We start from the raw sequence: 54,813 nt of genomic DNA on the forward strand, positions 1-54,813 counted from the left end.
TCGTGCTTGCACAGGGGATTTCAGCTGCGATGCGCCGGTGCTCATGCCGCCGATCGGCACCCCCGCGATCATGAAGGGGTGGTAGTCGGTCCGGGGGCCCAACGGCATGTCGGCGGGCCGCTTCCCGGCCAGATTGAGATAGCCGGACAGGGTGCGCTCGATACCGGCCGACCCCTCGGGCACGTCAGCGGAGGCGATCCCCTGTCCGGGCGGGCCGGACTGATCGCCGTCGTCGGTGAAGAAGCCGGCGTTGGGCGAACCGAGCAGATTGAAGTCCAGGTACATCGCGATGTCGTTGAGCTGCTCGTCGTCCAGGCCGAACACGTAATCCATGACGCCGTTGAGCCCGTCCTCGTCGGCGCCCCAGAACACGAACCGCACCGCGTTGTTCACCGGCGCCAACGGGCCCAGCTGCAGGGCGGTTTCCAGCACCGCGGCCACCCCGGACCCGTTGTCGTTGATGCCCGCACCGCTACGCGGACCGTCGAGGTGAGCGCCAACCATGATCACGTCGTTCGTCGAGCCGGTTTTGGTCTGCGCCAGCACATTTCGCGATGTGATCTTGATGTTCTCGACGTCCAGCACCAGCCGCACCGGTGCGGTGGCGTGCGACAGCGCGCTGCCGCCATAGCTACTCACGACGGCGACCGGCATGGTCAGCTGCTTGTAGTAGCCCGTGGTGAACAACGTGGGCGGGGCTGCTTCCCCGGTGGCCGTGCTGACCACGATTACTGCCGCGGCCCCCTTTGCCCTCGCACTGTTCTGCTTGTCGACCACCGAGCAGCGCGCATCGTCGACGACGGCGATGGCGCCCGCCGGCAGCGTGGCCGGGTAATCACCCGCCGCGCAGCCCGACGGTTGCGTGGGTTTCACCGGTTGGCCGCTCAGACCGCCCGGCGGTGTCCGGACCAGCAGCGAGGCCTGGTCCACCGAATAGCTGTTGGCGGCGATCGTCAGCGACGGCTTACCCGCTGACACTGCGTACAGCCGATCGAACTGCGGTGTGGCCACCTCAAACCCCCTGCCGCGCAACGCTTTCGCGACATATTCGACGCTGGCGTCGTAGCCCGGTGTCCCCTCTGCCCGGTTCCCCTTATTGGCGTTGGCGATGTCCTGCAGCGCCCGCAGGTGCACGAACATCCCGTCGGCAGTGACCTTTCCGGCCAGCACCCGGCCGAGGTCCGGCGCGGCCGCCGGCGGTCCCGGCCGCGGCGACGAGCACCCTGCCACCAGCCCGATCAGCACCAATACCGAGCACAGGGGGCGGATCATCGTTTTGCGAGCACGTGGCGGGTGCGGTCGGCGATGGCCGGGACCCCGTTGTGTCCGGTGAGGTCCTGCGCGTACAGAGCGATCGCGTACGCCACGCCGGCGCCGTTGATACCCAGCGAGGTGCGGTCGATGTGGTCGAGCGTGTCAGTGCTCTTGTGATAGTTCGGATCGAACGGCTCATCTGCCGTTCCGCCCCACAATTTGACTTGGTCGGCGGACTTATTTGCCTCCGCACCGGAGAACAAGCCGCCCGACGGGATACCGGCCTGGGTGAAGCCGTCGTAGTCGGAGCGTCCGTCGAACTGCGTATCCTGCGCGGTCTTGCCGGCCCCCTTCAGGTAGGCGACCAGCGTGCGCTCGATGCCTGCCGAACCTTCTGGTACCACCGGTTGGCCGCGGGTGTCGGCCGGCAGGGATTGGTCACCGTCATAGGTGAAGTAACCGGGGTTCGGCGAGGCGAGCATGTCGAAATTCAGGTACAGGGCAATGTTTTTGAGGTCGTCGAAATTCAGTGATTCGACGTAGTTGTGCGATCCGATCAGTCCGAGTTCCTCGGCACCCCAGAACGCGAAGCGCACCGCATTGTGCACCTGGGGCGAATTCCCAAGTTGCACCGCGGTTTCCAATATTGCGGCGACGCCAGAGCCGTTGTCGTTGATGCCCGGTCCCGCCAGCACACTGTCCAAGTGTGCGCCCGCCATCACCACGTCGGTGGGCGAGCCCGTCTTGGTCTGCGCGATGATGTTGCGCGCCTTAAAATTCTGACTGCTGGCGTCCAGCTTGATCGTGACCGGCCCGGGCTGGGCGCGCAGCTGCAAACCGGTGGACTTGGTGACACCGACCGCCGGAATCTTCACGACGGTGTTCGCCCCGAGCGTGCCGCCCATCTGTTCCTCGTCGACATTGTCGGCGACGATCAACGCCACCGCGCCGCGCTGCGCGGCGGCGTCCTCCTTCTGCGCGAACGGGCAGGTGCCGCGGTCAACCAGGACCACCGCGCCCCGCACCGCGAGATTGTCGTAGTCCGAGGCCGCACAGGCCTGGCCGTTGCCGGTCGACACCGCCAGCAACGGGCCGCTCACCCCGTCGGGTCCGGTGCCGAGGCTGAACTCGAGCGCGTGTGCCTCGACGTCCTTACCGCCTACCGTCACCGTGGGCTTATCGGAATGAAAAACCCGCGCCGAAAATTCGGGGGTCTGCACGTCGAAACCACTGTGGCGCAAGGTGTTCACCACATAGTCAACGCTGGCGTCGTAGCCGGGTGTGCCCACCGCCCGGGTGCCGTTATTCGCGTTGGCGATGTCTTGGAGCTTGGTCAGGTGCGCCATCATCGCGTCGGCCGTGACCTCGTTGTGCACCGTATTGGCGAACTCCGCCGCGGCGGGATTGCTCACCTGCTGGGAGTTCGCCGCCCGGTGCGAGCAACCGGTCATCATCACGGCGAGGACGACCGCGGCGAGCGTCGCCGCCAGCGTTCGGGATTTGTTCACCATTGCGCCCAAGGTTAGACGCCCGTTGCGCCTCGGCGCATTCGGCGCACCGCGGCGTGCGGTCAGACGTATAGCCCGCTGAAGGGGGCGAACGGAATGTTGCGCACCACAAACCAAACCAATACCAACGACAGCGTCATCATGGCCGCCCAGCGGTGGTGTTGCCAGCTCCTGATCCGCCGGCCCGTCACCCGCCCGTAGGTCCAGACCAGGTAGGCCCACACCAACAGCACGACCGCCGCCAAGCCCAGCGCGTTGAACCTGGCGGCGGCCATCACGTTGCCGTGCAAGAGCGAATAGATCATCCGCAGGCTGCCGCACCCGGGACAGTCGATACCCAGCAGAGCCTTGGTGGGACACACCGGCAGCGGGCCACCCGGGGTGGTCGGATCGCCCACCCAGGTGGCCGCGCACACCAACGTCGTCGACGCGGCGACCATGAGCGGGGCGCCGAGACCGAGCGTGAGCGGCCGCTGGAGGGTCACCGTAAGTGCAACCCCTTTTACAGCATTGCGGCCATGGCCGCGGGGGTTGAGGTGTCGGTGGTCATGGCGATGATCGCCAGCACGATGCCGTACAGGACGGCGCTAACGACCGCGGCGATGACCGACCACTTCACCCACTTCTTGGCGGCGTCCGCTGCGGCTTGCGCCTCGGCGTACTGACCTTGGGCCCACAACCCACTCACCTGAGTGGATTTGACGATGGCCACGATGCCGAACGGCAGACAGCAGAACAGTGTCGCCAAGATGGACCACACCAGATAGTTATCCGGTGCTTGCCCGGCGGGCTGCTGCGGCGGGTAACCCGGGGGCGGCGGTTGTGCAGTCATGAATTCTCCAGTCGCGAGAAGTTAGCTGGCGTAAAGCGTGCTTACCATACATGAGCGGAGTCGCGAGGGCACTATGTACGCGGAAATCAGTTCGTTCACACCCCCGACATCGTTGCCGCCGCAGCGCCTCTCCCGATGGTCGGGTTGGCTCGGTTCCCGGCGTATCGACGAAATGCGTTGTGTGGGCCGTCTTCCCGTTGCCGTCCCGGAATTTCGCAGGTCAGGACCCAATAATGCGCCGAAAGACAAAGGCGGCACGGAATGTATTGCACAGCCCCGACATAGCCCTACGATTGCGGTAGCCGAACCGCGGCCGCGCCATTGAAAGGAGCCGCCGGATGTCACCTCGGAGTTACCCGCTGCGTGCCGCGACGGCTGGCGTGCTCGTGGGCGGTTTGGCGTTTGCGGGCACCGCGACAGCGACCGCGGACCCCAACACCGGAAGCGGCGCGGATATCAACACACTAGCCAGCACGCTGTCGAAGGGATACGGCCTCAACAACTGCATCGCCCAGGGGGTTCCCAGCGGCGCGCTGGCCTACCTACAGTGCGGACAAAGCCCGGACCCGAGTGGGCCATTGCTCGGCAAATATTTCCTCTTCAGCGATCGCAGCGTGCTGGCGAGCTCATTTCAGCGCCTCATCAGTGGTGACTCCCTGAGCAACTGCGGGAATGCCTTCTCGCCGACTCCATGGCACCAGGGCAGCTCCACCGCCAACGCGGGATCGGTGGCGTGCGGGACTTTTCAGAACCACGCCGAGATCATCTGGACGAATGAGGCCAAGAACATGCTGGGCGTGATCCGTGCCGCCGGCAACGACGTCGGATCGCTCTACTCGTGGTGGCGAGACAACGGCTGAGCTTTGCGGTTGGGCCGCAACGGGTTCGCACCACGCAGTTCCAATCGGGCCGGCGGCCACCTGGCATGCGGAACCCACCAGGATTTCAGCCTGGCGCGCTGGACCGTCGACGGCAAAAACGTGTTGGGCTCCGCCTTTTGCAAAGGCGACGTGCCCTCGCTCTACAGGTATTGGCAGGGCAACGCCCGATCGGACTTGGGCCGCAACAGTTTCCGTGCTCGTGCCGTCGAAAATGATGCCGGTGTAAACCGTATTCGGCGGAATGGCTTGCATAGCTGTGGTTTGCCCCTACGATCATTCTGGCAAAGACAAATATCGTCGGCGCAGCCTTTCAGGCGGTTACCCGAATATCAGGAGTCGAGGATGCCTCACCCGGCCAAGACGCTGCGAGCCGCGACGGCCGCAGCCTTTACAGCGACCTTCTTCTGCGTCGGCACTCCCACCGCGATGGCAGACAACAACGCCACGCTCCTGAGCGCCCTCTCGAAGGGCTACAGCAGCAGCAACTGCTCGTCTCAGGCGGTGTCCGACGTGCAGGGTTCGTTTACCGCCACGGTGGTGGCGGTCCTGCAGTGCGGACAGAACACCGATTCCAGCGGTCCGATGGGCGGCAAGTACTTCCTGTTCGCCAACAGCGCCGACACGGCCAGCTCGTTCACCAAGCTCATCAGCAGTGACACCCTCGCCAACTGCGGCGACGCCAAGTCGCCCACCACATGGCACCAGGGCAGCTCCGACTCCGCCGGACAGGTGGCCTGCGGAACCGATTCCGGCCAGGCCGAGGTCCTGTGGACCGTCGACGCGAAGAATGTGCTGGCCTTCATCCGCGCGTCCAACTCGGACACGGCCGCCCTGTACAAGTGGTGGCAGTCCAACGGCTGAGTTTTAGAGCTGGGCCGCAACGAGTTCGGCCACCGCTTTCATCCCCGCGCCGTTGGGATGTAGTGGAGCCGGCCGACCCGGCAGCGGCACAATGTATTTCGCCGGTCTGGTCGTCCACGGCTGGGCAGACCATGCGTGATGATCCCGGCTGGCCGCGGCGGCGCCGACCACCCCGCAGCCGGATGCCGCGGCGGCGTCGGCCGTGAGCCGTTCCAGCGCCGCCGCCACGCGGCGGCCCAGGGCAGCGTCCGCGTCCGAGATCGGAGGTGCCGATACGCCTTCGGGCGGCAGGATTGTCAAGTAGTCGACGAATAAAACCCGCGCGCGTGGGGCCCGTTCACACACGGCTCGCCCGACCGCACGCAAGGACTCGGACACTTCGGCCAGGGCCCGTTCGCGCGCGCCGCGGTCCAGCAGTTCGGCGATCCGCGCCCCCAGCAGCGGCAGCCGCCGCGTAGCCCGTGGCAGGGCCGCCGCCATCAACAGCGGAACGTAGCCGACGTCGTTGCCGCCGATCGTGATCGTGACGAGGTCCTCCGAGCCGTCCAGCGCGCTGATCTGGGGCGGCGCGGTGTGCTGATGATCGGTGAGGATGTGGGCGGTGGTGGCGCCGGAAAAGGTGACGTCAACCAGTTGGAGGTTCTTCTGCTCGGCGAGCAGGTGCGCATAATTGCGCGCCGATCGGCCCGACCATCGGGGAGCGCCGTGAACGCGCGGCTGGATGCCCGGACCGGCAGCCATCGAACTGCCCAGCGCTACATACCGTTTCGGCGAACTCTTCGCATCGCTCATTGCTCAGACTCGATGGCCCGCTCCTGCGCGGGCTGGTCCCCGGCCCGCATCGTCGTCGGGCGTGGACTGGACGCCTGCGCCCAGAAGCGCTTCGGGATTCGCCCGGCGCGCCGGGCCAGATAGCCTGCGGTGACTGCGGCCGCCATCGCGGCAGCCATTGTGGGCGGATCGGTGGCCCGGGTCACCGCGGTGGCCAACAGCACTGCGTCACAACCCAACTCCATCGCGAGCGCGGCGTCACTCGCGGTGCCGATGCCGGCATCGAGGATGACCGGAACACCGGCCCGCGCGACGATCATCTCGATGTTGTGCGGGTTGGTGATACCCAGCCCGGTTCCGATCGGTGAACCCAAGGGCATCACCGCCGCGCATCCGGTGTCCTCCAGCCGGCGGGCCAGCGCCGGGTCGTCGTTGGTGTAGGGCAGCACGACGAATCCGTCGTCGACCAATTGCTCTGCTGCCCGGACCAATTCGACCGCATCGGGCAGCAACGTGCGCTCGTCGGCGATCACCTCGAGTTTGACCCAGTTGGTGTTCAGCGCCTCGCGTGCCAGCTGTGCGGTGAGCACCGCTTCGGCCGCGCTGCGGCACCCCGCGGTGTTGGGCAACGGCGTGATGCCCAGCCGGTTGAGCAGTTCGAGCAATCCGGTGCCGCCCTCGGCGTCGACCCGGCGCATCGCGACGGTGGTCAACTCGGTGCCCGAGATCCTCAGCGCCTCCTCCAGCACCGTTAGGCTGGTCGCTCCCCCGGTCCCCATGATCAGCCGCGAAGCGAAGCTGCGGTCGGCGATCGTCAGCTTGGAATCAGCCACCCTGCACCGCCGTCACTACCTCGATCCGAGCACCGTCGAAAAGCTTTGTGGTCCAACTGGACCGGGGTAACACAGCATCGTCCATGGCCACCGCTATACCTCGTTCGGGAAATCCGAGCGAGGCCAGCAACCCGGCGACCGTTGTCGGGCCCTCGACCTCGACCGCATTTGCGTTGACTACCACGATCATGGCTGGACTCCTACCGGAACGAGTTCGGACACAATCTGTTCGGCGGTCCACGGCGCCAGCAGAAAACCTGACCGGCCGTGTCCGGTCGCGACCAGGGTGCGGTCGTCCACGCGATGCACCAGAGGAAGGTTATCCGGTGTCATCGGGCGCAGCCCGGCGGCGCACTCGGCCAGCTCGTACTCACCCAGCGCCGGCAGCACCGCGCACGCGTCGTCGAGCAGATCACGTACTCCGGATACCACCGGGGCGGTGTCCCGGCCGTGTTCGTACTGCGTCGCACCCACGACCACCCCATCCGCACGCGGCACCACGTACACCTGACGGCCGTGCACACGTGCACGAATCACTCTGTCCAGCAACGGCATACAACCCTTTCGCCAGCGCAGTCGCAGCACCTCGCCCTTTACCGGGCGCACCGGCAGTCCCGGGCACAGTGCCGGCGCGTCGATGCCGTTGGCGACCACCACGGCGTCGCCGGAGACCCGCGAAAGGTCGTGGGCCGGCGGCGCCCAGGCGACGCCGCGACGTTCGCAATCCGCCGCCAGCCCGTCGAGGACCGCGCGGTTGTCCACGGCCAGTTCGGTGGGTGCCCGAAAGCCATGCCGGATGCCTTGCGCGAGAAGAGGTTCGACATCGCGTGCGGCCGGCTCCCAAATGACCGGATGCCCCTGTCCGTCCAGCCAGTCCGCGACCGTGCGCAGGTCGGCGACATCGGCCCGGTCGACGGCCACCACCAGCGACTCGCGGGCGGTGACCACCGCCGGCGGCAGCCCGTCCAGGTAGCCGCCCTCGCGCCACAGCCGCAGCGACTCCAGGCCCAGCCGTAGCAAGTGCTCTTCGCCGGGCCACCCCTCGCTGTGCGGGGCCAGCATGCCGCCGGCGACCCAGGACGCGCCGTGATCGCCGGTGCGGTGCACCCGCACCGACCACCCGGCCTGGGCTGCCCGGCGCGCTACCGACAGCCCGATGACGCCGCCGCCGATGACGGCCAGCGTCCCCACATCCGAAGGCATCTTCCGCTCCCTTCGCCGGCATGACCCGGATCAGGTGTGACGGTAAGGGCAGCTCCGGTTTCGCCGGCTGTGCCCACTCTCAGCCCCGCAGGTCGCTCGGGACTCCCGTGTCTCTCGTTGTTCGGGTTCTACGCTAGCGCGCTAGCGTCGCGGTGTGCACGATCCTGTTACCCGTCTTACTGGCGCCCGCCTTTATCTGTGTACCGACGCGCGGCGCGAGCGCGGCGACCTGGCCCAGTTCGCCGAGGCCGCCCTGGCCGGCGGAGTGGACATCATCCAGCTGCGCGACAAGGGGTCGGCCGGTGAACGCCGGTTCGGTGCGCTGGAGGCGCGCGAGGAGCTGGCCGCCTGCGAGATCCTCGCGGACGCGGCCCGCCGGCACGGCGCGCTGTTCGCGGTCAACGATCGGGCCGACATCGCCCGCGCGGCCGGGGCCGATGTGCTGCACCTGGGCCAGGGCGATCTGCCACCGGAGGTGGCCCGCGAAATCGCCGGGCCCCGCCCGCTGATCGGCCTGTCCACCCACGACGCCGACCAGGTAAAAGACGCCGCAACGGCTGCCGTCGACTACTTCTGCGTCGGCCCGTGTTGGCCCACGCCCACCAAACCCGACCGTTCGGCGCCGGGGTTGCCGCTGGTCGAGACGACCGCCCGGATCGACCCGGCCAAGCCGTGGTTCGCGATCGGCGGCATCGACGCGCAACGGCTGCCCGAGGTGCTCGCGGCCGGGGCCCGGCGAATCGTGGTGGTGCGCGCGATCACCGCGGCCGAGGACCCCCGGGCCGCCGCCGAACAGCTCAGTTCAGCGCTTCGAGCAGCGAGCTGATCCGGGGGCTCAGGTGCGACGGCGCCTGATCCGCGTCGACCGGCATGCACCAGACGAAGACCCCGGCGTCGATCTCGAGCGTGCGCGGCAGGTGCTGGCGCCGTTCGTCGGCATGGCCGAGCGGGATCAGCGCCGTCGCGGTGCGCAGCCGCTCCCAGCTGGCGGCGAAGCCGGGATGCAGCGGCAGGTCGGCCACCTCGTTCTCGGCGACCCAGCGCATTTCGGCGCTTTCCCGGTTGGGCACCGTGTGCAGCAACTCGCCGGCGTCGGCAATGACCGTGGTGTAGGACCAGTGGGTGCCGGCGATCCCGGCAACCTCGGCGGTGACCACGGTCGCCCGCACGGCCACGCGCTCGGCGAGCAGCCCGGCCTCCTCGTGGGCTTCCCGGACCGCCGTCTCCTCCGGGGTTTCGTGGCTATCCCGGGCGCCGCCGGGCAACCCCCAGGTGCCGCCCTGATGACTCCACACCGCCCGGTGTTGCAGCAACACCGCGGGGGTACCGTCGGGCCGTGGCGCCCGCAGCAACAGACCCGCCGCGCCGAACCGACCCCAGTAGTGGGCGCCGTTGTCGGATATCACCCATCCGTCACCGTCGCCATGCACGCGTTCAGGATATGCAGCCGATCACCGAAATTGGGCCGCCTCCCCCCATCCACGCCGACATCCTCTTAGAATTCGCTTATACAGGTACGAGCGGCGCATTCCATCGACCGAAAGTTGAGGTCTGAAAACACGTGACGGTTGAGCTGGCGCACCCGTCGACCGAACCGCTGGGGTCGCGGTCGCCGGGTGAACCGGCCCACCCCCGTTGGTGGTTCATCTCGACGACACCCGGCCGCATCCTCACCATCGGCATCGTGCTGGCGGCGCTCGGCGTCTCCAGCGCCTTCGCCACCTCGACGACGATCAACCACCGCCAGCAAGTGCTGTCCACCGTGCTCAACCACACCGAGCCGCTGGCGTTCGCGGCCGGGCGGCTGTACACCACGCTGTCGATCGCCGACGCCGCGGCGGCCACCGCGTTCATCGCCCAGGCCGAGCCATGGCCGGTGCGGATGCGTTACGAACAGGCCATCACCGACGCGGCGGTCGCGGTGACCCGGGCGTCCAGCGGCCTGACCGATGAACCGCTGGTCCAGCTACTCGGAAAGATCAACGCCGAGCTGGCCGTCTATACGGGCCTGATCGAAATAGCGCGGACCAACAACCGGGAAGGCAACCCGGTCGGTTCGTCGTACCTGTCGGAGGCGTCGGGTCTGATGCAGTCGACGATCCTGCCCGACGCGGCGCAGCTCTATCAGGCGACGTCGGAACGGGTGGACGCCGAAACGACCGCGTCCACCCACTTTCCGGCTCCCGTGGTCCTCGTCATCGCGACGACCGTCGTCTTCGGGGCGTTCTCGCATCGTTGGCTGGCCCGGCGCACCCGGCGCCGCATTAATCCCGGGCTGGTCGTGGGTGCGCTCGGTATTCTCGTCATGGTGGTGTGGGTCGGGACTGCGCTAACTATCTCCACGACTGCCAGCCGTAGCGCCAAAGATACGGCGGCCGAGTCGCTCAAGACCGTGACCAGCGTGGCGATCACCGCGCAGCAGGCCCGGGCCGACGAGACACTGTCGTTGATCCGGCGTGGCGACGAACAGATCCGCAAACAGTCGTTCTATCAGCGCATCGACTTCATGCATCAACAGATCGACCAGTACATGGCCCGCGCCGATGCCGTCGACAAGCCCGACCTGCAGGGCGCCGACCAGCTGCTGGTCCGGTGGCGGCAGGCCAACGACCGCATCAACTCCTACATCTCGGTGGGTAACTATCGCTCGGCCACTCAGATCGCGCTGGGCAGCGCCGAGGACGACTCGACACCCGCGTTCGACAAGCTCGAAGACCAGTTGGGCAAGGCCATGACGCAGTGCCGGACGCACCTGCGCAACGACGTGATCAACGCGCGCAGCGGGCTGTCCGGCGCCCAGGTCGGCGGTGTGGTGCTCAGCCTGGGTGCGGCCATCGCGGTCGCCCTGGGTCTGTGGCCGCGGCTGAAAGAGTATCGATAATGACCCCGCTGCCCAGGATCCGCCGGGCGTCCGCCGTGCTGGCCACGGCGATCGTGCTGGCGGGTTGCGGGCACACCGAAACACTGACCGTCGCCACCGCGCCGACGTTGCCGCCGCCCACCCCGGTCGGCATGGAGCAGCTGTCCTCGGAGCCACCGCTGCCGCCCGACGAGACCGGCCAGGATTGCAACGCCACCGCCAGCCTGCGCCCCTTCGCCACCAAGCCCGAGGCCGACGCCGCGGTCGCGTCCATCCGGGCGCGCGGCCGACTGATCGTCGGGCTCGACATCGGCAGCAACCTGTTCAGCTTCCGTGACCCGATCACCGGCGAGATCACCGGCTTCGACGTCGACATCGCCGGCGAGATCGCGCGCGACATCTTCGGCGCCCCGTCGCACGTCGAGTACCGGATCCTGTCGTCGGACGAACGCATCACCGCGCTGCAGCACTCCGAGGTCGACATCGTCGTGAAGACGATGACCATCACCTGCGAGCGCCGCAAGCAGGTGAACTTCTCCACCGTCTACCTCGACGCCAACCAGCGGATCCTGGCCTCGCGCGACTCGCCGATCGCCAAAGTGGGCGACCTGTCCGGCAAGCGGGTCTGCGTCGCCCGGGGTACCACGTCGTTGCACCGGATCCGCCAGATCGACCCGCCCCCGATCATCGTTTCGGTGGTGAACTGGGCGGACTGCCTGGTGGCGATGCAACAGCGGGAGATCGACGCCGTGTCCACCGACGACTCGATCCTGGCCGGCCTGGTCGAGGAAGACCCGTATCTGCACATCGTCGGACCGAACATGGCGACCCAGCCCTACGGCATCGGGATCAACCTGGACAACACCGGACTGGTCCGGTTCGTCAACGGCACACTGGAACGCATCCGCCGAGACGGTACCTGGAACACCCTCTACCGCAAGTGGTTAACGGTTCTCGGACCGGCGCCCGCCCCGCCCGTACCGAAGTATGTGGACTGATGACCGAGGCCGAACACACCGACACCGAGGCCGACACCGAGGACGTCGACCCGGGCACCGACGCGGGCGAAGCGCAGACCGGCGCGACGACCGGGCGCGCGCATGCCACCCAAGCACTGTTCCGGCCCGACTGGGACGACGATGACGACGACGACCTGCCACACATCACGCTCGGGAGCCTAGACACCGACCCGCAGGATCGGATGACGGTCGCGACGCGGGTGCTGCCGCCTACCCGTCAGCTCGGTGGTGGGCTGGTCGAAATCCCCCGGGTCCGCGACATCGATCCGCTCGAAGCGCTGATGACCAATCCGGTGGTGCCGGAGGGCAAGCGGTTCTGCTGGAACTGCGGAAAGCCGGTGGGCCGGTCCAGCTCCGCGGGCAAGGGCGAGTCGGAAGGCAAATGCCCATCCTGCGGGAGCCCGTATTCATTTCTGCCCCAACTGAATCCAGGCGACATCGTCGCGAACCAGTACGAGGTCAAGGGCTGCATCGCACACGGCGGGCTGGGCTGGGTGTACCTGGCCGTCGACCACAACGTCAACGACCGCCCGGTGGTGCTCAAAGGCCTGGTGCATTCCGGTGACGCCGAGGCCCAGGCGATTGCGATGGCCGAACGGCAGTTCCTCGCCGAGGTCGTCCACCCGCAGATCGTGCAGATCTTCAACTTCGTCGAGCACACCGACCGGCACGGCGATCCGGTCGGCTACATCGTCATGGAGTACATCGGTGGCCAATCGCTCAAGCGGGGCAAGAAGGACCCGCGGCTACCGGTCGCCGAAGCCATCGCGTACCTGCTGGAAATCCTTCCGGCACTGAGCTATCTGCATTCCATCGGCTTGGTCTACAACGACCTCAAGCCGGAGAACATCATGCTCACCGAGGAGCAGCTGGAGCTGATCGACCTGGGCGCGGTGTCGCGAGTCAATTCGTTCGGCTACCTCTACGGCACACCCGGCTATCAGGCGCCGGAGATCGTGCGCACCGGCCCGACGATCGCCACCGACATCTACACGGTCGGGCGCACGCTGGCCGCGCTCACGTTGAACCTGCGCACCCGCAACGGCCGCTACGTGGACGGGCTGCCCGAAGACGACCCGGTGCTGTCCACCTACGACTCGTTCGGCCGGCTGCTGCGCCGCGCCATCGACCCCGACCCGCGGCGCCGGTTCGGTTCGGCCGAGGAGATCTCAACGCAGTTGATGGGCGTGCTGCGGGAAGTCGTCGCTCAGGATTCCGGAGTGCCGCGGCCCGGGCTGTCGACGCTGTTCAGCCCGAGCCGCTCGACCTTCGGCGTCGACCTGTCGCTCGCGCACACCGACGTTTACCTGGACGGGCAGGTGCATTCGGAGAAGCTGACGGCCCGGGAGATCGTGACCGCGCTGTCGGTGCCGCTGGTCGATCCCACCGACGTCGCCGCCCCGGTGCTGCAGGCGACGGTGCTCTCCCAGCCGGTACAGACCCTGGATTCATTGCGCGCTGCGCGGCATGGCTCGCTGGCCGCCGAGGGCATCGACGTCTCGGAGTCCGTCGAGCTGCCGCTGATGGAGGTGCGCGCGCTGCTGGACCTCGGCGATGTGGCCAAGGCGACCCGCAAACTCGACGACTTAGCCGAGCGGGTGGGCTGGCGCTGGCGGTTGGTGTGGTTCCGGGCCGTCGCCGAGTTGCTCACCGGCGATTACGACTCCGCCATCAAGCATTTCACCGAGGTGCTCGATACCTTTCCCGGCGAGCTGGCACCGAAATTGGCACTGGCCGCCACCGGTGAACTCGCCGGCAATGTCGACGTGGATAAGTTCTACAAGACGGTGTGGCGCACCAACGACGGCGTGATCTCGGCGGCGTTCGGTTTGGCGAGATCGCTTTCGGCCGCCGGCGATCGACGAGGCGCGGTGCGCACGCTGGACGAAGTGCCGCCCACATCACGACATTTCACCACCGCACGCCTGACCAGTGCGGTGATGCTGCTGTCCGGCCGCTCGACCAACGAAGTCACCGAAGAGCAGATCCGCGACGCCGCCCGACGGGTCGAGGCGCTGCCCCCCACCGAACCGCGGGTGCTGCAGATCCGGGCGCTGGTGCTCGGGGGTGCGATGGACTGGCTCGAAGACAACCAGGCCAGCACAAACCACATCCTCGGCTTCCCGTTCACCAAGCACGGGCTGCGGCTGGGCGTCGAGGCATCGCTGCGCAGCCTGGCCCGGGTAGCACCCACCCAGCGGCATCGCTACACGCTCGTCGACATGGCCAACAAGGTCCGGCCGACCAGCACGTTCTAATCTCGGGCCGCTTCCGTCGCTTTCGGCGTTGCGTTCGGCGTTGCGCGTGCGTCCAGGGCGTTGCGCGTGCGTCCAGGGCGTTGCGCGTGCGTCGAGGGCGGCGACACGCCGACGGACTGCGTCGCGAGTGCACATTCAAAGCCGTTGACGCACAGTCGAAGTAGCGATCGCGGCGCGGACCCGTTGGAGGGTCGCTGCAGGCGAGTCCTCTGCGACCACTCGCACGATGACCCAGCCCATCTCCTCGAGCATCTCGATTCGTCGGATGTCTTTGACGTATTGCCGTCGGTCGGTTCGGTGTTGGTCACCGTCGTATTCGACCGCGACCATCCACTCCGGCCAGCCCATGTCGAGGTAGGCGACGGGGAGGTTGCCCACACCCAACACCGGGATCTGGGTCTGCGGTCGCGGCAGACCCGCGTCGATGAGCAGCAGCCGCAGGTAGCTCTCCCGCGGAGACTGCGCACCCGGGTCGACCAACTCCAGGGCGGTTTCCAGGCGCCGAAGCCCCGGTGAACGCGGATGGTTTTCCGCGACGCGCAGCACGTCGTCGATTTTGAAACCGGTCGCGCGAGCGAGCGCGTCCAGTCGGGCGATCGCTGAATGGACGGCACCGCGCCGGCCGATATCGAAAGCGGTTCGCTCGGGAGTTGTGACCGGGATCCCGGCGATCATCTGGGTCTCGCCGTCCTTCAGGATGCCGCGGCGCGTCAGCACGCCGTGCGGAGCACGCGGGTTGGTGTGCACCACTTCGACAGGGACATCCTCGGGAATCCATTGGGCGCCATGCAATGCCGCGGCAGCCGCACCAGCGATGGTCGCCCGGCGGCCGGACCACAACCACGCCGCGGCGGTGCGCTGTTGGAGTGTAGGGCGGACGTCCGTGCCGACATAGACGTTCGGCAACACCGCGCGATATCGTGCCCGCAATTGATGGCGGCTCAGCTTGCCGCTCGCCAACGCCTCGCTACCAAGGAACAGTGTAACCGGGTCGACCATGCCGTGACCCTTACACGTCGGTGCCTGCCGTGATTTCGGCTATCCACAGACTCACCACTGAGCGCACACTGGACGCCCAGGACGCACGCTCGAAGACGTTCACCGCACGCACAGCTGATTCATAGCTCCATGCCGCACAGTTATTTCATGCCAGGGCAGTCCAGCCAGTGGATCGCAGCGGCCCGCGTGCTGCGCCGAGCCGGCTTCGGGGTGACGGGACCCGAGGTCGACGCGGCACTGCGCGGGGACTGGCCCGGCTACCTCGATGCCATGCTGGCCGGTGACCCCGCCACGGATCCCGGTGCGATCGCCACCCCGATGCCGCGGCTGGAGCCGCTGCGCGCCCCGGGCAAGAGCGCGACCCCGGCCGCCCGCAAAGAGTTCAACCACCAAGTCTCCGAACAAGAGAGCATGCTGTCGGACTGGTGGTTGCGGCGCATGGTTTACGTACAACAGCCGGTGCACGAGAAGCTGGCCGTGCTGTGGCACAACCACTTTGCGACCTCCGCACAGAAGGTCCGGTCCGCCGCACAGATGGCCGCACAGAACGATAAGCTGCGCACCCTGTCGCTGGGCGATTTCCGCGCGCTTGCCTACGCGATGCTGACCGACGCCGCGATGTTGCGCTGGCTGGACGGACAGAGCAATACCGCCAAGGCGCCCAACGAAAATCTCGCCCGCGAATTCATGGAGCTGTTCGCGCTGGGCCATGGCAACGGCTACACCGAGGACGACGTACGCGCCGGCGCCAGAGCGTTGACGGGTTGGGTGATCGACCCCGACGGCCAAACCTCGCTGACCCCCAAACGCCACGACACCGGCGGCAAAACACTGTTCGGCCTCACCCGCGATTTCGATGCCGCCGGATTCTGCGATACCGTGCTGGCGCAACCGAAGTCGGCGGAATTCGTCGCCGGACGGCTGTGGCAGCAGCTGGCCTCCGACGAACCGGCCTCCCCCCAGGTGCTCGGCCGGCTGGTCTCCGCCTACGGTCCCGGGCGCGATCTAGGTGCGCTGACCCGGGCCATCCTGACCGACGACGAGTTCATCGCCAACCGCGCGACCGTCGTCAACACCCCGATCGAGTGGCTGGTCGGTGTGATGCGAGCGCTGCGGGTTCCGGTCGACAAGCCGGAGGTCCTGAAGATGGCCGACGCCACGTTGAAAGCCCTTGGACAGCGGCCGTTCTACCCGCCGAGCGTCGGCGGCTGGCCGCGCGGTCAGGTATGGCTGACGACCGCGAGCGCCGAGGCGAGGATGCGCGCGGCCGCCCGGCTGGCACACCTCGGCGACCTGTCGGCCATCGAGAGTGTGAGCCCCGCCGACCGCATCGACGCCGTCGGCTACTGGCTCGGCATCGGCTCCTGGTCGGACCGATCCGCCGACGCGCTCGAACCCCTGGTTCGCAAGCCCCCACAGTTGATCGCCGCCGCGGTCAACACACCCGAATACCTGACGTCGTGACGAGAGTGCCATGTCCGAGATCAATCGCCGCAGATTCCTGATCGCCAGCGCCGGGGTGGGCGCGGCCGGGCTGCTCTCCGGAGCGGTCGCAGTCGGCTGGCCCGACCTGATGCGCGCCGCCGAGGACCGGCCGCTCGCCGACGGTGCCGGGGTGCTGGTCGTCGTCACGCTCTACGGCGGCAACGACGGCATCAACACCCTAATTCCCTACTCCGACAATGCTTACCACGATTCCCGTCCCGAGCTCGCCTATGCCCCGGGCGAGGTGTTGCACCTGGATTCTCGGCTGGGCCTCAACCCCGCGATGAAGGGCCTGGCTCAGTTGTGGGGCCAGGGCCAACTCGCGATCGTGCGCGGTGTGAGCTATCCGAAACCCGACCACAGCCACTTCCGGTCGATGGACATCTGGCAGACGGCGTCGCCCGCCGAACCGGTCTCGACCGGATGGATCGGCCGTTGGCTCGATGCCACCGGCGACGATCCGTTGCGCGCGGTGAACATCGGGCCTGTGCTTCCTCCGCTGGCGGTTGGCGAAAAGTACACGGCGGCAGCGCTTTCGCCGGTGCGGGCGCCGGCGCAGCAAGCTGATCGCTTCGACGCCATCATCAGCGCGCTGGGCAACGACGACCCCGGTGACACCCCGGCGATGGCGGCGGTACGCAAGGCCTATCGCGCCAGCCGCACCACCAGTAGAGCATTCGGGGCGATCAAAACCGTTGTTAAGGAGAATAATTCGCTGGCCGGACAGCTGGATACGGTTGCCGCCGCGGTACGCGCCGGCGTCCCGACCCGGGTCTACACGGTTGCGCTGGGCGGCTTCGATACCCACGCCAACGAGCGCGATACCCAACAGCGTCTGCTGCAAAGACTCGACGAAGCGCTGACCCCGTTCCTGCGGGACATGGCCGCAGATCGCCGCGGACGCAATGTAGTGCTGATGGCCTACTCGGAGTTCGGCCGCCGCGTGGCGGCCAACGCGTCACAGGGGACCGATCACGGCACCGCGGGCCCGGTCTTCATCGCGGGTGTGCCCGTCAAGGGTGGCTTCTACGGCGAAGAGCCCAGCCTCACCAACCTCGACCGCGGAGATCTCAAGTTTACCACCGACTTTCGCGATATCTACCACGAGCTGCTCGAGCGAACCGTTGGGACGGACCCGACGCCATCGGTGGGGACGGGCCGCACCAGCCTGGGCCTCCTCTAGCTCGCCAACAGCTCCGCGCAGTCGCGTGCGATCGCGAGTTCTTCATCGGTCGGGACGACGAGCACGGCGATCGGCGAATGGTCAGCCGAAATCCGTCGTGCACCTTTGTTTGTGGACTGGTTGCGACTCTCGTCTAGCACGATGCCCAACTCATCGAGGCCGGTCACGGCATCGCGACGCACCCGAGCATCGTTCTCGCCGATGCCGGCGGTGAACGTCAGCACATCGGTGTGCCCCAGCACCGCCAGGTAGGCGCCGATGTACTTACGCAGCCGGTGGATGAATACGTCGTACGCCAATTGTGCCGAGCCATCCCCTGATTCGATCATCGCGTGCAGCCGACGGAAGTCGCGCTCACCGGCCAGGCCCCAAACGCCCGACCGGTTGTTGAGCATGGACTCGATCGCCTCCACATCCATGTTTGCGCTGCGCCACAGGTAGCTGATGACGCCGGGGTCGATGTCGCCGCTGCGGGTGCCCATCACCAGGCCCTCCAACGGGGTCAGGCCCATCGACGTGTCCACGGGTCGGCCAGCGGCGATCGCCGAGGCCGAGGCTCCATTGCCCAGGTGCAACACGATCTGGTTCAGACTGTCCGGCGAGGCGCCCAGGAAGGCGGCGGCCTGCTCACTCACGTAGCGATGCGACGTGCCGTGAAAACCGTAGCGGCGTATCCGATATCGCTCGGCAAGCTCCCGATTCATCGCATACGTCGCGGCCGCGGCCGGTAATCGGTGGAAGAAGGCCGTATCGAATACGGCGATGTGCGCGACGTCCGGCAACAGCTTGCGTGCCACCTTGATGCCCTGCAGCGCGGGCGGATTGTGCAGCGGTGCAAGCTCCGAAAGCTTCTCGAGCTCCGCTATCCGCTCGTCGTCGAGCAGTGTCGGGCGATAAAAATCGCTGCCCCCGTGCACGACCCGGTGGCCGACCGCCAGTAGGCCGCTCGACTTCAGGTCGATGCCATCCTCGGCCAGCTGGTGAAACGCCAGACGCAGCGCCTCCTCGTGATCGGCGGCCCGCCCGGACGGCTCGCCGATCTCACCAATTACGCCGCGTGCGCGAGTGATTCCTGAATCAGGCTGCAGTAGTTGGAATTTCAGCGACGATGAGCCTGAGTTGATTACCAGCACTGTGCGCTCAGCCATGCCCGACACCTTGCGCCTGGATCGCGGTGATCGCAATGGTATTGACGATGTCTTCGACGAGCGCGCCACGAGACAGGTCATTCACCGGCTTGCGTAACCCCTGCAGCACCGGACCGATCGCGATGGCCCCGGCACTGCGCTGCACCGCCTTATACGTGTTGTTGCCGGTGTTGAGGTCGGGGAAGATCAGCACGGTGGCGCGACCGGCCACCGCGGAGTCGCGCAGCTTGGTGGCGGCCACCGAGGGTTCGATCGCGGCGTCGTACTGGATCGGCCCCTCGACCAGTAGCCGCGGATCCCGGGCGCGCACCAATTCCGTGGCTTTCCTGACCTTGTCGACGTCGACCCCGGTTCCGGAATCACCGGTGGAGTACGACAGCATCGCCACCTTCGGATCGATGCCGAACCGCGCGGCGGTGCGCGCCGAACTGATCGCGATGTCCGCGAGCTGTTCGGGTGTGGGGTCCGGGACGATCGCGCAGTCACCGAAGGCCAGCACCCGGTCGGGCATGCACATCAGGAAGATGCTGGACACCGTCGAGACGTCCGGCACAGTCCTGATGATCTCGAGCGCCGGCCGAACCGTGTGGGCGGTGGTATGCGCGGCGCCGGACACCATGCCGTCAACCATGCCGTTGTGCACCAGCATGGTCCCGAAATACGAGACGTCGTGCATGATCTCGTGGGCCTGCTCGACGGTGATCCCCTTCGCCTTGCGTAGTTCGGCGTACTGCGCGGCGAACTGATCGCACAGCTGTTCATGGTACGGGTCGATGATCGTGGCTTCGTGTAGGTCGACCCCGAGTTCGGCTGAACGCGAACGGATTTGAGATTCGTCACCCAGGATCGTGAGGTCGGCGACACAGCGCTTCAGCACCCGGCCAGCGGCCTTGAGGATGCGGTCGTCATTGCCCTCGGGCAGGACGATGTGCTTTCGATCGGCACGTGCCTGCTGCGTGAGCTGGTGGGTGAACATCTGCGGGGTTGTCACCGTGGGAATCGGAATCGCCAGCTGCGCAATCAAGTCCGCGATATCGACGTGGCGCTCCATCAGCCCCACTGCGGTGTCGATCTTACGTTGCGAAGTTGCCGTGACGCGGCCGCGGGCCAAGGCTGCCGCCCTGGCCGTTTCGTAGGTCCCCAGGTCGTTTCCGATGATCGGCAGCCGCAGGCGCAGCCCGGCGACCAGTGCCGCAATGGACGGATGCAGTTGGAACCCGCCGTTGAGCACAATGCAGGATAGCGACGGAAACCCTTCGGCCGCATGGGCGCTGGCGGCCGCCAACACGACGTCGGAACGGTCACCGGGGGTGATCACCGCCATGCCGTCGCGTAGCCGCTCCAGCACGTGGTCGGCGGTCATCCCGGCCACCAGTACGTCCATCACCTCGCGCCGAACCAGCTCGGCGTCGCCGCTGACCAGCGTCCCGTGCACGGCCTGCCGCAACTCCTCGACCGTCGGCGCCGAGAGCAACGGATCTTCCGGCAGTACATAACTGGGCGGGGCGAAGCGGTGCAGCGCTTCGGCAACGGCACCCAATTCGGCCGGATCACATCGGTTGGCCACCACCGCCGCGGTGTGGGCGCGCTGCGCGGCGAGCTCGGCAAGACACACCTCGATGACCCCGGCGACCTGATCGGCGGTGCGGTCCTTGGCCCGCACCGCCAACAGCACCGGCGCACCGAGATTGACCGCGACGCGGGCATTGACCGACAGTTCGGCGGGACCGGCGATATCCGTGTAGTCGCTGCCCACGATCACCACCGCGTCGCATGCCTGCGCCATCGCGTGATAGGCGTCGACGATGCCGGCGATCGCCGCGTCGGTATCGGCATGGATTTGCTGATAGGTGGCGCCGACGCACTCCTCGTAGGGCAGGCCCGCGGTGGCGCGGGTCAGCAGCAGCTCCAGGATGTAGTCGCGATCCTCGCCGAGCCGGGTAATCGGCCGGAACACACCGACTTTGGCGACCATGGCCGTCAGTCGGTTGAGCAGCCCCAGCGCGATCGTCGACTTGCCGGTCTCGGGCTCGGGCGCCGCGATGTAAATCCCCGAAGCAGGTCGAGCGGTATCAGCCAAGTTGCCGCAGCCTGGGCGCAAGGTCTTTTTCGAACAGCTCCAGGAACCGGCGCTGGTCGTGGCCGGGCGCGTGGAACACCAGGTGGTTCAGGCCCCAGTCGATGTAGTCCTTGACCTTGGCGACCGCCTCGTCGGGATCCGACGCCACGATCCAGCGCTTGGTGATCTGCTCGATCGGCAGCGCGTCGGCGGCCTTCTCCATCTCGATCGGGTCGTCGATGGAGTGCTTCTGCTCGGCGGTCAGCGACAGCGGTGCCCAGAACCGGGTGTTCTCCCGGGCCAGTTCGGGGTCGGTGTCGTAGGAGATCTTGATCTCGATCATCCGGTCGATGTCGTCCGGGTTCTTGCCCGCCGCTTCGGCACCCTCGCGCATCGCGGGGATCAGCTTGTCCTTGTAGAGCTCCTCACCCTTGCCGGACGTGCAGATGAACCCGTCGCCGGCGCGCCCGGCGTACTTGGCCACCTGCGGTCCGCCCGCCGCGATGTAGATCGGGATACCGCCCTCGGGCACGTCGTAGATCGAGGCGCCCTTGGTTTTGTAGAACTCGCCCTCGAAATCGACCCGGTCGCCGAGCCACAGTTCGCGCATCAGTTTCACCGACTCGCGCAGCCGCGCGTAGCGCTCCTTGAACTCCGGCCACTCGCCCTCGTATCCGGTGGCGATCTCGTTGAGCGCCTCGCCGGTGCCGACGCCCAGGAAGATGCGGTTCGGGTACAGGCAACCCATCGTCGCGAAGGCCTGAGCGATGACGGCAGGGTTGTACCGGAAGGTCGGGGTGAGCACCGACGTGCCCAGCACCAGCCGCTCGGTGCGCTCGCCGACCGCGGTCATCCAGGCCAGTGAGAACGGGGCGTGTCCGCCCTTGTGCCGCCACGGCTGGAAGTGGTCACTGACGGTGGCGCTGTCCATGCCGTGCGCCTCGGCGGCCACAGCCAGTTCGACGAGCTCGCGCGGGGCGAATTGTTCAGCAGACGCTTTGTATCCAAGTTTCAGTTCAGCCACCCGTTCTTTCTACTCCTACAGTGTTGGGCATGGCAGCAGCGCCAACACTTGTTCAAGTCACCGACACCGTGCACCTCGCCCAGGGCGAGGCCGTCAACTGGACGCTGGTCACCGACGACACCGGCGTCATGCTGATCGACGCCGGCTATCCCGGTGACCGGGCAGCCGTGCTGGCCTCGCTGAAAGCGCTCGGCTACGGCGTCGGCGACGTGCGCGCGATCCTGCTGACGCACGCTCACATCGACCATCTGGGCTCGGCGATCTGGTTCGCCGCCGAGCACGGCACTGCGGTCTACTGCCACGCCGACGAAGTCGGCCACGCCAAGCGCGAGTACCTCGAACAGGTCTCGGTGATCGATCTGGCATTGCGCATCTGGCGGCCCCGGTGGGCGGTGTGGACGGCGCACGTGGTGCGCAGCGGCGGCCTGATCCGCGACGGGATTCCGACCACCCAGCCGTTGACGCCCGAAATCGCCGCGGCGCTGCCGGGCCACCCCAGACCCGTTTTCAGCCCCGGCCACACCAACGGCCACTGCTCCTACCTCGTCGACGGTGTGCTGGCCAGCGGCGACGCGCTGATCACCGGGCACCCGCTGATACGGCACGGCGGGCCGCAGCTGCTGCCGGCGATCTTCAGCTACAGCCAGCAGGATTGCATCCGAACGCTTTCGGCGCTGGCGTTATTGGAGACCGAGGTGCTGGTGCCCGGTCACGGCCCGCTGTGGCGCGGCCCGATCCGCGAAGCGACCAATGCGGCGCTGGAAAAAGCCGGCGCGTTGTGACCATCGCCAAGTCGATCGCGTTGTTCGTCCTGGCCGCACTGTTCGAGATCGGCGGCGCCTGGCTGGTGTGGCAGGGAGTGCGCGAACACCGCGGCTGGATATGGGTGGGCTGGGGCGTGATCGCGCTGGGCGGCTACGGCTTTGTCGCCACCATGCAGCCCGACACCCACTTCGGTCGCATCCTGGCCGCGTACGGCGGCATCTTCGTCGCCGGATCGCTGCTGTGGGGCATGGGTTTTGACGGATTCCGCCCCGATCGCTGGGATGTCGCCGGCGCGCTGATCTGCCTGTTGGGCGTGGCCGTCATCATGTATGCGCCGCGAACTCGCTGAGCCCCAAGTGATCTCGCAGCGTCTCGCCGGTGTACTCGCTGCGAAACGCACCGCGTTCCTGCAGTAGCGGCACCACCCGGTCGACGAATTCGTCGAGGCCGTGCGGCGTCAGATGCGGGACGAGGATGAACCCGTCGCAGGCGTCGGCCTGGATGTATCTGTCGATCTCCTCGGCGATCCGGGATGCGGTGCCGACGAATTGTTCCCGGCTGGTGACCGCGATGATCAGCTCACGGATCGACAGCTTCTCGGCCTTAGAGCGTTCGCGCCACCCGCCGGCCACCTTCACCGGGTCGACGTGGCGGACCCTGCCCTGGGTGATGTCGCTGTCGACGACCGGATCGAATTCGGGCAGCGGCCCGTCGGGGTCGAAGTCGGAGAGCTCACGGCCCCATACCTGCTCCAGCATCGCGATTGCCGTAGCGCCGCTGACCTGTTGATAGCGGATGTGGTGCGCCTTGTCCTGCGCCTCGGCGTCGGTGTCGCCGAGAACGAAGGTCGCGGCCGGAAAAACCTTGAGCTGGTTGGGATCTCGACCCGATGCGACGGCCTTGCCCTTGACGTCGGCGTAATAGCGCCGACCGTCCTCCAAGGAGCCGTGCAGGGTGAAGAACGCATCGGCGTACCGGGCACCGAACGCCCGCCCCTCGTCGGAGTCACCGGCCTGCAGCAGGATCGGATGCCCCTGCCTCCCGACCGGCAGGGTGCCGAAGCCCCGGACGTCGAAGTCGGGGCCCCGGTGCTCGACGGCGTGAATCCGGGAAGGGTCAACGTAGGTACCGCTTTCGATATCGGCGAGCACCGCATCGGCTTCCCAGCTGTCCCAGAATCGGCGGGTGACCGTGAGGAACTCCTCGGCCCGCCGGTACCGGTCGGCGTGCTTCAGGAAGCCGCCACGGCGGAAGTTGGCGCCGGTGAAGGCGTCCGACGAGGTCACGATGTTCCAGCCGGCGCGGCCGTCGGACAGGTGGTCGAGGGTAGCGAATTGCCTTGCCACCTCGAATGGTTCGTTGAAGGTGGTGTTGATCGTACCGGTCAGCCCGATCCGGTCGGTGACAGCGGCCAGCGCGGCCAGCACCGCAAAGGTGTCCGGACGCCCAACGACATCAAGGTCGTAGATCCGGCCGCGGTGTTCGCGCAGCCGCAGCCCTTCGGCCAGGAAGAAGAAGTCGAACAGCCCGCGCTCGGCGGTGCGGGCCAGGTGTACGAACGAGTCGAACTCGATCTGGCTGCCCGCGCTGGGATCGGTCCACACCGTGGTGTTGTTGACACCCGGGAAGTGGGCGGCCAGATGAATCGGCTTGCGGTGCTTACCGTTTCTGATGTTCATTGCGTCAGACCCCAGCGTTTGGCGATCAGCTCGTGCGACCGCAACCGATCCTCGAACCGGTGCGTCACCGAGGTGATCACGAGTTCGTCGGCGCCGGTCACCCGCTGCAGTGCCTCGAGCCGCTCGGCCACCTCGTCGGGATCACCGACAAATTGTGTTGCCAATCGATCCTTTACCAGATCGAACTGCTCGTCGGTCAGGGGCGGGCAGCTGCCAGGTTCGGGATAAGGCATGGCACCTATGCCGCTGCGGATCGAGTACACCCAATGGCCGTACCCGGCGGCCAGGTGCCTAGCGGTGTCGGAGTCGTCGGCCACCACGATGTCGGCCGACACCACCACGTAGGGTTCGGCCAACGCCGGCGACGGCACAAACGCGTCGCGGTAAGCCTCGATCGCCTCGAGGGCGGTGGCCGGCGTGATGTGGTAGCTCGCCACGAACGGCAACCCCAGGGCACCGGCCACCCGTGCGCTTTGTCCCCGGGTGCTGCCGAAGACCCACGGCCGCAATCCGCTTCGCTCGCCTGGCACGGCATGCACGTCGAATTTACCGGCGCGGTAGGTGCCTTCGAGCAGGGCGAGAATGTCGTCGACCTGTTCGGCGAAGTCCGGGGATACGGCCTCCGGCTGCTGCAGGATCCCCATCGTGGCCTGCAACTGTTCGAGATCGAGCAGCCCGCGCAGGTCGAAGGGAGTCGGAACGACGACGCCGTCCACCTCGTGCCACATCCGCGGCGGACGGGGTTCCTTCGGCTTCGTGGGCTGCTGATCTTCCCTGCGGCGCTGCCCGGACCGGCCGATACCGAGGTCGATGCGTCCGGGATAGAACGCTTCCAGCATGCCGAAGTTTTCGACCACCGCGACGGCGGTGGTATAGCCCAGTTGCACCGCGGCGGCGCCTACCCGAATCCTGTTGGTAGCAGCCGCGATTTGTCCGATCAACACAGCGGGCGCCGCACTGGCGACACCGACGAAGTGATGTTCGGCCACCCAGTAGCGGCGAAAGCCCCAGTCTTCGGCACGTTGGGCCAGTTCGACGGTGTTGCGCAGCGCCGTCGCCACGTCGCTTCCGGCGCTGATCGGCGAGAGGTCGAGGATGGACAGCGCAACGTTCATTGCCGGACCGCCGCGTATCGGTTGGGCGCGACCGGCAGGCCGAGCCGGGCCCGCAGCGTCTCGCCCTCCTGATAGGCCTCCCGGAAGCGGCCGGCACGCTGCAACAACGGAACTACCTCGTCGACGATCACCGGCAGATCGGCGGCGTTGACGGCGGGTCGCAACCGCGCACCGTCGATGCCGAGGCGCTGCCAATCGAGCAGCAAGTCCACCAAATCCGTTGGGCTGCCGGTGAAGTTGAGCGCATCGGAGCGCGGGTCGCCATCGCCCCCAAAGGACACCACGACGTCGGCATAGACCTTCAGCCGCGCACCGCCGGCAGCGGCCACCTCGTCCAGAATGCCGCGCAGCGAGGCCTCGTCCTTTGGCGTGATGAAAACGAGATCGCCACTGGTAGAGGCGAATTCGTAAACCGGTCGTTGGTGGGCCAGCACCGCCACGACCGGCTGGCCCTGCGGCGGCCGGGGTGTGATCGACGGCCCCTTGACGGAGAAGAACTTCCCGCTGAAGTCGATGTAGTGCAGCTTGTCGATGTCGACGTAGCGGCCGGTCGACACGTCGCGGACGATCGCGTCGTCCTCCCAGCTGTCCCAGAGCCGGCGCACCACCTCGACATAGTCGGCGGCCTCCTCGAACAGGCCCTCCAGCGATCCGTCACGGCGGCCGAACAACGCCGCCTCGTGCGTGGTGGAGCTGACGCGAGGCTGCCAACCGGCCCGGCCGTGCGCGACATAGTCAAGCGTGGCAATGGATTTGGAGATATGGAACGGCTCCGTATGGGTCACCGTCGCCACCGGGATCAGCCCGATGTGCCGGGTCGCGGGTGCGATGCGCGCGGCGACCAGGGCGGCGTCGCCACGGCCGGCCAGCCGTCGCGGGTCGATCCGCTCGCGGCGACCGGGCTGCGGCATCAGGGTGTCGTCGACGGTGAGGAAGTCGAGCAGCCCGCGCTCGGCGGTGGCCGCAAGGCCGGCCCAGTAGCGTCCGCTCAGCTGCGATGGGGTGTTGGGGTTGGCCGCCAAGGTGGCTCGCCACGCCTGCGGGTCCCAGCCGTATCCGTCCAGCGCGACGCCCAGATGCAGTAAGCCGGTCATGTCAGCCACTTTTCGAAAGCGATCGGGAAGACCGGCCCTTCGGACGGCAACGGCTGGTCGAGCCGGATGTATCCGGTGGCCTGATACAGCTGCTCGGCCTCGGGCTGACGGTTGCCGGTCATCAGATAGACCCGCCGGTAGCCGCGTGCGGCGATCGCGGCCTCGAGCTCGGCCAGCAGCGCCATCGCGTAACCGCGGCGACGATGCTCGCTGTCGGTCCAGATTCGCTTGAGCTCGGCCGTCTCGGCGTCGAAGCGGCGAAATCCGCCGCCGGTCACCGGGCGGCCATCCAGCAGGCCCATCAACATGCCCCCGTCCGGTGGCGCGAACTCGTCGGTGGGGTTGTCCTTGAGCCACGCCAACACCGTCGGTGGTGTGCTGTCGTAACGCTGCGCGTACTCGACGGCCAGCTCGGCCAGCAATGGCTGCGCCAACGCGTCGTCCAACGCGGCCGGCACAAACCGAAGCTGGGTCTTGGACATCACCTCACCTCTAACGCCTATCAGTTGGATGCATTCCGGCCGGGTCGAGCCCCGGGCCCGGCCGATCGTGCGGCAGTGAGGTATCGAGGCGTAATCGCGTTGTCAGCGGGGGTGCCGCGCCAGCGGGTGCCCATTCCGATCGCACTGAACAAATCGGCGACATTTCGTTCGGCGGTCTGCCAGCCGTGGTCGGCCAGATACCGCGGGACCGGGCGATATTCGCCGGGGTAGGTCAGTCCGGCAAGGTCGACGTCGAGGCCGAATCGGCGCCAGGTGTTGACGAACGTCTGCGCGGCCTCCAGCTGGAAGGAGGACCAGGTGGGCATGTGATCGCAGGCGAACCGGCTGCCGGGCGCACTGACGGCCGAGACATCGTCAAGCAACCGGCTCTGTCCGTCGGGAGGCAGGAACCCGATCAGCAACGTCTCGGCCACCCACGCCGTGGGTTGGGCGGCATCGAACCCCGACCGGTGCAGCGCCGTCAACCAATCGCGGCGCAGGTCGACGCCGACCGCCCGGCGGTGCGCGGTCAGTTCTGCGTCCAGCCGGCGCAACACGGCGGTCTTGAAGTCGATGACGTCCGGCTGATCGATCTCATACACCGTGGTACCGGCCGGCCACCAGAGCCGATACGGCCGGGTGTCCAGGCCCGAGCCCAGGATCACCACCTGGGCGATGCCCGCCCGTCCGGCCTCGGCGAGGAATTCATCCAGGAATCGGGTGTGCGCCCCGAGCAGGCTGATGAGCCCGGTCATGATCGCATTGTCGCCGCCGTCGTCGACGTACCGCTGGTCGTCGAGCATCCGGGTGAAGTACCCCACCCCCGCGGCGCGCACCAACTGCTCGGCGAACGGGTCGTTGACCAGACCCTTCGTGGTGGCCAGTGCCCGCGCGACCGCGCCGAACGTCGCGGTCAGGCCGACGCCGCCGTCGGGACCCCACGCATCGCCGTCGGTCCGTGCCATCAGATGTCGGAGCGGCGCCGCAACGATAGTCCGACGGCCAGCCGCCAACCGAGTAACAGCAGCGCGGTGACCGTCGCCGCGACCACCACGAAACTCGCGGCCACTCCCGCGGAGGTCGCTTTGCGCAACACCATGCCGATCACCACGGTGCACAACCAGATGATCACCCCGGTAGGTGCAACGGCGGTGGGACGCCGCCACCCCCGGGACACCAGCCACCCGATCAGGGTGCCGGTGAGAAACGGCCAGGCCGTCGTCGCGATGCCGGCGAGGTTGAGCCCCTCCTCGTGACTGCGGCGTCCCACGGCGCAGAACACCAAAACGCCCACCACGTCTGACAACAGGTAGGCCAGCCACCCCAGCCGTTGCATAGAGCGAGACTACCGGGCTGCACCGGAGGCTGTTCTTCGCGTCGGACGCGGTGGCAGGCTGACTGGTATGAGCACACACAAACCTCCCGCGTTCAACCGAGAAGACCCGCTTGGGCTGGACGCGTCGCTGTCCAGCGACGAGATCGCGGTGCGCGACACGGTCCGGAAATTCTGCGCCGAGCATGTCATCCCGTACGTCGCGGAGTGGTTCGAAATCGGTGACCTGCCGGTGCGCCAACTGGGCAAGCAGTTCGGTGAGCTGGGGTTGCTCGGTATGCACTTGGAGGGCTACGGATGCGGTGGGTCCTCGTCGGTGCATTACGGCCTGGCGTGTACCGAGCTGGAGGCCGCCGACTCCGGGGTGCGGTCGATGGTCTCGGTGCAGGGATCACTGGCGATGTTCGCGATCTGGAACTTCGGCTCCGAGGAGCAAAAGCAGCAGTGGCTGCCCGGCATGGCCGCCGGTGAGCTGCTGGGCTGTTTCGGGCTCACCGAACCCGATACCGGATCCGATCCGGCGGCGATGAAAACCCATGCACGACGCGATGGTTCGGACTGGGTGCTCAACGGCCGCAAGATGTGGATCACCAACGGTTCGGTCGCCGACGTTGCGGTGGTGTGGGCTAACACCGACGACGGGATCCGCGGCTTCATCGTCCCGACCCGCACCGCGGGCTTCACCGCCAACACAATTCACCACAAGCTGTCGCTGCGGGCCTCGATCACCAGTGAGCTGGTGCTCGACGACGTGCGACTGCCCGCCGACGCGATGCTGCCCGACGCCAAGGGGCTGCGCGGGCCGCTGTCATGTCTGTCCGAGGCGCGCTACGGCATCATCTGGGGATCGATGGGCGCGGCCCGGTCCGCGTGGCAGGCCGCGCTCGAATACGCCACGCAGCGCACCCAGTTCGGCCGGCCGATCGCCGGATTCCAGTTGACCCAGGCCAAACTCGTCGACATGGCCGTCGAATTGCACAAGGGACAGCTGCTCTCGCTGCACCTGGGCCGCCTCAAGGACAGCGTCGGGCTGCGCCCCGAACAGGTCAGCTTCGGCAAGCTGAACAACACCCGTGAGGCGCTCAAGATCTGCCGGACCGCCCGAACCATCTTGGGCGGCAACGGAATATCGCTGGAGTTTCCGGTGATCCGGCACATGGTCAACCTGGAGTCGGTGCTGACCTACGAAGGCACCCCCGAGATGCACCAGCTGGTGCTCGGCCAGGCATTCACCGGTAGCGACGCCTTCCGCTGATGCGCCTGCGGCAGCTGCGCCCCCTCACCTGGCTGGTGATCGCCTGCCTGGTGGTGGCCGGCTGTGGGCCCAAGTCGGCGTCGACGCCGCCGCACGCGGACTCCGCGGACCAGGCCAAGGCCGATGCCGTGCTGCGGGTGGTCGGAAACTTCATGACGCAGGCGCACCTGAAGGCCGTGATCGTTCGCGTCACGGTGGACGGCAAGGAGGTGCTCACCCGGGCCGTCGGCGATTCGATGACCGGGGTGCCCGCCACCACCGACATGCACTTCCGCAACGGCGCGGTCGCGATCTCCTACGTCTCGACGTTGCTGCTCAAGCTGGTCGACCAGAAGAAGCTGAGCCTTGATGACCGGTTGTCGAAATGGCTGCCCGACTTCCCCAATTCCGGACGAGTCACCCTGGGGCAGCTGGCGCAGATGACGTCGGGCTATCCGGATTACGTCATCGGCAACGAACAATTCGCCAACGAATCATACGCAAATCCGTTCCAGCAGTGGACAACTCAAGACATCTTGGCCCAGATCTCCGGGCGCCCGCTGCTCTACGAGCCGGGAACCAACTGGAATTACGCGCACACCAATTACGTGTTGCTGGGCCTGGCGCTGGAGAAGGCCACCGGCCAAGACATGCCGACGCTGCTGGCCAACGAGGTGCTGGGCCCGCTCGGCCTCAAGCACACCGCCAACGCCGAGACGGCCGAAATCCCGTGGCCCGTCTTGCACACATTCAGCTCCGAACGGCGCCAGGCGCTGAAAATCCCTGCGGGAACACCGTTTTACGAAGAGTCCACCTACTGGAATCCGTCCTGGACGATCACCCATGGCGCCATTGAGACCACCACCATCGACGACATGGAAGCCACCGCCGTTGGGATCGGCTCGGGCAAGCTACTCTCGGGCGAGTCGTACCAGAGGATGGTGTCGACGGCGCTGCGCGGCAAGACCCACGCCCAACCCGGCTGCCCAACCTGCTTCGACCAAAGCGAGGGCTACACCTACGGCCTGGGCATCATCGTCTCCGGCGACTGGTTGATGCAGAACCCGTTGTTCTCCGGCTGCGCGGGTGTCGAGGCCTATCTGCCGGCCCAGAAGATCGCGATCGCCGTGGCGGTCACCTACGCTCCGGAAGCATTCGACGACCAGGGCAACTACAGTAATCAGGCCGACATACTGTTCCGCAAGATCGGCGCGGTGATGGCCCCGAACGCGGCCCCACCGATGCCACCGGGGAGATGAGCGAAGGAGTTTGAGGTATGCGGATTCTCGCTATCGCCGCGGCCACGCTGGCGCTGGGCGCGTTGGCGGTGCCGACCGCCGTCGCCGATCCCACTGGCACGCTGCCGCCCATGACAGCCACCAATGGCGGGCCGATCATCGGTGGCGGGGGCGCCGCGTCGCAGATGTCGCAGCAACTCAAGAGCCTGGGCGATCCGAACGTCCAGGAAGTCGACGGTCCCGACGCGGCGCAATTCATCGCGGCCGCAGCCGGTATCAGTGATCGCGACCTCGCCCTGCCGTTCATGGCGCTGCAGCGCGCGCTGGGGTGCCAGAAGAACAACGCCGGGTTCGGCGCTCGTGGCTATCGCCGCAACGACGGGAAATGGGGAGGCGCGATGCTCGTGATCGCCAAGAGCGCCTACCCCGACGTCGCCGCCATGAAAGCGTGCGAGATGTCCAACTGGCGCCGGCCATCGATGGGCAGCCCCACCCAAATGTGCAACAGCGGATGGGCTTATCCCCCACAGACATTCAACGACAAGGGCGGCGACTTCATCGTGTTGCTGGCCGGCACGAACTCCGACTTCTGCACCGCGCTCAACGGCAACTACAAGAGCTCCGCCTCGCCGTGGCCATGAGCCCGGTACTCACCAGCCGCTGCAGCCGTTGAGGTCGATGATCGAACCCGGTCCCGCGCCGTCGCGCGCCGCGGCATCGGCCGCGTCTTGGGTGAAGGCTTGGCGGCCCGCCAGCGTTTTCCCGTCGGGGCTCTCCGCGATCGACAAACAGCCCAGCCCCGAGATGACCACCTGGCAGTCGTTGGTTTTACCGATCACGTCACACCACATCACCGCGGCGTCCTCGGCCTTTTGCTGAGTCGTGTAGCCGGTGCGGATTGATTCCTCGCCGGTCGACTGCGACGCCGCGATTGCGCCCCAGCATCCCGGCCGGCAATACAGCGAGATGTCAGCCTTCGCCGTCGGCGCGGTCAGCACCGATCCGGTGGCCGCGAGGACGCCGATAATCGCATACGGCGCAACGTGCTTCATGGTCAGACGATGGCAGCCGCAGGTGGGCAGGGCTTAAGAGGTAGCTCTGAGGTCGGTGAGAACGCCGGTTAGCCCGTCAGGTCACCACTGACGTAGTGCTGCAGATTGGGGGCGATCGCCGCGATCGCCTCGCCCTCGGTCATCGAGGCGATCGGCTCGATCCTCCAGACGTAGCGCATCAGCGCGAACCCCATCATCTGTGTCGAGACAAGCCCGCTGCGGATCATCCGGTCGCGTTCGTCGACACCGAGGTTCGATACGCCCATCAGGCTGCCCTCGACGATCCGGCGCAGCTTCTCGTGGGTGGCCGGTTCGTGCGCGGCAGTCTGCAGGATGGCCCGCAAGGTGGGCGCTACTTCGTCGTCGGCCCAGGCGCCCAGCAAAAAGGTGATCAGCGCGACGCCCAGCCGATCGACGGGCGTGGTCCACACTGTAGCGACATTCTCCAGAAACTTTTGCGGCGGGTTCGTCGCCGCGTCCAGCAGGCCTTCCTTGGACCCGAAGTAGTGGTAGACCAGCGCGGGGTCGACGTCGGCCCCCCGCGCGACCGCGCGGATCGTGGTGCCCGCCCAGCCGTGTTGGGCAAACTCGTCGCGGGCGGCCGCCGTGATCCGCGCCGCGAGCACCCCCCGTTCATCTCGGGGCCCCGGTGTCATCGATTTTTTCGGCATAAGAGTTTCATTCTAGCGTGAATTTCCCTATGCGTTGAGACTTTTCGACGTGGCGTGAAATGAGGTTCGACTGCCGGTGAAACACGGGAGACGGCGCCCGCTGCCGGCCGGGACCCGCTACGGCGCGGAGTAGGTCTTAGTCGTCGATGTGCGTCGGTGGGTCATTGAAAGCGAGACCTGCCGGATGTTGGTCGGGACCCAGCGTCTGGCAGTTCGTGTTGGTGACGTAAACCGGCGAGCCGTCACGCCCGCCGGCGGGAGGAAACACGACGCAGCGTTGCCAGGTGCCGTCGGGCTGGACGGGTCCGTCGCACTTGCTGAGCACGACGCCGCCCAACTGGCAGCCGGCGCCGGCCGGGGGCGCCGAGGTAATCAGTGCGCCGACTGACAGCGCGACAACCGCTGCGCCCAAGACAAATTGCTTCATTGATCGCTCCCGAATACGCCGCTGGGACGGACACTACTCGGTTGAGCGGGCCCCGCTCGTCATTGGCGATGACGCGGACATCCCGCGCCGCGCAGGACGCTGATTCTTGGGATCGGTAGTCAATGGGCCCCGGGTGTACTTGCCGCGCGGCCGCCGAACCAGGCGGGATCCGGGCATCCAGGAGGAGTTTGCGTTGTCACTGTTCGGAAAAAGAGACCACCACGCGGTGGACAAGGCCGCACCAGGTGACTTCGAGTCACTGATGGTGCTGTCGCCGGCGGACTTGGCCGCAGAGCTCATGTCGGCGTTCGGCCCGGACGGACCCCGGCACGGCAAGGATGTTCACACGCTGCAGCTTGTCAGCTGGCTCCTGCGCCGGCACCGCGGCGCCAACAAGGTGGCACGGCCGGCGGAGAAGTTATATGCGCTGGTAGGCGAGGCGATGCAGGTGCTGGAGCACGCCGAACTGGTCCGGGAGACACAGCGCGGTGATCGGAGCTCGCATTGGAACGCCACCCGTTCGGGCACCGCAGCCCTGGCCGACGGTGCCGTCACGCAACAGATCAAGGTCCGAACCGGTCTTTAGTGGCGACGCCTCGACGGCGCCGTCACCAGCGCGGTCCCGGCCCACACCCAACGTTCATCCCGCTGAAGTCGTACGGTGGAGATGCGCTGCGGAGACTGTAGGAGCCAGACGGATCACCGGACCTGAAGGAGAATCATGTCGCGCCATCGCGTCGTCGTCATCGGAAGTGGCTTCGGGGGGCTGAATGCGGCCAAGGCGCTCAAGCGCGCCGACGTCGACGTCACCCTGATCTCCAAGACGACCACTCACCTGTTCCAGCCGCTGCTGTATCAGGTGGCCACCGGCATCTTGTCCGAAGGCGAGATCGCGCCCGCGACCCGGTTGATCCTGCAGCGGCAGAAAAACGTGCAGGTGCTGCTGGGCGAGGTCTACGACATCAACCTGACCGCCGGCACCGTGACGTCGAAGCTGATGGGCATGGAGACGGTGACACCGTTTGACAGCCTGATCGTGGCGGCCGGTGCCCAGCAGTCCTACTTCGGCAACGACCAGTTCGCGACATACGCGCCCGGCATGAAGACCATCGACGACGCCCTCGAGCTGCGCGGCCGGATTCTCGGTGCGTTCGAGGCCGCCGAGTTCACCGACGATCCCGTCGAGCGGCAACGCCGCCTGACCTTCGTCGTGGTCGGCGCGGGACCCACCGGTGTCGAAGTAGCGGGCCAGATCAAGGAACTTGCCCACCGCACCCTCAAGCAGGCGTTTCGTACCATCGAGCCCCGCGATTGCCGGGTGATCCTGCTCGACGCCGCGCCCGCGGTCTTGCCGCCGATGGGCGAGAAGCTGGGCCTCAAAGCGCAACAGCGGCTGGAAAAGATGGGGGTCGAAGTCCAGCTGAACGCGATGGTCGATGACGTGGACTACCTGGGCCTCACGATCAAGGAGAAGGACGGCACGAAGCGGCGCATCGAATGCGCGTGCAAGGTGTGGGCCGCGGGCGTGCAGGCCAGCTCGCTGGGCAAGATCCTCGCCGACCAGTCCGACGGCACCGAGGTCGACCGGGCCGGACGGGTGGTCGTCGAACCCGACCTGACCATCAAGGGCCATCCGAACGTCTTCGTGGTCGGGGACCTGATGTCGGTGCCCGACGTGCCCGGCATGGCCCAGGGCGCGATTCAGGGCGCGCATTACGCGGCGACGTTGATCAAGCACATGGTCAAGGGCACCGACGATCCGGCAAACCGCAAGCCCTTCAACTACTTTGACAAGGGCAGCATGGCCACCATCTCGCGATTCAGTGCCGTCGCGCAGGTCGGCAAGCTCGAATTCGGCGGCTTCATCGCCTGGCTGGCCTGGCTGGGGTTGCACCTGCTCTACCTCGTCGGCTTCAAGAACCGGTTCACCACCGTGATCGCCTGGTTCATCACCTTCTTGGGCGACGGGCGCAGCCAGATGGCCATCACCAACCAGATGATGTACGCCCGAGTCGTCACGAACTGGATGGAAGCACAAACGCAAGAAGCGATGACCGAAGCCGAACGCCAGACCGCCGAGCAGCGAGCCGGCTAACTCAGGGCTTGGTCGATGTCGGCGATCAGGTCGTCGGTGTCCTCCAGGCCGACCGAGATGCGGACGACGCCGTCACCAAGACCGATCGCGGCGCGCCCTTCCGGCCCCATCGCCCGATGTGTGGTCGTCGCCGGGTGCGTGACAAGCGATTTGGCGTCACCGAGGTTGTTCGAGATGTCGATCAGCCGCAGCTTGTCCAGCACCTCGAAGGCCCGCTCCTTGGCCCCGCCGGGCGCGTTGAGCTCGAAGGTGAGCACCGTTCCGCCACCGGACATCTGACGCTTGGCCAGGTCGTACTGCGGGTGCGATGTCAGGAACGGGTAGCGCACCCAACTCACCGCCGGATGCTCTTGCAGGAACTCCGCGATCCGCTGCGCCGAGGCATTGCTGTAATTCACCCGAACCGACAGTGTCTCAAGGCCTTTCAGCAGCACCCAGGCGTTGAATGCACTCATAGCCGGGCCGGTGTGCCGCATCAGCTTCTGCACCGGGCCGTCGATGTATTCGCGATCGCCGAGGATGGCACCACCGAGCACTCGGCCCTGGCCGTCGATGTGCTTGGTGCCGGAGTACACCACCACGTCAACCCCGAGCGGAAAGCCTTGCTGCAGAAGCGGAGTGGCAAAGACGTTGTCCAGCACCACTTTTGCACCCGCAGCATGCGCCAGCTCGGTCACCGCGGCGATATCCACCAGCGACTGCATCGGGTTCGACGGCGTCTCGAAGAACACCGCCTGGGTGGGCACCGATAGTGCCTGTTCCCACTGGGCGAGGTCGTCGCCGTCGACGAAGACGGTCTCCACACCCCAGCGCGGCAGGATCTCGTTGCACACCACGAAGCACGATCCGAACAGGCTGCGCGCGGCCACCAATCGATCACCGGCGCCCAGTAGCGCGCCCAGCGAGGTGAATACCGCGGCCATGCCGCTGGCCGTCGCGAACGCCGCCGGCGCGTCCTCGATCAGCCGCAGCCGTTCCTCGAACATCGACACGGTCGGATTGCCGTAGCGCGAATACACAAAGCGGTCCAGCTCGCCGGAGAACGCCTGCTCGGCCGACGCCGCCGACGGGTAGACGTAGCCCGAGGTCAAAAACATCCCCTCGGCGGTCTCGTCGAACTCGGACCGCAACAGCCCCCCGCGCACGCCGATGGTGGCTTGGCCGACGCCGTCGGGCAGTGCCTTCGGAATGCGAACCGACGGAACGTCGGTCATTGCTGCTTCCAGGGCAGTCCGACTGCCCGCCAACCGGTTTCACCCCGATGTCCCTGAGCGTCGAGGTTGCCCTCGAAACCGTCGAGGATGTTGTAGGACGGCTCGATGCCCGCCTCGGTCGCGGTCTCGGCGGCACCGATCGAACGGTTGCCTGAGCGACACAGGAAGACCACCGGTCCCGCCTGCGCGGGAAGCTTGTCCTTAAGTTCGGCCAGGAAGTTGTTGTTGTGCCCGGTCGAGGTGTTCCACTCGATGAAGACCGCATCGCGGCCGAGGCTCGACAAGTCCGGCACCCCGACGAACCGCCACTCGGCATCGGTGCGCACGTCGACCAAGACCGCCTGCGGGTTGTCGCTGAGCAACTTCCATGCCTCAAGCGGCGTGATATCTCCTGCGTAGCTCATTCTGGTGAGTCTAGTTAACGTCCCTTGGACGCCGCGGTGGCCACGTCGCGGGCCCGGTCACGGGCGGATGCCACATCCGGCGCGGTGGCCAGCGCGACCCCGCGCCGCGGTCCCGGCCCCGGATCGAATATGCGAAGGTCGCTTTCCGGCACGGCCAGCGCCGCGGTCAGCGCCTCGGCGGTGGGCGCCGGATGACACGTGCGCGCGGCGGCCGGAGAGATCATCAGGACATCCACCGGCAGCCCGAGAATCGCCCGGGCCTGCAGCTCGAATCCCGAAATCCGCTGGCTGCGCACAGTCACCCAGACGCTTTGCGGCAGAACGGCGCTCACGTCGGAGAAGTACACCTCGTCGCCGTTGATCATCAATTCGACACCGAATACGCCGCGGCCGCCGAGCGCCTTGACGATGCGCGCGGCGATCGATTTGGCGGCATCGAGGGCCGCCGGGCTCAGATCCTGGGGCTGCCAGGATTCCAGCACGTCGGGTTCGGCGCGACGGTGCCCGATCGGCGAACAGAACTCGATCACCGGCCCGTTCGGGCCCTCGCTGCGGATTGCGAGCAGCGTGACGTAAAACTCGACCTCCACTACCGTTTCGGCCAACACCCGCGGCTGCTCGGCCTGCCCCGTCGCCCGCCGCCATGCCGGCTCGATGTCGTCGGGCCCGGACACCATCGAGCGCCCGGCCGTCCCGCCCAGCGGCTCGACCAGCAACGGGTAGCCCCCGTGTGCGGCCACCGCCTTGAGGTCGTCGAGCGAGCCGGCGAACCAGAACGGCGCGGTGGGCAGACCCAGCTGGTCGGCGGCCAGCCTGCGCAGGCCCTCCCGGTCGTTGGTCAACCGGACGGTGCGCATGTTGGGCACCAATTCGATGCTGTCATTGTCGGAGCGGGCCGCGAGCGCCTCGATCGCCGGGACGGAGACCGGGCCGGCGGCGGTCACCACGAAGTCGGGTTGTAGCCGGTCGATCACCCCCGACACGCTGTCCATGTCCGAGTGCTGATGAACCTCCGCGCCCAGGCGTCGCAGCGCGGCCGTCAGCTCGCGGCTGAGTTCGCCGGAACCCAGCAACAACACCCGGGGCACGCCTGCGGTCTCGCGTCGTCCTTCGGTCACAACTGCATGCTACGGGCGCGCGTCAGGGCTGACCGGGCAATAACCGCACCATCAGACCGTTGCCCTCGGCCAGCAGCGTCTCGTCGCCGTCGACCAATTCGGCGGAGACGAACGCCTTGCGGCCCTCGGTGCTGGTGACTCGCCCGCGCACCAGCAACGGCACGTCGGTCGGCGTGACCTTGCGGTAGTCGACGTGCAGGAAGGCCGTGCGGCTGATTGGGCGTCCCGCGGCGTGGGAGATCATCCCGAACATGTGGTCGAACAACAGCGGCAGCACACCGCCGTGCACCGCGTAGTTGCCGCCGACGTGGAAACGGGTGAAATGGCCCGTCATCTCGACGCCGTCGGGCGAATAGCGGGTCAACGTCCACGGCGGCAGCAGCAAGCTGCCCATGCCGGGTAGACCGGGCGTGCGGCCCGCCGGCGCCTGACCTTCAACCTGTGCCTGAAACGGCCCCAGCAACTCGGTCAGCGCAACCACCCGATCGGCCGCGTCGTCCCAGATGTCGTCGGCCGGGTCGGCGGAGACGGCGAGGTCCTGCAATCGGCGCATGGCCGCCACGAACCGGCCAAATCCCGGGCCCGGGGTGGCCGGGCCGTATTCGGGAAAGCCGCCGTGGTGTTCGTATTCGGGATCGAGTTCTTTTGGATCGGGTTCGCTCACTAGTGCGCCGCCAGGATGTCGCGGCGCACGATGGTCTGGTCCCGTCCCGGCCCGACGCCGATGCACGAAACATGTGCTCCGGCAAGCTCTTCCAAACGCAAAACGTAGTCACGCGCCTTGGCGGGCAGGTCGTCGAACTCGCGGGCCGCCGAGATGTCTTCCCACCAGCCGGGCAGTTCTTCGTAGATCGGCTCGGCGCGGTGCAAATCGCTTTGCGTCATCGGCATTTCGTCGGTCTGCACGCCGTCGACGCGGTAGCCGACGCACACCGGCACGGTTTCCAGGCTGGACAGCACGTCGAGCTTGGTCAGGAAGTAGTCGGTGATGCCGTTGACGCGGGTGGCGTAGCGGGCGATGACGGCGTCGAACCAGCCGGTGCGCCGGCGTCGGCCGGTGGTGACCCCGAATTCACCGCCGGTCTTGGACAGGTATTCGCCGTTCTCGTCGAACAATTCGGTCGGGAACGGGCCCGAGCCCACCCGCGTCGTGTAGGCCTTGAGAATTCCCAGCACCGTGGTGATCCGGGTCGGGCCGATGCCGGACCCGACGGCCGCGCCGCCCGCGGTCGGATTCGAGGACGTCACATAGGGATACGTGCCGTGGTCGACGTCGAGCAGCGTGCCCTGCGAGCCCTCCAGCAGAACGGTCTCGCCGGCCTCCAGCGCGGTATTGAGCAGCAGCCGGGTGTCGCGGATGCGGTGCTGGAAACCCTCGGCCTGTTTCAACAGGGCATCGACCACCTGCCGCGGATCCAGCGCCTTACGGTTGTAGATCTTGACCAGGATCTGGTTCTTGAGTTCCAGGGCACCCTCGACCTTTTGGGTCAGCTGCTCGGGATCGAGCACGTCGGCGACCCGGATGCCCTGACGGGCGATCTTGTCCTGATAGCACGGTCCGATGCCACGGCCAGTGGTGCCGATCTTCTTGTTGCCCATGTAGCGCTCGGTGACCTTGTCGATGGCCACGTGGTAGGGCAGAAGCAAATGCGCGTCGGCGGAGATCAGCAGTTTCGTGGTGTCCACACCGCGATCCTGCAGGCCCTTGAGCTCGTCGAGCAGCACGCCGGGATCGATCACCACGCCATTGCCGATGACGTTGGTGACCCCGGGCGTCAGCACGCCCGACGGAATCAGATGTAGCGCAAAGTTTTCCCCGGTGGGCAATACGACGGTGTGCCCGGCGTTGTTGCCGCCCTGGTAACGCACCACCCACTGCACGCGCCCACCGAGCAGGTCAGTGGCCTTACCTTTGCCCTCGTCGCCCCATTGGGCGCCGATGAGGACGATTGCCGGCATGACATGCTCCCGCCTGGTCTCGCCTGCTTATTGTGGTCCAGCCGGGGACCTACCTTAGTCCGGTGACGATGCGGGCGTCTTTCGGCCCGCTGAGGAACCGGGCAAATTTGCTCAAGCCCAGCAGGTCGCGAGGAGCCCATGAATATCGCCACGGACACGGCCGACATGGCCGTGTTGTGGTTCGGCGACCGGCGACCGCCTGGTCCGCTGCACCGCCTGCCCGACCATCGGGTCGGGAACCCGGCCGACATCGACGCCGCGATCGGGCCCTATCGACGGCTAATCGTGCTCGGCGACGACGCCGAGCTGGCCGCCGTGCTGAGCCGGCTGCTGCGCGCCGAGCGACTCGACGTCGAAGTGGCCTACGTGCCGCGTCGCCGTACTCGCGCCACCCGCGTCTACCGCTTGCCGGCGGGCCGGCGAGCGGTACGCCGGGCCCGGCGCGGCACACCCCGGCGGGTCACCTTGGTGCGCGACGAGACCGGCGCGGTCATCGTCGGCCGCGCCGGCTGGCAGCCGCCCGGCGACCAACGGCACATCCACGGCGAGGCCGTCGTCGACGACACGCAGCTGTTCGACGGCGACATCATCGGCGCGTACATCGAGCCGACGCTCGCGGTGCCGGGATTGCGCGCCGCGGTGCACGCACGCTGGCGCCGCTGGGTGGCCGGGCGTGCCGTCCAGTTGGGCAGCACCGGCGTGCTGGTGGTGCGCGACGGTGTCGCCGCGCCCCGCCCGGCGCGGCGATCGACGTTCTACCGTCACGTCGAAGGCTGGTTGCTGGTCCGGTAGTTTCGACCGGTGGACTCACACGGGCACACATCGGTGCGGCCGAGCCCAATCTTCTTGGCACTGGTCGCATTGACAGCCGTTGGCGGTGTGCTGGCCTGGCTGTCCGGGACGACCGTGAAGCCGATGTCCTACGCCGGGGTGTTCATCTTCGTGGTCGCCGGCTGGCTGGTTTCGTTGTGCCTACACGAATTCGGCCATGCGGCGACCGCGTGGCGGTTCGGCGACCACGACGAGGAGGTCCGCGGCTACCTGACGCTGGACCCGCGGCGCTACGCCCATCCCGGGCTGTCGCTGCTGCTGCCGATGGTGTTCATCGCCCTTGGTGGGATCGGCCTGCCCGGCGCCGCGGTGTACGTGCGCACCTGGTTCATGTCGCCGGTGCGCCGCACCCTGGTCAGCCTGGCCGGCCCGGCCGCCAACCTGGTGCTGGCGGTGCTGCTGCTGACGCTGACCCGGCTGTTCTTCGACCCGGAGCACTGGGTGCTGTGGGCGGGCGTGGCGTTTCTGGGTCTGTTGCAGATCATGGCGGTGGTGCTGAACCTGCTACCTGTCCCCGGGCTGGACGGCTATGACGCCCTGGAACCGCACCTGAGCCCGGAGACGCAGCGCGCCGTCGCGCCGGCCAAGCAGTACGGCGTGTTCATTCTGCTGTTCCTGCTGCTGGCGCCCGCGGTCAACCAGTGGCTGTTCGCGGTCGTGGACTGGTTCTTCGACTTCTCCGGGGTGCCGCACCTGCTGGCCAGCGCCGGCAACTCGCTGACCCGCTTCTGGAGCCGCTGGTTCTAGGTCTTGCAATATATGCGTTGCCGCGCATATATTGTGGGCCATGGGCGCAGGACACAGTCACACCCCCGCCGAGGCCGACGCGTCTCGGATGATCCCCCGCATGATCATGGCCGCCGGGATTTTGGCGACGTTCTTCGTAATCGAGCTGACCACCTCGCTGCTGATCAATTCCCTTGCGCTGCTGGCAGATGCCGGGCACATGCTGACCGACGTCGTCGCGGTGTTCATGGGGCTGGGGGCGGTAATCCTGGCCAAGCGCGGCAGCACGTCGCCGAACCGCACTTACGGCTGGCATCGCGCCGAGGTGTTCACCGCGGTGGCCAACGCGGTGCTGTTGGTCGGCGTGGCGACATTCATCCTCTATGAGGCGATCGAGCGGCTCGGTACCGGAGCAGACGTCCCCGGCATACCGATGATCGTCGTGGCGCTGGCCGGGCTGATCGCCAACTTCGTGGTCGCGATGCTGCTGCGGTCACACTCCGAGGGCAGCCTGGCCGTCAAGGGCGCCTACATGGAGGTGATCGCCGACACCGTCGGCAGCCTGGGCGTGCTGATCGCCGGTGTCGTGACCGTCACGACGCACTGGCCTTACGCCGATGTCGTGGTCGCCGTGCTGGTGGCCCTCTGGGTGCTGCCCCGCGCATTCTCGCTGGCGCGCGCCGCCCTGCGGATCCTGTCCGAGGCGTCACCGGCTCACATCGACGTCGAAGAGCTGCGGTCGGCCCTGGGTGCCGTCGACGGCGTCACCGAGGTGCACGACCTGCACGTCTGGACGCTGTCACCGGGCAAGGACATGTGCACCGTGCACCTGATCAGCTCCATCGACTCCACCACCGTGCTCAGCGACGCGCGTGAGGTGCTGCACGAGCGCGGGCTCGAGCACGCCACCGTGCAGGTCGAGAGCCGCGACAGCGACTGCTCGGAGAACTGCTAGAGGCCCAGCTCTTTGCGGGCCGCCGGGTCGCAGTCGTCCAGCAGGTCCAGGCAGCGGTTCACCTCGTCGGTCTCGCCGATTGCGTCGGCAGCCTTGGCCAACGCGGCCACACAGCGCAGGAAGCCGCGGTTGGGCTGGTGCGCATAGGGCACCGGGCCGAAGCCCTTCCAGCCGTTGCGGCGCAATTGGTCCAGGCCGCGGTGGTAGCCGGTCCGGGCGTACGCGTACGCGGTGATGGCCCGGTCGTCGGCCAACGCCTCCTCGGCCAGCGCCGCCCAGGCCACCGACGCCGACGGATGCGCCGCCGCGACGATGCCCGGATGTTCGTTGGCGAGCAGTTCGGCTTCGGCTTCGCTGTCGCCGGGTAGCAGGATCGGATCAGGTCCCAGGAGATCACCCATTGGTGTCATGCGTTCTATTCTGCCGTCCCGCCGCGGATGACTAAGCTCCCACTCATGCCTAACCCACCGGAGCCCGACCGCGGCACCCCGCCGGGTGAGGACCCGACCGCGGAGCAGGCCGACGACGCAACCGAGGCCCATCCACTGGTTCCTCCCGACCCCGAGACCGAGACCGTGGTGATCGACAAGCCCGATCCCGGCAACGATCCCGCGGCCAATCCGGATGACCAACAACCCGAACGTCGCTTCACCGCGCCGGGCTTCGACGCGAAGGAAACGGCGATCATCCACACCGCGCCGGAGCCCGCGACGGAGGTGTTCTCGACGCCGGCGGGGCAGCCCGGCCCGCCGGGACAGCCGCCACTGCCTGGACAGCCCCCGATGCCTCCGAAACCTGCTGTGCCACAATCTATTCCGGGCCGCGACGGCACCAAGCCGCGGCCGTCGGGCAGGGGTTTCAATTGGGGCTGGGTGCTGGCGATCACGGTGATCGTGTTGGCCCTGGCGGCGATCGCCATCCTGGGCACCGTGCTGTTGACCCGCGGCAAGCACTCGCACGTCTCGCAGGAAGACATGGTGCGCCAATCGATCCACGCCTTCGACACCGCGGTGCAGCGCGGCGACCTGACCCAGCTACGCAGCATCACCTGCGGCACCACTCGTGACGGCTACGTCGACTACGACGAGCGCTCGTGGAACGAGACCTACCAACGGGTTTCGGCGGCCAAACAGTATCCGGTGATCGCCAGCATCGACCAGATCGTCGTCAACGGCCAGCACGCCGAGGCCAACGTCACCACCTTCATGGCCTACGACCCGCAGGTCCGCTCGACGCGCAGCCTCGACCTGCAGTACCGCGACGATCAGTGGAAGATCTGCCAGTCCCCCAGCGGCTAGTTGACTGACTTTCCGGCGCAGTGCAGGTCGTTGCAGGCCTCGATCACGCGCTCGGTCATCGACGCTTCGGCCTTCTTGAGGTAGCTGCGCGGGTCGTAGACCTTCTTGTTGCCGACCTCGCCGTCGACCTTGAGCACACCGTCGTAGTTGGTGAACATGTGGCCGGCCAGCGGGCGGGTGAACGCGTACTGGGTGTCGGTGTCGACGTTCATCTTCACCACGCCGTAGCGCAGCGCCTCTTCGATCTCCGACTTCAGCGAGCCCGAACCGCCGTGGAAGACGAAGTCGAACGGCTTGGACCCGTCCGGCAGACCGAGCTTGGCCGACGCGACCTTCTGGCCCTGATCGAGGATGTCGGGGCGCAGTTTGACGTTGCCGGGCTTGTAGACGCCGTGCACGTTGCCGAACGTCGCGGCCAGCAGATACTTGCCGTGCTCGCCGGTGCCCAGCGCCTCGACGGTCTTCTCGAAGTCCTCCGGGGTGGTGTACAGCTTGTCGTTGATCTCGTGGGCGACGCCGTCTTCCTCGCCGCCGACCACGCCGATCTCGATCTCCAGGATGATCTTGGCGGCGGCCGACGCCTTGAGCAGCTCCTGCGCGATCACGAGGTTCTCGTCGATCGGCACCGCCGAGCCGTCCCACATGTGCGACTGGAACAGCGGATTCTTGCCGGCCGCCACGCGCTTGGCCGAGATGTCCAGCAGCGGGCGCACGTAGGTGTCCAGCTTGTCCTTCGGGCAGTGGTCGGTGTGCAGCGCGACGTTGATCGGGTACTTGGACGCGATGTGGTGGGTGAACTTGGCCAGCGCGACCGCGCCGGTGACCATGTCCTTGACGCCGAGTCCGGAGGCGAACTCCGCGCCGCCGGTGGAGAACTGGATGATGCCGTCGCTGCCGGCGTCGGCGAAGCCCTTGATGGCGGCGTTGACGGTCTCCGACGAGGTGCAGTTGATGGCCGGGAAGGCGTACGCGTTCTCCTTGGCGCGTCCCAGCATCTCGGCGTAGACCTCGGGGCTTGCGATGGGCATGAAATTCCTCCTGAAGACTTCAGTTGCCTCAGTATCGCAACCCGACGTTGACGGCGGGCACCCACCTCGGGGCCGGTATGTTGAGGCACCATGAGCACCGCCGTCGTGGCCCTGCCCGACATCATCGATCCGATGTTCTGGATCGGGCCCCAGGGCCTGTTCGCCTCCGCGGTGTTGCCGACCATCTTGGTCATCGTCTTCGTCGAGACCGGATTGCTGTTTCCGCTGCTTCCGGGTGAATCGCTGCTGTTCACCGGTGGCCTGCTGGCCGCACACGGAACGCTGAACATCTGGGTGCTGGCACCGGCGGTCGCCGTGGTGGCGGTGTTGGGTGACCAGACCGGATACTTCATCGGCCGCCGCATCGGGCCGGCGCTGTTCAAGAAGGAAGATTCCCGCTTCTTCAAGCAGCATTACGTCACCGACTCGCACGCCTTCTTCGAGAAGTACGGACCCGCGGCCATCATCCTGGCCCGCTTCATGCCGTTCATCCGGACGTTCACGCCGGTCGTGGCCGGGGTGTCCTACATGCGCTACCCGGTGTACCTGGCGTTCGACATCGTCGGCGGGGTGCTGTGGGGCGGCGGCGTGACGGTGGCCGGCTACTTCCTGGGCAACGTGCCGGTCGTGCACCACAACCTGGAAAAGATCATCCTGGTCATCCTGTTCGTCTCGATGCTGCCGGCATTCATCGCCGCCACGCGCGGCTACCTGGCGCGACGGCGTGCCGCCAAAGCGGGTTCAGGCGACGGCGAAGTCGCAACCGGTCTTGGCACGGACGTCGTCGACCGTCACCCCGGGGTGTAGTTCGGTCAGCGTGAGCCCGCGTTCCGGGTCGACGTCGAACACGCACAGGTCGGTGATGATCATGTCCACCACGCCCTTCCCGGTCAGCGGCAGCGTGCATTGCTTGAGGATCTTCGGGCTGCCGTCCTTCGCGGTGTGATCCATCACGACGATCACCCGCTTGACCCCGGACACCAGGTCCATCGCGCCGCCTGGACCCTTGACCATCTTGCCGGGCACCATCCAGTTGGCCAGGTCGCCGTTCTCGGCCACCTCCAGGCCGCCGAGGATAGACAGATCGATGTGCCCGCCACGGATCATCGCGAACGAGTCGGCGCTGCTAAAGAAGCTGGAGCCGCTGATCGTGGTGATGGTCTGTTTTCCGGCGTTGATCAGGTCGGGATCTACCTCGTCGTCGGCCGGATACGCCCCGATACCGAGCAGGCCGTTCTCGGACTGCAGAGTCACGTTGATGCCGTCGGGGATGTAGTTGGCGACCAGCGTCGGGATGCCGATGCCCAGGTTCACGTAGTAGCCGTCGCGCAGTTCCTTCGCGGCGCGCTTGGCCATGGTCTCGCGGATGGGGCTCTCGTGCTTGGCCGCGGCGGCACCGCTGGTGGTGCGGAATTCGATCCGCTTCTCGTAGCTGGGGCCCTGGACGATGCGGTCGACGTAGATGCCGGGGGTGTGGATCTGATCGGGATCCAGCTCGCCGACCTCGACCAGTTCCTCTACCTCGGCGACCGTCACCTTGCCGCAGGTGGCGATCATCGGGTTGAAGTTGCGCGCCGTCTTCCGATAGATCAGGTTGCCGGCGGCGTCACCCTTCCACGCCTTGACGATCGCGACGTCGGCCTGGATGCCTTCCTCCAGCACGTATTCGGTGCCGTCGAAGACGCGCATGTCCTTGCCTTCGGCTAGCTGGGTGCCGAACGCGGTGCGGGTGTAGAAACCCGGAATCCCCGCGCCGCCGGCGCGTAACTTCTCGGCCAGGGTGCCCTGCGGGGTGAGCGACAGGTCCAGCTCACCGGCCAGCACCTGGCGCTCGAATTCCTTGTTTTCTCCTACGTAGGAGGCAATGACTTTCTTGACCTGACGGCCCTTGAGCAATAGGCCCATACCGAAATCGTCGACGCCGGCATTGTTTCCGACGATCGTCAGCTCCTTGACGCCGCTGTCCACCAGCGCCAGGATCAGATTTTCCGGAATACCGCACAGGCCGAATCCGCCTGCGGCAATGGTGATTCCGTCCTTCAGCAGGTCCCGCAGCGCCGTCTCGGCATCAGGGTGGACTTTACTCACGGATCGCTCCTTCTAATGCGACGATTCGGCGGTGACGTTACATGCGGCCTCCATCAGCATCCACCCCGACAGCTGCACCGAAAGGTCGCGCTCCGGAGTCTCGGAGGCGTTCACCGCACCCTCGACGAACTGCGCCTGCGCGCCGGCCGTCGTCGGCAACGTCGCGTCGCGGTCCCAGAACGCCCCGAACAGCGGCAGCCCGTCCACCGTTTGCCGGTAATCCCAGGCCGATTTCGCGCTCGAGAGCACGATGGTGCGCGCGGTGTCGCGGGCCACCGCGTCGTCGGCGGAGTCACCCGGAAGTGCGGTGGCAACCAGCGCGAGATAGCGGGCGGTAATGCCGGCGAACAGCCCGCCGTCGCCGCCACCGGAACCCTTCAGCACACCCGACGGCGCCATGTGTTCGTTGACGGCGGCCACCAGGCGGTGCACCCGCGCCGCGTGCCGGGACCGGGCCTCGGCGCCGGTGCGGTTCGCCAGCTCGGTCTCCAGACCGAGCACCACACCCTGGCAGTAGGTGTACTGCGCCCGCACCAGCGAGCCCGCCTTGATGCCGTCGAACACCAGATGGGTGTCGGGGTCGATCAGCGTTTGGTCGATCCAGTCGCCCATCTGCGCGGCACGTTTCAGGTGCTCCCCGTACCGGGCCAGAAAGATCCCCGCCGGCCCGTTGCCGGGGGCGTTGAAGAACTGATCCTGCTTGCGCCACGGGATGCCGCCGCCGTCCTCGGGCACCCACGCCTTCATGAACTGGTCGGCAAGCTTGGGCAGCGCGCGGCCGCGCACGACGCCGGCGATCCGGGCGGCACGTTCCAGCGCGATCGCCAGCCACGCCATGTCGTCGTAATAGTTGTTGGTCCAGCGAAAGTTGTTGCGCAGCCGGTGCGAACGAACCTGCCGGTCGATCTCGGTGCGCCGGTGGGGCTGTGGGTCACGCAGCTCCGCGTCGACCAAGCAATCCAGCAGATGCGCCTGCCACCAGTAATGCCAGGTGCCGAACAGCCGAGCCTGCCGCGTCGCGGGCCACGCCACCACTCCCAGCTGCGTTCCCGGTAACCCCCACAACCGTTTCAGGTGGCGCTGCCTAACAGCGGCTTCGGAGCTGGCAGCCCGATTGGCCCATAACTGGTCCATACCTACCGATCCTGCCTCATGGCGCCAGCGCCGGCGTGGGCGTCTAAGGCTTTGAGCATGCGCCCAGGTGATGCGGCTCGGCGTGTCGCCGCACACTGCGGGCCGAGCACGCACGGCGATGTTGACCTGCTGCTGAACCCAAGGTGTCTTACTGTTGAATATGCGCTACCGGCAGACCATCTCGGGGACCACGCATTCCTTCGCGGGGCTGGTCGATGTGCTGGCGAAGGCGACGCCGCTGCGCTCCGGTGACCAGCTGGCCGGGTGCGCCGCCGATTCCGACGCCGAACGGGCCGCGGCGGCGTGGGTGCTGGCGGACATACCGCTGGCGACGTTTCTGCACGACGTGGTCGTGCCGTACGAGACCGACGAGGTCACCCGGCTCATCATCGACAGTCACGATCGCGAGGCTTTTGGCCCGATCGCGCATCTGACCGTCGGCGGCTTCCGTGACTGGCTGCTGGAAGCGGCGTCGCGCGACGACAGCGCCGCGCGGATCGCCGCCGTCTGCGCCGGGCTCACTCCCGAGATGGTGGCCGCGGTGTCGAAGATCATGCGCAACCAGGACTTGATCCTGGTTGCCGCCGCCGCGACGGCGACCGCCGCCTTTCGGACCACGATCGGGTTGCCCGGCACGCTGGCCACCCGGCTGCAGCCGAACCACCCCACCGACGACCCGCGCGGGATCGCCGCGGCGGTGCTCGACGGCCTGCTGATGGGCTGCGGCGACGCGGTGATCGGCGTCAACCCCGCGACCGACTCGCCGCGCGCGGCGTCGGACCTGCTGCACCTGCTTGACGACATTCGCCAGCGATTCGCCATCCCCGTGCAGTCGTGCGTGCTGTGCCACGTGACGACCACGATGGAACTAATCGAACAAGGCGCACCCGTCGACCTGGTCTTCCAGTCGATCGCCGGGACCGAGGGCGCCAACGCCGGCTTCGGGACCTCGATCGCGATGTTGACCGAGGCCAACGAGGCCGCCCGGTCGCTGCGCCGCGGCACCGTCGGGGACAACGTCATGTACCTGGAGACGGGACAGGGTTCCGCGCTGTCGGCCGGGGCACATCTCGGGGTCGGCGGCAAGCCGGTCGATCAGCAGACGCTCGAGGCGCGCTCCTACGCGGTGGCCCGGGCACTGCAGCCGCTGTTGGTCGACACCGTGGTCGGCTTCATCGGTCCCGAATACCTTTACGACGGAAAGCAAATCATCCGCGCCGGGCTGGAAGACAACTTCTGCGGGAAGCTGCTCGGCCTGCCGATGGGCGTCGACGTCTGCTACACCAACCACACTGAGGCCGATCAAGACGACATGGACACGCTGCTGACGCTGCTCGGTGCGGCGGGCACCGCATTCGTGATCGCCGTTCCCGGCGCCGACGACATCATGCTCGGCTATCAGAGCCTGTCTTTTCACGACGCGCTCTATGTCCGAGAAGCGTTGGGGCTGCGGCCCGCACCCGAATTCGAAGCCTGGCTGGCCAGCCTGGGCATGGCCGACGCCGACGGCCGGATTCTTCCCGTCGACCTCGCGACCTCGCCGCTGCGCGCCCTGGCGGCCGGCTGATGAGCGACCTCTGGGCGCCGCTACGGGCCACCACGCAGGCGCGCATCGGGCTCGGGCGGGCCGGATACTCGCTGCCCACCCGGCGGGTGCTGGAGTTCCAGGCCGCGCACGCCGCGGCGCGCGACGCCGTCCACGAACCACTCGACATCGACGACCTGACCGAGCAGCTGCGCGGCATCGGCGTTTGCCGGCCGCTGCGGGTGCCTAGCCAAGCGACCTCACGCGGCGAGTACCTGCGCCGGCCCGATCTCGGTCGACTCCCCGCGGACCTGTCTTCCCTGCCAAAGACCAAGGCGGACATCGGTTTTGTGCTCGCCGACGGGTTGTCGCCACGCGCCCTGACCGATCAGGCCACGGGCATGGTCGACGCGTTGGTCCGCGCATTCGACGGGCGCTATCGCATCGCGCCGCTGGTGATCGCCACCCAGGCGCGTGTCGCGCTCGGTGACCATATCGGCCACGCATTAGGCGTCACAACGGCTTTGGTGCTGATCGGCGAACGCCCCGGGCTCTCGGTCGCCGACAGCCTGGGCATCTACCTGACGCATCGACCGGCGCCGGGGCGCACCGACGCGGACCGCAACTGCATCTCGAACATCCATCCGCCCGACGGCCTCGACTACCGCACCGCCGCGGCCGTCGCCGCCGCGCTGGTCGCCGGGGCGCGAACGCTGGGCCGTTCGGGTATCGCACTGAAAGACCGGTGCGGATCAGCTGAGATCGGTTGCAGCGGTGTGTAATTCGTATAGCTCTTCGCACGCCATGGAACCGAGGTCGAGGTCTTCACCGGGTTCAGCCCAGCGCGCATAGGCTTTTTTAAATGCCAGGGCGCCGAGCTCGGCGGCCAAGACCGCGGTCGCTTCGGAGAAGCCACGAGATTGCAGCGCCTCAGTCATCGCGAGGGCCAGCCCAATCTGCTTGAGCGCGTTACGTTCCTGAAGCTCAGCGCTGGCCGCGATCGCGGCCCTGAGCCGGGGTGCAAGTTCCTTGTTGAACGACGTGAACGCGGCAGACGCCGACTTCAAGCCGGAGCACACCACGGTCAGCGGCGTCGCGTCGGCAGGCGCCGCGGCGATGCCCTCGCGCAGCAGTTGAGCGATGGCGTCTTGGCCGGCTGCCAGCACATCACGCTTGTCGGGGAAGTACCGAAAGAACGTGCTCTTCGTCAGGCCCGCGCGCTCGGCGATTTCCGCGACGGTTGTCTGGTCGTATCCGCGTTCGGTGAACAGGTCCAACGCGGCCGCGACCAAGCGTTCGCGCGCATCTGGTTGCCAACGAGCCATGACCCCACCTTAGTGATGCGACTGTTATCCCATCACTGCTGTAGGGTGATGGGACCATAGTCGCATCACATGAGGGGAGCTGCTCGTGCGCGTATTCGTCACCGGTGCCAGCGGAGGAATCGGCTCGGCCGTCGTCTCAGAACTGATCGCCGCCGGTCATCACGTCGTCGGCCTGGCCCGATCCGACGCCTCGGCCGCGGCCATCAGCGCACTCGGCGCCGAGCCGCTGCGCGGAGACATCACCGACCTCGCCGTCTTGCAGCAGGCGGCCCGCGACACCGACGGCGTTGTCTATCTGGCGTTCTCGCACGACTTCAGCGCCGTCGGGGACGCGGTCGGCGACGAAGCCCGCGCGACCGCCGCGTTGGGCGAGGCGCTGATCGGCACCGGTAAGCCGCTGGTGCTCGCGAACGGAACCCCGGCGGTGCCCGGGCGGGTGAGCACCGAAGAAGACCCGTTCAACGCCGGGGGCCCGGTCGCCGGACGCGGGCGTACCGGCCAGGCCGTCATCGATCTCGCTCAACGCGGGGTCCGATCCGCTGTCGTGCGGTTGCCGCGGTCGGTGCACGACGCCGGCGGGCGCTATGGCTTTTCCAGCCTGCTAATCCAGGCCGCCCGCCACACTGGCGTATCGGCCTACGTCGGCGATGGCACGCAACGCTGGCCCGCGGTGCATCGCGACGATGCCGCGGCGTTGTTCCGGCTTGCCCTCGAAGAAGCACCACCCGGCTCGGTACTGCATGCCGTGGGCGACGAAGGCGACCCGATGCGGGCGATCGCCGAAGTGATCGGCCGCCGGCTTGGCGTGCCCGTCGAATCCGCCCCGGCCGAGAACTTCGGACCGCTGGGCGCGATGTTCGGCGTCGACCAGCCGTCGTCGAGCGCCCTGACGCAACAGCGGTTCGCTTGGAAGCCAACACATCCAAGCCTGCTCGAAGACTTGGAAGTCGGCGACTATCCCGAGTAATGACGGTCTCGCCTCAGCCCGCCAGCGCCTGCGATAGGTCGCACAGCCCGGTCAGCGAGTGCGCCGGCAGAAATAGGTCGCAATAGGACACGGCGGCGGCCATCGAGCGGGCAAGCGGCCAGCTGGCCGGAGAAACGCAAATATGTTGCGCGGCTTGGCAATTCCAGAGTCACAGCAGCGAATCTTCCAGAGCGACGCCGCGACGCTCGAGGAGGTGCAGCGGGTCGGCGGTGTCGCGCTGACGATCGGTTTCGCGCTCGCCAAGGACCTCGCCGCGGGCAGGCTGTTGCACGTGAACGGCCCGGGCCTGACCCGGTCGGGTGAGTGGTGTGCGACGACGCTCGCGCCCGCGGCGGGTCAGCCCGCGGTGTCGGAGCTGGTCCGCTCCATCACCACGCCGCGGGGCATCCAGGCGATGCTTCGCGGCTCCGGTGTCGGGGTGACGAGGTTTCGCCCGAAGGTGCACGTCACGCTGCAGAGCTAGGCGGCGCTCACCCGACATCGCTTGTGCGTCCGCGGCTTTGAGTGTGCGTTCACGGCCGCCTTGATCGGCGTGTCCTCGCCCTCACCGCACCCTGAAAGCCAAGAGCGCACGCCGCAAGGGGTCGCGGCCACCCAGCGGCTACCACGCGCGGCGGAGGTCCCCGTGCTGCCGGATCCAGGCATGCATGGCGATCCCGGCAGCGACGCCGGCGTTGATGCTGCGGGTCGAGCCGAACTGAGCGATCGACACCGTGACCGCCGCACCGAGGCGGGTGTCGTCGGTGATGCCCGGCCCCTCCTGGCCGAACACCAGCAGACATTCGCGCGGCAATGCGACTTCCTCCAGGCGTGCGGCGCCCGGCACGTTGTCCACCGCGACGACGCTCAACCCGGCCGCCGCCGCGAAATCCAGCAACTCGGCGGTGCTGTCGTGGTGGCACAGCCGTTGATAGCGATCGGTCACCATGGCGCCGCGGCGATTCCAGCGGCGCCGCCCGACGATGTGCACGGTGTCGACCGCGAACGCATTGGCCGTCCGCACCACCGAACCGATATTCGCGTCGTGGCCGAAGTTTTCGATCGCGATGTGCAGCGGGTGCCGGCGCCGGTCGATGTCGGCGATGATCGCCTCCCGGGTCCAATACCGGTAGGCGTCGACGACATTGCGAGTGTCGCCGTCGCGCAACAGAATTGGATCATACCGCGCGTCGTCGGGAAGCTCGCCTGCCCAGGGCCCGACGCCGGCGGCCGGTGGTACCGCCCATTCGGTGGGCCCCGGCCCGGGCTCGCTCATCGCTCGCTCATCGCGACGTCCACACCCCGGCGTGGGTGCCGACGATCGCGACCGTCGCATACAGCAACGCCTGATTGATTTCGCCCTGGGTGCACAGCGACGCGGAGACGCGCACCGCGTCCAGCGAGGTGTCGGGCAAGATCAGCACCGACGACCCGTAGACGGCACAAGCGGGGTTCAGGCCGCGGCCGGGCACGGTCGGCGAGGCAAGCAGCATCATCGGGCCGCCGCGGCGGGCGGAGTCGTCGCGGTATCGGGCCGCGACCGCCTCGGCCACCAGCCCGAGCAGCATGTAGCCGGCGCCGGTGAAGGCTCCCGGATCGCCGAGTTGGGCGTTGGTCACCGGTTTACCGTCGCCGTGCCAGGCCGACAGGCTGGTGGTCTTGACGACCAGGCCGGTGTCGTTGACGTTGGTCGGCATCAGCCCCACCGGAAAAGCCGCCGGGTAGGCCGCGGAGGTGTCGGCGATCCGGTCCCGCTCCGAGTAGCTATACACGCCGCGCACCTGGCTGCGGTCCGTCAGTGGGCCCAAACACACCGCGCCGGTCAGCCGGTCGGGGGGCGCCGACAGCGGCGTCCGGATGTCGTTCGCGGTGGCCATCGCTTTGTCGCAGCTGCCCAGCCCGGCGGCTTCCATGGGGTGGGCGAGCGCGCCGTAGAGCCCGAACCGGATGTCCTCCGGTTTGGCGTGCGGCGCCTTGGGATCGGCGGGCGAGGCGTCGACGTCGACCAACACGTAGTCGCCGTCCCAGCGCAGGTTCGACACCGACATGTTCCAGCCCAGCAGCGCCAGCGATTCACCCAGCCGCGCGCCCTGCGCTCCGTACGGCGCAACGGCGTGGTTGGAACCCGAGCAGCCGGTCAGGCAGCTGGCCGCACAGATTGCTATCGCAAGGAACCGGCGCACAGCGACGAAGCCCTAGCCCAACCCCAGATCGGCCAGGCCCAGCACGCTGCGATAGAGCAGGCCCTCGGCCTGGATGGCCTCCGCGGCGCCGGTGGCGCGGTCCACCACGGTGGCCACGCCGACGACTTCGGCTCCCGCGTCCTGCACGGCATGCACCGCCGTCAGCGCCGAGCCACCGGTGGTGCTGGTGTCCTCGACGACGAGCACCCGTCGGCCGGATACCTCCGAACCCTCGATAAGGCGTTGCAGGCCATGGGCTTTCGCCGACTTACGCACCACGAAGGCGTCGATCGGGCGTCCGGGCGCATGCATGATGGCGGTCGCGACCGGATCGGCGCCCAGCGTCAGGCCGCCGACGACCGAGTAATCCCAGTCGGCGGTGAGTTCGCGCATCAGCACCCCGATCAGGGCGGAAGCTCGGTGGTGCAGCGTGGCCCGGCGCAGGTCGACGTAGTAGTCGGCCTCTTTGCCCGACGACAGGGTCACCCGGCCATGCACCACCGACAATTGACGCACCAGCTCTGCTAGTTCGTCGCGGTCAGACATATTGCGGCGCAATAGCTTTCAGCGCTGGAAGTTGCTGGCCTGCTGGCCGTTGCGCCCGGTCGACGACGGAGGGCGCCGGATGGCTTCGGTACGGCCCTCGTCGTGACGGGTGGACTCCGGGGCACGGCGCGCGGCGTCTCCGAGCAGCC

The 54,813-nt window shown here is 67.2% G+C and carries 59 protein-coding genes, 2 pseudogenes and 1 riboswitch (2 of these 62 running past the window's edge); of the genes and pseudogenes, 24 read left to right on the forward strand and 37 right to left on the reverse strand.

The features are described 5' to 3' along the window. The 4 genes from AAHS21_RS02290 to AAHS21_RS02305 all read right to left on the reverse strand — a co-directional run. On the reverse strand, window positions 1–1,272 hold the 5' portion of the coding sequence (locus tag AAHS21_RS02290) for a M28 family peptidase (protein WP_342926087.1). The gene continues 198 nt to the left of window position 1, outside the view; only the first 1,272 of its 1,470 coding nucleotides appear in the window; it begins with the start codon at window positions 1,270–1,272; its stop codon lies off the left edge, out of view. After that, entirely contained in the window at window positions 1,269–2,765 is a 1,497-nt protein-coding gene (locus AAHS21_RS02295) for a M28 family metallopeptidase (protein ID WP_342926088.1), read from the reverse strand. Before AAHS21_RS02295 ends, AAHS21_RS02290 begins: the two co-directional genes overlap by 4 nt. A 59-nt stretch (window positions 2,766–2,824) precedes the next feature. Then, window positions 2,825–3,202, reverse strand: coding sequence for a DUF2752 domain-containing protein (locus tag AAHS21_RS02300; protein ID WP_342926546.1), 378 nt, complete (start codon window positions 3,200–3,202; stop codon window positions 2,825–2,827). 62 nt (window positions 3,203–3,264) lie between these two features. Next, window positions 3,265–3,594, reverse strand: coding sequence for a CD225/dispanin family protein (locus tag AAHS21_RS02305; protein WP_342926089.1), 330 nt, complete (start codon window positions 3,592–3,594; stop codon window positions 3,265–3,267). A 338-nt stretch (window positions 3,595–3,932) separates the two neighbouring features. On the opposite strand from AAHS21_RS02305, the gene AAHS21_RS02310 reads away from it, so the two are divergent. Next, entirely contained in the window at window positions 3,933–4,454 is a 522-nt protein-coding gene (locus AAHS21_RS02310) for a serine/threonine protein kinase (RefSeq protein WP_342926090.1), read from the forward strand. 363 nt (window positions 4,455–4,817) lie between these two features. Next, on the forward strand, window positions 4,818–5,336 hold the full coding sequence (locus AAHS21_RS02315) for a serine/threonine protein kinase (protein ID WP_342926091.1): 519 nt from the start codon (window positions 4,818–4,820) through the stop codon (window positions 5,334–5,336). 3 nt (window positions 5,337–5,339) lie between these two features. Here the strand turns inward: AAHS21_RS02315 and AAHS21_RS02320 are convergent, their stop codons facing one another. From AAHS21_RS02320 to thiO, 4 genes are all read right to left on the reverse strand, one after another. Then, complete coding sequence (locus tag AAHS21_RS02320) at window positions 5,340–6,128, reverse strand: SGNH/GDSL hydrolase family protein (protein WP_342926092.1); 789 nt, start codon at window positions 6,126–6,128, stop codon at window positions 5,340–5,342. Beyond that, on the reverse strand, window positions 6,125–6,940 hold the full coding sequence (locus tag AAHS21_RS02325; protein ID WP_342926093.1) for a thiazole synthase: 816 nt from the start codon (window positions 6,938–6,940) through the stop codon (window positions 6,125–6,127). Before AAHS21_RS02325 ends, AAHS21_RS02320 begins: the two co-directional genes overlap by 4 nt. After that, window positions 6,933–7,130, reverse strand: a complete 198-nt coding sequence (gene thiS / locus AAHS21_RS02330; protein ID WP_342926094.1) for a sulfur carrier protein ThiS — start codon at window positions 7,128–7,130, stop codon at window positions 6,933–6,935. The genes AAHS21_RS02325 and thiS overlap by 8 nt, the downstream gene beginning before the upstream one ends. Next, window positions 7,127–8,143: a glycine oxidase ThiO gene (gene thiO, locus AAHS21_RS02335; RefSeq protein WP_342926095.1), complete on the reverse strand. Its 1,017-nt coding sequence runs from the start codon at window positions 8,141–8,143 to the stop codon at window positions 7,127–7,129. The genes thiS and thiO overlap by 4 nt, the downstream gene beginning before the upstream one ends. Next, a riboswitch (TPP riboswitch) is annotated at window positions 8,134–8,262 on the reverse strand. It overlaps the preceding gene by 10 nt. A 35-nt stretch (window positions 8,263–8,297) precedes the next feature. Between thiO and thiE the strand changes: the two genes are divergently transcribed. Further along, entirely contained in the window at window positions 8,298–8,969 is a 672-nt protein-coding gene (gene thiE, locus AAHS21_RS02340; RefSeq protein ID WP_342926096.1) for a thiamine phosphate synthase, read from the forward strand. Here the strand turns inward: thiE and AAHS21_RS02345 are convergent. Continuing rightward, on the reverse strand, window positions 8,941–9,573 hold the full coding sequence (locus AAHS21_RS02345) for an NUDIX hydrolase (protein WP_342926097.1): 633 nt from the start codon (window positions 9,571–9,573) through the stop codon (window positions 8,941–8,943). The two genes, thiE and AAHS21_RS02345, sit on opposite strands and share 29 nt — an antisense overlap. 131 nt (window positions 9,574–9,704) lie before the next feature. Here AAHS21_RS02345 and glnX point away from each other — a divergent pair, with 131 nt between their 5' ends. The 3 genes from glnX to AAHS21_RS02360 are packed head-to-tail and all read left to right on the forward strand — an operon-like array spanning window position 9,705 to window position 14,280. Continuing rightward, window positions 9,705–11,024 (forward strand): protein kinase G-activating protein GlnX, encoded by a 1,320-nt coding sequence (gene glnX, locus AAHS21_RS02350; protein ID WP_342926098.1) that lies wholly within the window; start codon window positions 9,705–9,707, stop codon window positions 11,022–11,024. Further along, window positions 11,024–12,001, forward strand: a complete 978-nt coding sequence (locus tag AAHS21_RS02355) for a glutamate ABC transporter substrate-binding protein (protein ID WP_096284303.1) — start codon at window positions 11,024–11,026, stop codon at window positions 11,999–12,001. The genes glnX and AAHS21_RS02355 overlap by 1 nt, the downstream gene beginning before the upstream one ends. Then, the gene (locus tag AAHS21_RS02360) at window positions 12,001–14,280 is read left to right on the forward strand and encodes a serine/threonine-protein kinase PknG (protein ID WP_342926099.1); all 2,280 of its coding nucleotides are present in this window, start codon (window positions 12,001–12,003) and stop codon (window positions 14,278–14,280) included. Before AAHS21_RS02355 ends, AAHS21_RS02360 begins: the two co-directional genes overlap by 1 nt. A gap of 135 nt (window positions 14,281–14,415) precedes the next feature. Here the strand turns inward: AAHS21_RS02360 and AAHS21_RS02365 are convergent, their stop codons facing one another. After that, window positions 14,416–15,279 (reverse strand): hypothetical protein, encoded by an 864-nt coding sequence (locus AAHS21_RS02365; RefSeq protein ID WP_342926100.1) that lies wholly within the window; start codon window positions 15,277–15,279, stop codon window positions 14,416–14,418. A gap of 147 nt (window positions 15,280–15,426) precedes the next feature. On the opposite strand from AAHS21_RS02365, the gene AAHS21_RS02370 reads away from it, so the two are divergent. Both AAHS21_RS02370 and AAHS21_RS02375 read left to right on the forward strand, forming a co-directional pair. Further along, window positions 15,427–16,743, forward strand: a complete 1,317-nt coding sequence (locus tag AAHS21_RS02370) for a DUF1800 domain-containing protein (protein ID WP_342926101.1) — start codon at window positions 15,427–15,429, stop codon at window positions 16,741–16,743. A gap of 10 nt (window positions 16,744–16,753) precedes the next feature. Continuing rightward, entirely contained in the window at window positions 16,754–17,947 is a 1,194-nt protein-coding gene (locus tag AAHS21_RS02375) for a DUF1501 domain-containing protein (RefSeq protein ID WP_342926102.1), read from the forward strand. On the opposite strand, the gene AAHS21_RS02380 is transcribed toward AAHS21_RS02375, so the two are convergent. From AAHS21_RS02380 to fgd, 3 genes are read right to left on the reverse strand one after another with little or no spacing between them, the layout of a single operon-like run. Then, entirely contained in the window at window positions 17,944–19,095 is a 1,152-nt protein-coding gene (locus AAHS21_RS02380) for an acetate kinase (RefSeq protein ID WP_342926103.1), read from the reverse strand. The genes AAHS21_RS02375 and AAHS21_RS02380 overlap by 4 nt on opposite strands. Further along, window positions 19,088–21,175, reverse strand: a complete 2,088-nt coding sequence (gene pta / locus AAHS21_RS02385; RefSeq protein ID WP_342926104.1) for a phosphate acetyltransferase — start codon at window positions 21,173–21,175, stop codon at window positions 19,088–19,090. The genes AAHS21_RS02380 and pta overlap by 8 nt, the downstream gene beginning before the upstream one ends. Continuing rightward, the gene (fgd, locus tag AAHS21_RS02390; protein ID WP_342926105.1) at window positions 21,168–22,178 is read right to left on the reverse strand and encodes a glucose-6-phosphate dehydrogenase (coenzyme-F420); all 1,011 of its coding nucleotides are present in this window, start codon (window positions 22,176–22,178) and stop codon (window positions 21,168–21,170) included. The genes pta and fgd overlap by 8 nt, the downstream gene beginning before the upstream one ends. A 29-nt stretch (window positions 22,179–22,207) precedes the next feature. On the opposite strand from fgd, the gene AAHS21_RS02395 reads away from it, so the two are divergent. After that, on the forward strand, window positions 22,208–22,960 hold the full coding sequence (locus AAHS21_RS02395) for an MBL fold metallo-hydrolase (RefSeq protein WP_342926106.1): 753 nt from the start codon (window positions 22,208–22,210) through the stop codon (window positions 22,958–22,960). Beyond that, window positions 22,957–23,292: a YnfA family protein gene (locus AAHS21_RS02400; protein ID WP_342926107.1), complete on the forward strand. Its 336-nt coding sequence runs from the start codon at window positions 22,957–22,959 to the stop codon at window positions 23,290–23,292. Before AAHS21_RS02395 ends, AAHS21_RS02400 begins: the two co-directional genes overlap by 4 nt. Here the strand turns inward: AAHS21_RS02400 and AAHS21_RS02405 are convergent. From AAHS21_RS02405 to AAHS21_RS02430, 6 genes are read right to left on the reverse strand one after another with little or no spacing between them, the layout of a single operon-like run. Further along, a complete protein-coding gene (locus AAHS21_RS02405) occupies window positions 23,267–24,622 on the reverse strand; it encodes an NtaA/DmoA family FMN-dependent monooxygenase (RefSeq protein ID WP_342926108.1) in 1,356 nt (451 codons plus the stop codon). The two genes, AAHS21_RS02400 and AAHS21_RS02405, sit on opposite strands and share 26 nt — an antisense overlap. Next, on the reverse strand, window positions 24,619–25,737 hold the full coding sequence (locus AAHS21_RS02410; RefSeq protein ID WP_342926109.1) for an LLM class flavin-dependent oxidoreductase: 1,119 nt from the start codon (window positions 25,735–25,737) through the stop codon (window positions 24,619–24,621). Before AAHS21_RS02410 ends, AAHS21_RS02405 begins: the two co-directional genes overlap by 4 nt. Further along, window positions 25,734–26,831: an LLM class flavin-dependent oxidoreductase gene (locus AAHS21_RS02415; RefSeq protein WP_342926110.1), complete on the reverse strand. Its 1,098-nt coding sequence runs from the start codon at window positions 26,829–26,831 to the stop codon at window positions 25,734–25,736. Before AAHS21_RS02415 ends, AAHS21_RS02410 begins: the two co-directional genes overlap by 4 nt. Then, window positions 26,828–27,313 (reverse strand): GNAT family N-acetyltransferase, encoded by a 486-nt coding sequence (locus AAHS21_RS02420; RefSeq protein ID WP_342926111.1) that lies wholly within the window; start codon window positions 27,311–27,313, stop codon window positions 26,828–26,830. The genes AAHS21_RS02415 and AAHS21_RS02420 overlap by 4 nt, the downstream gene beginning before the upstream one ends. A gap of 20 nt (window positions 27,314–27,333) precedes the next feature. Further along, window positions 27,334–28,278: an SAM-dependent methyltransferase gene (locus tag AAHS21_RS02425; RefSeq protein WP_342926112.1), complete on the reverse strand. Its 945-nt coding sequence runs from the start codon at window positions 28,276–28,278 to the stop codon at window positions 27,334–27,336. Continuing rightward, window positions 28,278–28,649 (reverse strand): DUF3054 domain-containing protein, encoded by a 372-nt coding sequence (locus AAHS21_RS02430; RefSeq protein ID WP_342926113.1) that lies wholly within the window; start codon window positions 28,647–28,649, stop codon window positions 28,278–28,280. The genes AAHS21_RS02425 and AAHS21_RS02430 overlap by 1 nt, the downstream gene beginning before the upstream one ends. Before the next feature lie 67 nt (window positions 28,650–28,716). Between AAHS21_RS02430 and AAHS21_RS02435 the strand changes: the two genes are divergently transcribed. From AAHS21_RS02435 to AAHS21_RS02445, 3 genes are read left to right on the forward strand one after another with little or no spacing between them, the layout of a single operon-like run. Then, window positions 28,717–29,901, forward strand: coding sequence for an acyl-CoA dehydrogenase (locus AAHS21_RS02435; protein ID WP_342926114.1), 1,185 nt, complete (start codon window positions 28,717–28,719; stop codon window positions 29,899–29,901). After that, the gene (locus tag AAHS21_RS02440; RefSeq protein ID WP_342926115.1) at window positions 29,901–31,139 is read left to right on the forward strand and encodes a serine hydrolase domain-containing protein; all 1,239 of its coding nucleotides are present in this window, start codon (window positions 29,901–29,903) and stop codon (window positions 31,137–31,139) included. The genes AAHS21_RS02435 and AAHS21_RS02440 overlap by 1 nt, the downstream gene beginning before the upstream one ends. A gap of 17 nt (window positions 31,140–31,156) precedes the next feature. Then, complete coding sequence (locus AAHS21_RS02445; protein WP_342926116.1) at window positions 31,157–31,759, forward strand: hypothetical protein; 603 nt, start codon at window positions 31,157–31,159, stop codon at window positions 31,757–31,759. Between the two features lie 9 nt (window positions 31,760–31,768). Here AAHS21_RS02445 and AAHS21_RS02450 read toward each other — a convergent pair whose 3' ends face one another. From AAHS21_RS02450 to AAHS21_RS02460, 3 genes are all read right to left on the reverse strand, one after another. Continuing rightward, window positions 31,769–32,170, reverse strand: coding sequence for a DUF4189 domain-containing protein (locus AAHS21_RS02450; RefSeq protein WP_342926117.1), 402 nt, complete (start codon window positions 32,168–32,170; stop codon window positions 31,769–31,771). Window positions 32,171–32,238: 68 nt separating this feature from the next. Next, complete coding sequence (locus AAHS21_RS02455; protein WP_342926118.1) at window positions 32,239–32,841, reverse strand: TetR family transcriptional regulator; 603 nt, start codon at window positions 32,839–32,841, stop codon at window positions 32,239–32,241. A 136-nt stretch (window positions 32,842–32,977) separates the two neighbouring features. After that, on the reverse strand, window positions 32,978–33,268 hold the full coding sequence (locus AAHS21_RS02460; protein ID WP_342926119.1) for a hypothetical protein: 291 nt from the start codon (window positions 33,266–33,268) through the stop codon (window positions 32,978–32,980). A 193-nt stretch (window positions 33,269–33,461) separates the two neighbouring features. Here AAHS21_RS02460 and AAHS21_RS02465 point away from each other — a divergent pair, with 193 nt between their 5' ends. Both AAHS21_RS02465 and AAHS21_RS02470 read left to right on the forward strand, forming a co-directional pair. Then, window positions 33,462–33,854, forward strand: a complete 393-nt coding sequence (locus AAHS21_RS02465; RefSeq protein WP_342926120.1) for a hypothetical protein — start codon at window positions 33,462–33,464, stop codon at window positions 33,852–33,854. 135 nt (window positions 33,855–33,989) lie between these two features. Beyond that, a complete protein-coding gene (locus AAHS21_RS02470; RefSeq protein WP_342926121.1) occupies window positions 33,990–35,363 on the forward strand; it encodes an NAD(P)/FAD-dependent oxidoreductase in 1,374 nt (457 codons plus the stop codon). Here the strand turns inward: AAHS21_RS02470 and AAHS21_RS02475 are convergent. The 5 genes from AAHS21_RS02475 to AAHS21_RS02495 are packed head-to-tail and all read right to left on the reverse strand — an operon-like array spanning window position 35,360 to window position 40,058. Beyond that, window positions 35,360–36,577: an O-succinylhomoserine sulfhydrylase gene (locus AAHS21_RS02475; RefSeq protein ID WP_342926122.1), complete on the reverse strand. Its 1,218-nt coding sequence runs from the start codon at window positions 36,575–36,577 to the stop codon at window positions 35,360–35,362. The genes AAHS21_RS02470 and AAHS21_RS02475 overlap by 4 nt on opposite strands. Further along, complete coding sequence (locus tag AAHS21_RS02480; protein WP_342926123.1) at window positions 36,574–36,981, reverse strand: rhodanese-like domain-containing protein; 408 nt, start codon at window positions 36,979–36,981, stop codon at window positions 36,574–36,576. The genes AAHS21_RS02475 and AAHS21_RS02480 overlap by 4 nt, the downstream gene beginning before the upstream one ends. 14 nt (window positions 36,982–36,995) lie before the next feature. After that, window positions 36,996–38,099: an ATP-grasp domain-containing protein gene (locus AAHS21_RS02485; protein WP_342926124.1), complete on the reverse strand. Its 1,104-nt coding sequence runs from the start codon at window positions 38,097–38,099 to the stop codon at window positions 36,996–36,998. 22 nt (window positions 38,100–38,121) lie between these two features. After that, window positions 38,122–38,763, reverse strand: a complete 642-nt coding sequence (locus tag AAHS21_RS02490; protein WP_342926125.1) for a PaaI family thioesterase — start codon at window positions 38,761–38,763, stop codon at window positions 38,122–38,124. Next, window positions 38,763–40,058: an adenylosuccinate synthase gene (locus AAHS21_RS02495; RefSeq protein WP_342926126.1), complete on the reverse strand. Its 1,296-nt coding sequence runs from the start codon at window positions 40,056–40,058 to the stop codon at window positions 38,763–38,765. Before AAHS21_RS02495 ends, AAHS21_RS02490 begins: the two co-directional genes overlap by 1 nt. A gap of 138 nt (window positions 40,059–40,196) precedes the next feature. On the opposite strand from AAHS21_RS02495, the gene AAHS21_RS02500 reads away from it, so the two are divergent. Genes AAHS21_RS02500 through AAHS21_RS02510 form a run of 3 tightly spaced genes read left to right on the forward strand, consistent with a single transcriptional unit; the run spans window position 40,197 to window position 42,570 of the window. Further along, entirely contained in the window at window positions 40,197–40,850 is a 654-nt protein-coding gene (locus AAHS21_RS02500; RefSeq protein WP_342926127.1) for a peptidase M50, read from the forward strand. 9 nt (window positions 40,851–40,859) lie between these two features. Next, window positions 40,860–41,636: a site-2 protease family protein gene (locus tag AAHS21_RS02505; protein ID WP_342926128.1), complete on the forward strand. Its 777-nt coding sequence runs from the start codon at window positions 40,860–40,862 to the stop codon at window positions 41,634–41,636. A gap of 40 nt (window positions 41,637–41,676) precedes the next feature. Further along, complete coding sequence (locus AAHS21_RS02510) at window positions 41,677–42,570, forward strand: cation diffusion facilitator family transporter (protein ID WP_342926129.1); 894 nt, start codon at window positions 41,677–41,679, stop codon at window positions 42,568–42,570. On the opposite strand, the gene AAHS21_RS02515 is transcribed toward AAHS21_RS02510, so the two are convergent. Beyond that, a complete protein-coding gene (locus tag AAHS21_RS02515) occupies window positions 42,567–42,980 on the reverse strand; it encodes a DUF3151 domain-containing protein (protein ID WP_342926130.1) in 414 nt (137 codons plus the stop codon). The genes AAHS21_RS02510 and AAHS21_RS02515 overlap by 4 nt on opposite strands. 45 nt (window positions 42,981–43,025) lie before the next feature. On the opposite strand from AAHS21_RS02515, the gene AAHS21_RS02520 reads away from it, so the two are divergent. Then, complete coding sequence (locus tag AAHS21_RS02520) at window positions 43,026–43,868, forward strand: hypothetical protein (protein ID WP_342926131.1); 843 nt, start codon at window positions 43,026–43,028, stop codon at window positions 43,866–43,868. On the opposite strand, the gene fbaA is transcribed toward AAHS21_RS02520, so the two are convergent. After that, window positions 43,865–45,049: a class II fructose-bisphosphate aldolase gene (gene fbaA / locus AAHS21_RS02525; protein ID WP_342926547.1), complete on the reverse strand. Its 1,185-nt coding sequence runs from the start codon at window positions 45,047–45,049 to the stop codon at window positions 43,865–43,867. The genes AAHS21_RS02520 and fbaA overlap by 4 nt on opposite strands. On the opposite strand from fbaA, the gene AAHS21_RS02530 reads away from it, so the two are divergent. Further along, window positions 44,987–45,703, forward strand: a complete 717-nt coding sequence (locus AAHS21_RS02530) for a DedA family protein (RefSeq protein ID WP_342926132.1) — start codon at window positions 44,987–44,989, stop codon at window positions 45,701–45,703. The genes fbaA and AAHS21_RS02530 overlap by 63 nt on opposite strands. Here AAHS21_RS02530 and AAHS21_RS02535 read toward each other — a convergent pair. Together AAHS21_RS02535 and AAHS21_RS02540 are read right to left on the reverse strand one after the other, a co-directional pair. Then, window positions 45,638–46,984, reverse strand: coding sequence for a 3-oxoacid CoA-transferase (locus tag AAHS21_RS02535; RefSeq protein ID WP_342926133.1), 1,347 nt, complete (start codon window positions 46,982–46,984; stop codon window positions 45,638–45,640). The two genes, AAHS21_RS02530 and AAHS21_RS02535, sit on opposite strands and share 66 nt — an antisense overlap. Before the next feature lie 12 nt (window positions 46,985–46,996). After that, the gene (locus AAHS21_RS02540) at window positions 46,997–48,118 is read right to left on the reverse strand and encodes a glycoside hydrolase family 76 protein (RefSeq protein ID WP_342926134.1); all 1,122 of its coding nucleotides are present in this window, start codon (window positions 48,116–48,118) and stop codon (window positions 46,997–46,999) included. Window positions 48,119–48,278: 160 nt separating this feature from the next. Between AAHS21_RS02540 and AAHS21_RS02545 the strand changes: the two genes are divergently transcribed. Together AAHS21_RS02545 and eutC are read left to right on the forward strand one after the other, a co-directional pair. Further along, window positions 48,279–49,685 carry an ethanolamine ammonia-lyase subunit EutB gene (locus AAHS21_RS02545; RefSeq protein WP_342926548.1) on the forward strand — a complete coding sequence of 469 codons (1,407 nt, stop codon included), beginning with the start codon at window positions 48,279–48,281 and terminating at the stop codon, window positions 49,683–49,685. Beyond that, window positions 49,685–50,425, forward strand: a complete 741-nt coding sequence (eutC, locus tag AAHS21_RS02550) for an ethanolamine ammonia-lyase subunit EutC (protein ID WP_342926135.1) — start codon at window positions 49,685–49,687, stop codon at window positions 50,423–50,425. The genes AAHS21_RS02545 and eutC overlap by 1 nt, the downstream gene beginning before the upstream one ends. Here eutC and AAHS21_RS02555 read toward each other — a convergent pair. Further along, window positions 50,396–50,968, reverse strand: coding sequence for a TetR family transcriptional regulator (locus AAHS21_RS02555; RefSeq protein ID WP_342926136.1), 573 nt, complete (start codon window positions 50,966–50,968; stop codon window positions 50,396–50,398). The two genes, eutC and AAHS21_RS02555, sit on opposite strands and share 30 nt — an antisense overlap. A gap of 85 nt (window positions 50,969–51,053) precedes the next feature. Between AAHS21_RS02555 and AAHS21_RS02560 the strand changes: the two genes are divergently transcribed. Continuing rightward, window positions 51,054–51,935 carry an SDR family oxidoreductase gene (locus tag AAHS21_RS02560; RefSeq protein ID WP_342926137.1) on the forward strand — a complete coding sequence of 294 codons (882 nt, stop codon included), beginning with the start codon at window positions 51,054–51,056 and terminating at the stop codon, window positions 51,933–51,935. Between the two features lie 13 nt (window positions 51,936–51,948). On the opposite strand, the pseudogene AAHS21_RS02565 reads toward AAHS21_RS02560, so the two are convergent. After that, window positions 51,949–52,053, reverse strand: a pseudogene (locus AAHS21_RS02565) (hypothetical protein); the annotation flags it as partial. 24 nt (window positions 52,054–52,077) lie between these two features. Between AAHS21_RS02565 and AAHS21_RS02570 the strand changes: the two are divergent. Beyond that, window positions 52,078–52,419: pseudogene (locus AAHS21_RS02570) on the forward strand (LysR family transcriptional regulator); the annotation flags it as partial. Between the two features lie 138 nt (window positions 52,420–52,557). On the opposite strand, the gene AAHS21_RS02575 reads toward AAHS21_RS02570, so the two are convergent. The 4 genes in view from AAHS21_RS02575 to ttfA are tightly spaced (at most 18 nt apart) and all read right to left on the reverse strand, a layout consistent with a single transcriptional unit that may run on beyond the window. Next, entirely contained in the window at window positions 52,558–53,211 is a 654-nt protein-coding gene (locus tag AAHS21_RS02575; protein ID WP_342926138.1) for an RNA methyltransferase, read from the reverse strand. A 7-nt stretch (window positions 53,212–53,218) separates the two neighbouring features. Then, window positions 53,219–54,118, reverse strand: coding sequence for a hypothetical protein (locus tag AAHS21_RS02580; RefSeq protein WP_342926139.1), 900 nt, complete (start codon window positions 54,116–54,118; stop codon window positions 53,219–53,221). A 12-nt stretch (window positions 54,119–54,130) separates the two neighbouring features. After that, window positions 54,131–54,664 (reverse strand): orotate phosphoribosyltransferase, encoded by a 534-nt coding sequence (gene pyrE / locus AAHS21_RS02585; RefSeq protein WP_096284212.1) that lies wholly within the window; start codon window positions 54,662–54,664, stop codon window positions 54,131–54,133. A gap of 18 nt (window positions 54,665–54,682) precedes the next feature. Continuing rightward, window positions 54,683–54,813, reverse strand: partial view of a trehalose monomycolate transport factor TtfA gene (gene ttfA / locus AAHS21_RS02590; protein WP_096284210.1) — the 3' portion only. The gene runs 718 nt beyond the window's last position; the window shows 131 of its 849 coding nt (coding positions 719–849); its start codon lies off the right edge, out of view — the gene reads right to left on this strand; the stop codon is at window positions 54,683–54,685.

Origin of the sequence: Mycobacterium sp. 050272, assembly GCF_039023525.1 — a bacterium.
Lineage (GTDB): Bacteria > Actinomycetota > Actinomycetes > Mycobacteriales > Mycobacteriaceae > Mycobacterium.

Bases quoted from the DNA above. Each gene is read 5' to 3' on its own strand.
- AAHS21_RS02295 (WP_342926088.1), bottom strand. From the start codon at position 2,765: ATGGTGAACAAATCCCGAACGCTGGCGGCGACGCTCGCCGCGGTCGTC.
- AAHS21_RS02300 (WP_342926546.1), bottom strand. From the start codon at position 3,202: ATGGTCGCCGCGTCGACGACGTTGGTGTGCGCGGCCACCTGGGTGGGC.
- AAHS21_RS02305 (WP_342926089.1), bottom strand. From the start codon at position 3,594: ATGACTGCACAACCGCCGCCCCCGGGTTACCCGCCGCAGCAGCCCGCC.
- AAHS21_RS02310 (WP_342926090.1), top strand. From the start codon at position 3,933: ATGTCACCTCGGAGTTACCCGCTGCGTGCCGCGACGGCTGGCGTGCTC.
- AAHS21_RS02315 (WP_342926091.1), top strand. From the start codon at position 4,818: ATGCCTCACCCGGCCAAGACGCTGCGAGCCGCGACGGCCGCAGCCTTT.
- AAHS21_RS02320 (WP_342926092.1), bottom strand. From the start codon at position 6,128: ATGAGCGATGCGAAGAGTTCGCCGAAACGGTATGTAGCGCTGGGCAGT.
- thiS (WP_342926094.1), bottom strand. From the start codon at position 7,130: ATGATCGTGGTAGTCAACGCAAATGCGGTCGAGGTCGAGGGCCCGACA.
- thiO (WP_342926095.1), bottom strand. From the start codon at position 8,143: ATGCCTTCGGATGTGGGGACGCTGGCCGTCATCGGCGGCGGCGTCATC.
- AAHS21_RS02355 (WP_096284303.1), top strand. From the start codon at position 11,024: ATGACCCCGCTGCCCAGGATCCGCCGGGCGTCCGCCGTGCTGGCCACG.
- AAHS21_RS02360 (WP_342926099.1), top strand. From the start codon at position 12,001: ATGACCGAGGCCGAACACACCGACACCGAGGCCGACACCGAGGACGTC.
- AAHS21_RS02365 (WP_342926100.1), bottom strand. From the start codon at position 15,279: ATGGTCGACCCGGTTACACTGTTCCTTGGTAGCGAGGCGTTGGCGAGC.
- AAHS21_RS02370 (WP_342926101.1), top strand. From the start codon at position 15,427: ATGCCAGGGCAGTCCAGCCAGTGGATCGCAGCGGCCCGCGTGCTGCGC.
- AAHS21_RS02375 (WP_342926102.1), top strand. From the start codon at position 16,754: ATGTCCGAGATCAATCGCCGCAGATTCCTGATCGCCAGCGCCGGGGTG.
- AAHS21_RS02380 (WP_342926103.1), bottom strand. From the start codon at position 19,095: ATGGCTGAGCGCACAGTGCTGGTAATCAACTCAGGCTCATCGTCGCTG.
- AAHS21_RS02395 (WP_342926106.1), top strand. From the start codon at position 22,208: ATGGCAGCAGCGCCAACACTTGTTCAAGTCACCGACACCGTGCACCTC.
- AAHS21_RS02405 (WP_342926108.1), bottom strand. From the start codon at position 24,622: ATGAACATCAGAAACGGTAAGCACCGCAAGCCGATTCATCTGGCCGCC.
- AAHS21_RS02410 (WP_342926109.1), bottom strand. From the start codon at position 25,737: ATGAACGTTGCGCTGTCCATCCTCGACCTCTCGCCGATCAGCGCCGGA.
- AAHS21_RS02415 (WP_342926110.1), bottom strand. From the start codon at position 26,831: ATGACCGGCTTACTGCATCTGGGCGTCGCGCTGGACGGATACGGCTGG.
- AAHS21_RS02420 (WP_342926111.1), bottom strand. From the start codon at position 27,313: ATGTCCAAGACCCAGCTTCGGTTTGTGCCGGCCGCGTTGGACGACGCG.
- AAHS21_RS02425 (WP_342926112.1), bottom strand. From the start codon at position 28,278: ATGGCACGGACCGACGGCGATGCGTGGGGTCCCGACGGCGGCGTCGGC.
- AAHS21_RS02430 (WP_342926113.1), bottom strand. From the start codon at position 28,649: ATGCAACGGCTGGGGTGGCTGGCCTACCTGTTGTCAGACGTGGTGGGC.
- AAHS21_RS02435 (WP_342926114.1), top strand. From the start codon at position 28,717: ATGAGCACACACAAACCTCCCGCGTTCAACCGAGAAGACCCGCTTGGG.
- AAHS21_RS02440 (WP_342926115.1), top strand. From the start codon at position 29,901: ATGCGCCTGCGGCAGCTGCGCCCCCTCACCTGGCTGGTGATCGCCTGC.
- AAHS21_RS02445 (WP_342926116.1), top strand. From the start codon at position 31,157: ATGCGGATTCTCGCTATCGCCGCGGCCACGCTGGCGCTGGGCGCGTTG.
- AAHS21_RS02450 (WP_342926117.1), bottom strand. From the start codon at position 32,170: ATGAAGCACGTTGCGCCGTATGCGATTATCGGCGTCCTCGCGGCCACC.
- AAHS21_RS02455 (WP_342926118.1), bottom strand. From the start codon at position 32,841: ATGCCGAAAAAATCGATGACACCGGGGCCCCGAGATGAACGGGGGGTG.
- AAHS21_RS02460 (WP_342926119.1), bottom strand. From the start codon at position 33,268: ATGAAGCAATTTGTCTTGGGCGCAGCGGTTGTCGCGCTGTCAGTCGGC.
- AAHS21_RS02470 (WP_342926121.1), top strand. From the start codon at position 33,990: ATGTCGCGCCATCGCGTCGTCGTCATCGGAAGTGGCTTCGGGGGGCTG.
- AAHS21_RS02475 (WP_342926122.1), bottom strand. From the start codon at position 36,577: ATGACCGACGTTCCGTCGGTTCGCATTCCGAAGGCACTGCCCGACGGC.
- AAHS21_RS02480 (WP_342926123.1), bottom strand. From the start codon at position 36,981: ATGAGCTACGCAGGAGATATCACGCCGCTTGAGGCATGGAAGTTGCTC.
- AAHS21_RS02495 (WP_342926126.1), bottom strand. From the start codon at position 40,058: ATGCCGGCAATCGTCCTCATCGGCGCCCAATGGGGCGACGAGGGCAAA.
- AAHS21_RS02500 (WP_342926127.1), top strand. From the start codon at position 40,197: ATGAATATCGCCACGGACACGGCCGACATGGCCGTGTTGTGGTTCGGC.
- AAHS21_RS02510 (WP_342926129.1), top strand. From the start codon at position 41,677: ATGGGCGCAGGACACAGTCACACCCCCGCCGAGGCCGACGCGTCTCGG.
- AAHS21_RS02515 (WP_342926130.1), bottom strand. From the start codon at position 42,980: ATGACACCAATGGGTGATCTCCTGGGACCTGATCCGATCCTGCTACCC.
- AAHS21_RS02520 (WP_342926131.1), top strand. From the start codon at position 43,026: ATGCCTAACCCACCGGAGCCCGACCGCGGCACCCCGCCGGGTGAGGAC.
- AAHS21_RS02530 (WP_342926132.1), top strand. From the start codon at position 44,987: ATGAGCACCGCCGTCGTGGCCCTGCCCGACATCATCGATCCGATGTTC.
- AAHS21_RS02540 (WP_342926134.1), bottom strand. From the start codon at position 48,118: ATGGACCAGTTATGGGCCAATCGGGCTGCCAGCTCCGAAGCCGCTGTT.
- AAHS21_RS02545 (WP_342926548.1), top strand. From the start codon at position 48,279: ATGCGCTACCGGCAGACCATCTCGGGGACCACGCATTCCTTCGCGGGG.
- eutC (WP_342926135.1), top strand. From the start codon at position 49,685: ATGAGCGACCTCTGGGCGCCGCTACGGGCCACCACGCAGGCGCGCATC.
- AAHS21_RS02555 (WP_342926136.1), bottom strand. From the start codon at position 50,968: ATGGCTCGTTGGCAACCAGATGCGCGCGAACGCTTGGTCGCGGCCGCG.
- AAHS21_RS02575 (WP_342926138.1), bottom strand. From the start codon at position 53,211: ATGAGCGAGCCCGGGCCGGGGCCCACCGAATGGGCGGTACCACCGGCC.
- pyrE (WP_096284212.1), bottom strand. From the start codon at position 54,664: ATGTCTGACCGCGACGAACTAGCAGAGCTGGTGCGTCAATTGTCGGTG.